This window comes from Paraburkholderia sp. BR13439 (assembly GCF_040948805.1).
Classification (GTDB): domain Bacteria; phylum Pseudomonadota; class Gammaproteobacteria; order Burkholderiales; family Burkholderiaceae; genus Paraburkholderia; species Paraburkholderia youngii.
Window position 1 is genome coordinate 112,885 of the sequence record NZ_JBFPKN010000001.1, and the last position, 57,671, is coordinate 170,555.

Annotated in this window: 50 protein-coding genes, 1 tRNA gene and 2 riboswitches (2 of these 53 only partly in view); of the genes, 25 read left to right on the forward strand and 26 right to left on the reverse strand. The window is 64.1% G+C overall.

Annotation, left to right across the window (positions count from 1 at the left end):
* From flhB to flhD, 16 genes are all read right to left on the reverse strand, one after another.
* Positions 1 to 474, reverse strand: the start of a protein-coding gene (gene flhB, locus AB3X96_RS00560) for a flagellar biosynthesis protein FlhB (RefSeq protein WP_368588217.1). 762 nt of this gene lie to the left of the window's left edge; the window shows 474 of its 1,236 coding nt (coding positions 1-474); it begins with the start codon at positions 472 to 474; the stop codon falls past the left edge of the window.
* 175 nt (positions 475 to 649) lie between these two features.
* Positions 650 to 1,966, reverse strand: coding sequence for a DUF3443 domain-containing protein (locus AB3X96_RS00565; protein ID WP_368588218.1), 1,317 nt, complete (start codon positions 1,964 to 1,966; stop codon positions 650 to 652).
* A gap of 14 nt (positions 1,967 to 1,980) precedes the next feature.
* The gene (locus tag AB3X96_RS00570) at positions 1,981 to 2,526 is read right to left on the reverse strand and encodes a DUF2844 domain-containing protein (protein WP_176109975.1); all 546 of its coding nucleotides are present in this window, start codon (positions 2,524 to 2,526) and stop codon (positions 1,981 to 1,983) included.
* Positions 2,527 to 2,863: 337 nt separating this feature from the next.
* Positions 2,864 to 3,574 carry a protein phosphatase CheZ gene (gene cheZ / locus AB3X96_RS00575; protein ID WP_176109974.1) on the reverse strand — a complete coding sequence of 237 codons (711 nt, stop codon included), beginning with the start codon at positions 3,572 to 3,574 and terminating at the stop codon, positions 2,864 to 2,866.
* A 1-nt stretch (position 3,575) separates the two neighbouring features.
* Positions 3,576 to 3,971 carry a chemotaxis response regulator CheY gene (gene cheY / locus AB3X96_RS00580; protein ID WP_018418782.1) on the reverse strand — a complete coding sequence of 132 codons (396 nt, stop codon included), beginning with the start codon at positions 3,969 to 3,971 and terminating at the stop codon, positions 3,576 to 3,578.
* A gap of 61 nt (positions 3,972 to 4,032) precedes the next feature.
* Positions 4,033 to 5,121, reverse strand: a complete 1,089-nt coding sequence (locus tag AB3X96_RS00585) for a chemotaxis response regulator protein-glutamate methylesterase (RefSeq protein ID WP_176110671.1) — start codon at positions 5,119 to 5,121, stop codon at positions 4,033 to 4,035.
* 5 nt (positions 5,122 to 5,126) lie between these two features.
* Entirely contained in the window at positions 5,127 to 5,840 is a 714-nt protein-coding gene (gene cheD / locus AB3X96_RS00590) for a chemoreceptor glutamine deamidase CheD (protein WP_368585657.1), read from the reverse strand.
* Complete coding sequence (locus tag AB3X96_RS00595; protein WP_368588219.1) at positions 5,837 to 6,799, reverse strand: CheR family methyltransferase; 963 nt, start codon at positions 6,797 to 6,799, stop codon at positions 5,837 to 5,839. Before AB3X96_RS00595 ends, cheD begins: the two co-directional genes overlap by 4 nt.
* Positions 6,800 to 7,003: 204 nt before the next feature.
* The gene (locus AB3X96_RS00600) at positions 7,004 to 8,866 is read right to left on the reverse strand and encodes a methyl-accepting chemotaxis protein (protein WP_368588220.1); all 1,863 of its coding nucleotides are present in this window, start codon (positions 8,864 to 8,866) and stop codon (positions 7,004 to 7,006) included.
* A 39-nt stretch (positions 8,867 to 8,905) separates the two neighbouring features.
* On the reverse strand, positions 8,906 to 9,439 hold the full coding sequence (locus tag AB3X96_RS00605; RefSeq protein ID WP_176124465.1) for a chemotaxis protein CheW: 534 nt from the start codon (positions 9,437 to 9,439) through the stop codon (positions 8,906 to 8,908).
* Between the two features lie 78 nt (positions 9,440 to 9,517).
* The gene (cheA, locus tag AB3X96_RS00610; RefSeq protein WP_368588221.1) at positions 9,518 to 11,857 is read right to left on the reverse strand and encodes a chemotaxis protein CheA; all 2,340 of its coding nucleotides are present in this window, start codon (positions 11,855 to 11,857) and stop codon (positions 9,518 to 9,520) included.
* Between the two features lie 96 nt (positions 11,858 to 11,953).
* A complete protein-coding gene (locus AB3X96_RS00615) occupies positions 11,954 to 12,331 on the reverse strand; it encodes a response regulator (RefSeq protein WP_176109968.1) in 378 nt (125 codons plus the stop codon).
* An 83-nt stretch (positions 12,332 to 12,414) separates the two neighbouring features.
* A complete protein-coding gene (gene motB, locus AB3X96_RS00620; RefSeq protein ID WP_176109967.1) occupies positions 12,415 to 13,425 on the reverse strand; it encodes a flagellar motor protein MotB in 1,011 nt (336 codons plus the stop codon).
* Positions 13,426 to 13,447: 22 nt separating this feature from the next.
* Positions 13,448 to 14,308, reverse strand: a complete 861-nt coding sequence (motA, locus tag AB3X96_RS00625) for a flagellar motor stator protein MotA (RefSeq protein WP_176109966.1) — start codon at positions 14,306 to 14,308, stop codon at positions 13,448 to 13,450.
* Positions 14,309 to 14,444: 136 nt separating this feature from the next.
* Complete coding sequence (gene flhC / locus AB3X96_RS00630) at positions 14,445 to 15,095, reverse strand: flagellar transcriptional regulator FlhC (RefSeq protein ID WP_368588222.1); 651 nt, start codon at positions 15,093 to 15,095, stop codon at positions 14,445 to 14,447.
* Complete coding sequence (gene flhD / locus AB3X96_RS00635; RefSeq protein WP_176109964.1) at positions 15,095 to 15,415, reverse strand: flagellar transcriptional regulator FlhD; 321 nt, start codon at positions 15,413 to 15,415, stop codon at positions 15,095 to 15,097. Before flhD ends, flhC begins: the two co-directional genes overlap by 1 nt.
* Positions 15,416 to 16,218: 803 nt before the next feature.
* Here flhD and AB3X96_RS00640 point away from each other — a divergent pair.
* A complete protein-coding gene (locus AB3X96_RS00640) occupies positions 16,219 to 17,283 on the forward strand; it encodes a glycosyltransferase family 4 protein (RefSeq protein WP_368588223.1) in 1,065 nt (354 codons plus the stop codon).
* 294 nt (positions 17,284 to 17,577) lie between these two features.
* On the opposite strand, the gene AB3X96_RS00645 is transcribed toward AB3X96_RS00640, so the two are convergent.
* Entirely contained in the window at positions 17,578 to 17,880 is a 303-nt protein-coding gene (locus AB3X96_RS00645; RefSeq protein ID WP_013090908.1) for an H-NS family nucleoid-associated regulatory protein, read from the reverse strand.
* A 285-nt stretch (positions 17,881 to 18,165) separates the two neighbouring features.
* On the opposite strand from AB3X96_RS00645, the gene aqpZ reads away from it, so the two are divergent.
* The 3 genes from aqpZ to AB3X96_RS00660 all read left to right on the forward strand — a co-directional run bounded on the left by aqpZ (position 18,166) and on the right by AB3X96_RS00660 (position 20,429).
* Entirely contained in the window at positions 18,166 to 18,906 is a 741-nt protein-coding gene (gene aqpZ / locus AB3X96_RS00650) for an aquaporin Z (RefSeq protein WP_368588224.1), read from the forward strand.
* A 173-nt stretch (positions 18,907 to 19,079) separates the two neighbouring features.
* Positions 19,080 to 19,847 (forward strand): histidine phosphatase family protein, encoded by a 768-nt coding sequence (locus tag AB3X96_RS00655; RefSeq protein WP_368588225.1) that lies wholly within the window; start codon positions 19,080 to 19,082, stop codon positions 19,845 to 19,847.
* A gap of 288 nt (positions 19,848 to 20,135) precedes the next feature.
* Complete coding sequence (locus AB3X96_RS00660; protein WP_176109961.1) at positions 20,136 to 20,429, forward strand: PXPV repeat protein; 294 nt, start codon at positions 20,136 to 20,138, stop codon at positions 20,427 to 20,429.
* 113 nt (positions 20,430 to 20,542) lie between these two features.
* On the opposite strand, the gene AB3X96_RS00665 is transcribed toward AB3X96_RS00660, so the two are convergent.
* Both AB3X96_RS00665 and AB3X96_RS00670 read right to left on the reverse strand, forming a co-directional pair.
* Positions 20,543 to 21,364 (reverse strand): Cof-type HAD-IIB family hydrolase, encoded by an 822-nt coding sequence (locus tag AB3X96_RS00665; protein WP_176380044.1) that lies wholly within the window; start codon positions 21,362 to 21,364, stop codon positions 20,543 to 20,545.
* Between the two features lie 47 nt (positions 21,365 to 21,411).
* Positions 21,412 to 22,302 carry a BadF/BadG/BcrA/BcrD ATPase family protein gene (locus tag AB3X96_RS00670; RefSeq protein WP_368588226.1) on the reverse strand — a complete coding sequence of 297 codons (891 nt, stop codon included), beginning with the start codon at positions 22,300 to 22,302 and terminating at the stop codon, positions 21,412 to 21,414.
* A 140-nt stretch (positions 22,303 to 22,442) separates the two neighbouring features.
* Here AB3X96_RS00670 and AB3X96_RS00675 point away from each other — a divergent pair, with 140 nt between their 5' ends.
* Together AB3X96_RS00675 and AB3X96_RS00680 are read left to right on the forward strand one after the other, a co-directional pair.
* A complete protein-coding gene (locus AB3X96_RS00675) occupies positions 22,443 to 23,039 on the forward strand; it encodes a DNA-3-methyladenine glycosylase I (protein WP_368588227.1) in 597 nt (198 codons plus the stop codon).
* A gap of 161 nt (positions 23,040 to 23,200) precedes the next feature.
* Positions 23,201 to 23,626 (forward strand): hypothetical protein, encoded by a 426-nt coding sequence (locus AB3X96_RS00680; protein ID WP_368588228.1) that lies wholly within the window; start codon positions 23,201 to 23,203, stop codon positions 23,624 to 23,626.
* 101 nt (positions 23,627 to 23,727) lie between these two features.
* Here the strand turns inward: AB3X96_RS00680 and rpsU are convergent, their stop codons facing one another.
* Positions 23,728 to 23,940, reverse strand: a complete 213-nt coding sequence (rpsU, locus tag AB3X96_RS00685) for a 30S ribosomal protein S21 (RefSeq protein WP_006050883.1) — start codon at positions 23,938 to 23,940, stop codon at positions 23,728 to 23,730.
* A 418-nt stretch (positions 23,941 to 24,358) separates the two neighbouring features.
* Complete coding sequence (locus AB3X96_RS00690; RefSeq protein ID WP_368588229.1) at positions 24,359 to 25,300, reverse strand: aldo/keto reductase; 942 nt, start codon at positions 25,298 to 25,300, stop codon at positions 24,359 to 24,361.
* Between the two features lie 270 nt (positions 25,301 to 25,570).
* Between AB3X96_RS00690 and AB3X96_RS00695 the strand changes: the two genes are divergently transcribed.
* From AB3X96_RS00695 to AB3X96_RS00740, 10 genes are all read left to right on the forward strand, one after another.
* On the forward strand, positions 25,571 to 26,719 hold the full coding sequence (locus AB3X96_RS00695) for a flagellin (protein WP_368588230.1): 1,149 nt from the start codon (positions 25,571 to 25,573) through the stop codon (positions 26,717 to 26,719).
* Positions 26,720 to 26,880: 161 nt separating this feature from the next.
* Entirely contained in the window at positions 26,881 to 28,386 is a 1,506-nt protein-coding gene (gene fliD, locus AB3X96_RS00700) for a flagellar filament capping protein FliD (RefSeq protein ID WP_368588231.1), read from the forward strand.
* Positions 28,387 to 28,413: 27 nt separating this feature from the next.
* The gene (gene fliT, locus AB3X96_RS00705; protein WP_368588232.1) at positions 28,414 to 28,704 is read left to right on the forward strand and encodes a flagellar protein FliT; all 291 of its coding nucleotides are present in this window, start codon (positions 28,414 to 28,416) and stop codon (positions 28,702 to 28,704) included.
* Positions 28,705 to 28,967: 263 nt separating this feature from the next.
* Entirely contained in the window at positions 28,968 to 31,352 is a 2,385-nt protein-coding gene (locus AB3X96_RS00710; RefSeq protein ID WP_368588233.1) for a tetratricopeptide repeat protein, read from the forward strand.
* Positions 31,349 to 32,494, forward strand: coding sequence for a dTDP-4-amino-4,6-dideoxy-D-glucose aminotransferase VioA (vioA, locus tag AB3X96_RS00715; protein WP_368588234.1), 1,146 nt, complete (start codon positions 31,349 to 31,351; stop codon positions 32,492 to 32,494). Before AB3X96_RS00710 ends, vioA begins: the two co-directional genes overlap by 4 nt.
* Positions 32,495 to 32,499: 5 nt before the next feature.
* Entirely contained in the window at positions 32,500 to 33,198 is a 699-nt protein-coding gene (locus AB3X96_RS00720; RefSeq protein WP_368588235.1) for a WbqC family protein, read from the forward strand.
* Positions 33,195 to 34,172 carry a hypothetical protein gene (locus AB3X96_RS00725; protein WP_368588236.1) on the forward strand — a complete coding sequence of 326 codons (978 nt, stop codon included), beginning with the start codon at positions 33,195 to 33,197 and terminating at the stop codon, positions 34,170 to 34,172. The genes AB3X96_RS00720 and AB3X96_RS00725 overlap by 4 nt, the downstream gene beginning before the upstream one ends.
* Complete coding sequence (locus tag AB3X96_RS00730; protein WP_368588237.1) at positions 34,169 to 34,693, forward strand: GNAT family N-acetyltransferase; 525 nt, start codon at positions 34,169 to 34,171, stop codon at positions 34,691 to 34,693. The genes AB3X96_RS00725 and AB3X96_RS00730 overlap by 4 nt, the downstream gene beginning before the upstream one ends.
* Before the next feature lie 156 nt (positions 34,694 to 34,849).
* Positions 34,850 to 35,512, forward strand: coding sequence for a phytanoyl-CoA dioxygenase family protein (locus AB3X96_RS00735; protein WP_368588238.1), 663 nt, complete (start codon positions 34,850 to 34,852; stop codon positions 35,510 to 35,512).
* A gap of 4 nt (positions 35,513 to 35,516) precedes the next feature.
* Positions 35,517 to 36,254, forward strand: a complete 738-nt coding sequence (locus AB3X96_RS00740) for a trans-aconitate 2-methyltransferase (RefSeq protein WP_368588239.1) — start codon at positions 35,517 to 35,519, stop codon at positions 36,252 to 36,254.
* A 418-nt stretch (positions 36,255 to 36,672) separates the two neighbouring features.
* Here AB3X96_RS00740 and AB3X96_RS00745 read toward each other — a convergent pair.
* A tRNA-Arg gene (locus AB3X96_RS00745) sits at positions 36,673 to 36,748 on the reverse strand.
* A 307-nt stretch (positions 36,749 to 37,055) separates the two neighbouring features.
* Here AB3X96_RS00745 and AB3X96_RS00750 point away from each other — a divergent pair.
* Positions 37,056 to 37,955 (forward strand): cytochrome c5 family protein, encoded by a 900-nt coding sequence (locus AB3X96_RS00750; RefSeq protein ID WP_368588240.1) that lies wholly within the window; start codon positions 37,056 to 37,058, stop codon positions 37,953 to 37,955.
* Between the two features lie 117 nt (positions 37,956 to 38,072).
* On the opposite strand, the gene AB3X96_RS00755 is transcribed toward AB3X96_RS00750, so the two are convergent.
* On the reverse strand, positions 38,073 to 40,157 hold the full coding sequence (locus AB3X96_RS00755; protein WP_368588241.1) for a UvrD-helicase domain-containing protein: 2,085 nt from the start codon (positions 40,155 to 40,157) through the stop codon (positions 38,073 to 38,075).
* A 250-nt stretch (positions 40,158 to 40,407) separates the two neighbouring features.
* On the opposite strand from AB3X96_RS00755, the gene AB3X96_RS00760 reads away from it, so the two are divergent.
* From AB3X96_RS00760 to AB3X96_RS00795, 8 genes are all read left to right on the forward strand, one after another.
* A complete protein-coding gene (locus tag AB3X96_RS00760; protein WP_368588242.1) occupies positions 40,408 to 41,457 on the forward strand; it encodes an oxidoreductase in 1,050 nt (349 codons plus the stop codon).
* A gap of 215 nt (positions 41,458 to 41,672) precedes the next feature.
* Positions 41,673 to 42,023 (forward strand): hypothetical protein, encoded by a 351-nt coding sequence (locus AB3X96_RS00765; protein ID WP_176109946.1) that lies wholly within the window; start codon positions 41,673 to 41,675, stop codon positions 42,021 to 42,023.
* A gap of 49 nt (positions 42,024 to 42,072) precedes the next feature.
* Positions 42,073 to 42,175: riboswitch (glycine riboswitch) on the forward strand.
* Between the two features lie 20 nt (positions 42,176 to 42,195).
* Positions 42,196 to 42,356: riboswitch (glycine riboswitch) on the forward strand.
* An 80-nt stretch (positions 42,357 to 42,436) separates the two neighbouring features.
* Entirely contained in the window at positions 42,437 to 43,555 is a 1,119-nt protein-coding gene (gcvT, locus tag AB3X96_RS00770) for a glycine cleavage system aminomethyltransferase GcvT (RefSeq protein ID WP_368588243.1), read from the forward strand.
* Positions 43,556 to 43,615: 60 nt separating this feature from the next.
* Positions 43,616 to 43,996, forward strand: a complete 381-nt coding sequence (gene gcvH / locus AB3X96_RS00775) for a glycine cleavage system protein GcvH (protein WP_013090937.1) — start codon at positions 43,616 to 43,618, stop codon at positions 43,994 to 43,996.
* A 93-nt stretch (positions 43,997 to 44,089) separates the two neighbouring features.
* Positions 44,090 to 47,026, forward strand: a complete 2,937-nt coding sequence (gcvP, locus tag AB3X96_RS00780; protein ID WP_368588244.1) for an aminomethyl-transferring glycine dehydrogenase — start codon at positions 44,090 to 44,092, stop codon at positions 47,024 to 47,026.
* 124 nt (positions 47,027 to 47,150) lie between these two features.
* A complete protein-coding gene (locus tag AB3X96_RS00785) occupies positions 47,151 to 48,281 on the forward strand; it encodes an alginate lyase family protein (RefSeq protein ID WP_368588245.1) in 1,131 nt (376 codons plus the stop codon).
* Between the two features lie 28 nt (positions 48,282 to 48,309).
* Positions 48,310 to 49,698, forward strand: a complete 1,389-nt coding sequence (locus AB3X96_RS00790) for an L-serine ammonia-lyase (RefSeq protein WP_176380030.1) — start codon at positions 48,310 to 48,312, stop codon at positions 49,696 to 49,698.
* 239 nt (positions 49,699 to 49,937) lie between these two features.
* Positions 49,938 to 51,665 carry a thiamine pyrophosphate-binding protein gene (locus AB3X96_RS00795; RefSeq protein ID WP_368588246.1) on the forward strand — a complete coding sequence of 576 codons (1,728 nt, stop codon included), beginning with the start codon at positions 49,938 to 49,940 and terminating at the stop codon, positions 51,663 to 51,665.
* Between the two features lie 102 nt (positions 51,666 to 51,767).
* On the opposite strand, the gene AB3X96_RS00800 is transcribed toward AB3X96_RS00795, so the two are convergent.
* From AB3X96_RS00800 to AB3X96_RS00810, 3 genes are all read right to left on the reverse strand, one after another.
* Positions 51,768 to 52,916: a branched-chain amino acid ABC transporter substrate-binding protein gene (locus tag AB3X96_RS00800; RefSeq protein ID WP_176109940.1), complete on the reverse strand. Its 1,149-nt coding sequence runs from the start codon at positions 52,914 to 52,916 to the stop codon at positions 51,768 to 51,770.
* An 88-nt stretch (positions 52,917 to 53,004) separates the two neighbouring features.
* Entirely contained in the window at positions 53,005 to 56,943 is a 3,939-nt protein-coding gene (gene putA, locus AB3X96_RS00805; RefSeq protein ID WP_368588247.1) for a trifunctional transcriptional regulator/proline dehydrogenase/L-glutamate gamma-semialdehyde dehydrogenase, read from the reverse strand.
* A 600-nt stretch (positions 56,944 to 57,543) separates the two neighbouring features.
* A protein-coding gene (locus tag AB3X96_RS00810; RefSeq protein ID WP_368588248.1) for a hypothetical protein crosses the window boundary here: on the reverse strand, positions 57,544 to 57,671 show its 3' portion. 46 nt of this gene lie beyond the right edge of the window; the window shows 128 of its 174 coding nt (coding positions 47-174); the start codon falls outside the window, past its right edge; the stop codon is at positions 57,544 to 57,546.

A 57,671-nucleotide genomic window follows, 5' to 3' on the forward strand; every position in this document is an offset into this window, starting at 1 on the left:
CAGACCCACCACCAGCGTCTTCGCGAGCGACATGCCGAGCTGGATCGGTCCGTTGATCGAAAACATGCGGCCGAAGCCCTCGATCGGGTTCAGCCGGTTGAACTTGGGCTCGAACCCCTTCGCCGACAGCTGCCAGCCGCCCAGCGCCATCGGTGCGAGCAGCGCGGCCAGTCCGGTGACGCCGAGTACCGGCACGAGCGCGTACAGCCCTTCGCGACCCGCAGTGCCCGCGCCGATCAGCATGCGGTTGGTGTCGAACACGCTCGCGTGGTTGAACATCAGCGACGCACGCACCATGTTCTGCAAATGCTCGCCGATGTTGCCCGACATGCCCCATACACCGTAGAACCCGGCCGCGAGCAGCGCGAAGGTCGACAGCTCCCGAGAACGCACGATCTGCCCCTCCTCGCGCGCCTTCTGCAGGCGCCGAGGGGTGGCTGATTCGGTTTTTTCGAGGTCGCTGTCCTCTGCCACAAAGCTCTCCAGTCGGCCGAGGCACGACGCCTCTTTCCAGTGAGAGCGATTATTCCTGCTCGACGCAAGCGCTGATCGGCGGATAAAGAAGGAGAAACCGGGGTATTTCGACAGATGACCGGACGGCTCGCGCGTGTCTCACGCGCGCCGTCCGGCATTGGATAGACGTGCGGCTTCAGTAGCCGACGAACGGGGAGGGACCGCCGCTCGCGGTCTGATCGAGGTGGTAGTACACGTGGCGGCCGTAGAAGAACGGCAGACCGAGGTCGAAGCTGGCGTTCCCGCTGATCTGACCGGCGAGGTTGTTGAACGCGAAGTTGCTGCCGTTCGCGAACAGCGTCTGCGCACTCAGAATGCCGATGCTCGCGACCGCCGATACCTTGTTCAATCCCACCAGCGTGACCGTGCGGGTTTGCGCCGACGACGGGCAATAGAAGCCCGGGAACTGGCTGCCGCACAGCGTGATCGAGCCATCGGTGAAGAAATAGCCGTTCGAGCCGGAATCGAGGAACGCCTGGACCGTCGTGCCGTTGAAGCTGCTGTTGTCGAGATCGCCGAATGGGCCGGTCGTGAAGACCTGCGCGGCCGCAAGCGGGTTGTTCCCCTGTGTTCCGATGCCGAATACCAGCGTGCCGGTCGCCGACGCCTGCCCGAAGTTCGACACGGGCGCCATCTGGACGATCACGCCGTTGTTGTCGAGCGGGAAGTTCGCGACCGGGTTGGCCACCTGTTGGTTGATCGGCACCGCGGTGCGCGTGCACGACGTACCGTTCGGGCAGGCGAAGTAGTTGCTGTAGGTCGCCGCGGTCGCCGGGTTCGCACAGGTCGCGCCGCAATCGGTCAGCGCGGTGCCGACGCCGAGAATGCCGTTGGCGCCCAGATCGCTGACCGTGTTTTGGGGCGAACCGCTGCCGCAGCCGCTCGTGGGTACCGTGCTCGTGGGCTTGTCGCCGATGATCTGCAGCGGGATGGCGCCGGTCGTCGTTTCACCGCCGATCGTCACGAGCGCGGTGCGCACCGAGCCCCACGTGAAGCCGTCCGCGAAGGTCGCGCACTCGGCGAGCTGCGGGCCGCCGCTGCCGAGTGTGCTGTTTGGCAGCGCGCCCAGCAGCGTCGAATTGAGCACCGAGCTGACCACGCGCAAGCCGAACGAACCGGTGTCGAGCTGGATGTTGTTGATGGTCTGGCAGTTGGTGGTCGAGCCCGGCGCGCAGATCGTCACGCTGACGGTCGGAATGTTGATGACGCCGGCCGCGCCCCGGCCAACCGTGATCGGCACCGTGTTCGACGCGTTCGCGGAAATCGGCTGCTGGGTCGGGCTGGGCGGCAGCGAACCGCCGTTCAGTCCGTTCGACGTGCCGCCGCCATTGTTGGAGCCGGAGTTGTCATCGCTGCCGCCACCTCCGCAGGCAACGAGCGTCGCCGTCAGCAGCACGGCAACCATGGCCTGCATCCAGCCTTTCAGATTCGCGGTCGTGAGCATGATTCGCATCGTCGTCCTCGCCGTTACTGGATGTCGGAACCGCTGACGCCGGCCGGCAGCGCTGACGGCAGCCACGCGACGCCGCTGAACGCGCCCATGTGGCCGCCCGAATGCACCACGATGTTGCCGTCGTTCACGGCGACCGGCCCCCGCGCGTTGCCGCGCGCGGCCCGAGCGGCCTTCACGCCGGCCACGTACTGCGGGAAATAACTGCCAAGCAGATCATTGAGATCGGGCATTTGCGGACCACGCCACGCAATGCCGAATACCGCGCCGCTCGTGCTCAGATATTCGCGCACCACGGTGCCGTTGCCGAACGTGGTCTCGCGTACCGTATAGGAAGCGGGTGTGGAAGAGGTGGAAGATGCCCCGCTCGCTTGAGAACGCATCACACTTTGCGATGATCCGCTGGCGGGCTGCACCACGCGGGACGACACCGACGCGTCGGACGGGGGGGTAAGCGGCGCGCTGCCCAGCGCCGCATGGGCTGATTGCGCGGCCGTCAGGGCCAGTAACGAACATGGCAACACGAGCGCCGTGACTCCGGCGCGACCAATACGACTCCACATGAGAAGCTCCTCCCGGGCCGCGGCACGCTTCGCCGGTTACGCGAAGCGGCCGCTTATAGGCAGATGATACGGCGCCACCGCGGCCGCAATGCCGAGGGATCTCCTCGCCACGCGACTGCCCGGCGTTGCGCGGGCCGGGTGCCGTACCGCTTTGAGCTCGTAGTATGCCTGCGGATTCTTTCAGCCGGCGCAAGGTGCGCCCGCACGTGCGACTTACCGACTATTACTAGCAGGAAATCGTAAGGAAGATCGGGAGTCGGTGCCGATTGGCCGCGGGTTTGGCGTAAATCGCGGAGAAAGCACCAGCCCGGCGCGCTTGCCGGGCCGAATCGCTTGTTCAGAAACCGAGGCTCGCGAGCAGATCGTCGACCTGCGATTGATCCTGGACCACATCCGTCTTGCCTTCCGGATTGATCTGCGGACCGTTGAGCAGATGCTCGGGGCTGCCCGTCGACGACACCTCGGCCTTCAGAGCCGCCGCATGCGCCGCGAACTGCTCGCGCCGTTCGAGCGCGATGTTCTCGACCAGCACGCCGAGCAGCTGCTGCTCGATCAGATAGACGACCTCGGTGATCTTCTTGATCACCTGGCCGGTCAGATCCTGGAAGTCCTGCGCGAGCATGATCTCCATCAGCTGCGAGTTGGTCGCGCTGGTCGAGTCGGGCACGCCGCGCAGGAAGGTGCGCGTGTCGTTCATCAGCGCGCGCACTTCCTCGCGTTCGATCGGCGCCGCGTACCACTGCTCCCAGCGCGCGTCGAGCGTGCACGCGTCTTTCTGCAACTGCTCCTGGATCGGCTTCGCGATGTCGATCGCCGACAGCACGCGCTCGGCGGCCTGTTCGGTCATGTTGGCGATGTACTTCAGCCGGTCGCGCGCGTCGGGCACGGCTTCAGCCGCGCGCTCGACGTGCTTGTCGAGCCCGAGTTCGCGCATCGAATCGCGCAACGTGCGCGTCAGTTGACCGATGCGCGCAAGGATGCGGTCCGACGCGAAGTCGCCGCTATCGCTGCCCGCTTCGGCGCCAGGCGTTTGGGTCGGCGGCGTCACGTCAGCTCCCGGCTTTCGCCATCTTCTCGAGGATCTTGTTGAGCTTCTCGTCGAGCGTCGCGGCCGTGAACGGCTTGACAACGTAACCGCTCGCACCGGCCTGCGCCGCGGCGATGATGTTTTCCTTCTTCGACTCGGCCGTCACCATCAGCACCGGCAGATGCGCGAGGCTCGCGTCGGCGCGAATTTCCTTCAGCATCGCGAGGCCGTCGAGGTTCGGCATGTTCCAGTCCGAGATCACGAACTCGTAGCTGCCGCTGCGCAGACGCGCGAGACCGGCCGCGCCGTCTTCCGCTTCGTCGACGTTCGAGTAGCCCAGTTCCTTCAGCAGGTTGCGGACGATCCGGCGCATCGTCGGAAAATCGTCAACCACCAGAATCTTCATTCCCTTGTCCATTTCTTTCCCTTTGCTTGATCCATGTTGCGGCGTTGAACCGCGTCATTCCATCCGGCACGCATCATACCCGCTGAACGCGGTCACCCATCGACGACAAACGCGCCATCACGCGCCGGCTCATGTCCGGCAGCGAGGCGATTTCGTCAGCCGCACCGAGCGCGATCGCCTCGCGCGGCATGCCGAACACGATGCAGCTCGCCTCGTCCTGCGCCAGCGTGTAAGCACCGGCTTTTCTCATCTCCAGCAGACCGGCCGCGCCGTCGCGCCCCATGCCGGTCAGAATCACGCCGACCGCGTTCTTGCCCGCATGCTGCGCGGCCGAGCGGAACAGCACATCGACCGACGGACGATGCCGGTTCACCGGCGGGTCGTCGGACAGATGCGCAATATAGTTCGCACCGCTCCTCGCGAGCAACAGATGCGCGTGGCCCGGCGCGATGTACGCGTGCCCCGGCAGCACCCGCTCGCCGTGCTCTGCTTCTTTAACGGTAATCCGGCACAAACCATTGAGGCGTTGCGCAAAAGATTTCGTGAAGCCCGGCGGCATGTGCTGCGCGATCAGCACCGCGGGCGCATCGGGCGGCAGCGGCACCAGCACTTCGCGAATCGCCTCGGTGCCACCCGTCGACGCACCGACGATGACCAGCTTCTCGGTACTAAGCAGCGGGTTGTTGAAGAGCGGCGCCGAGCCGACCGGCGCATGCGCCGCCTGGGTGGCCGCATGCTGCGCGGGCGCGGCCTGGCGCACGCGTGCGCGGGCCGCCGCGCGAACCTTGTCGGCGAGCTTTTCCGCATAGTCGAGCATGCCGTCGCGAATACCGACCTTCGGCTTGGTCACGAAATCGACCGCGCCGAGTTCGAGCGCGCGCAGCGTGATTTCGTTGCCGCGCTCGGTCAGCGACGACACCATCACGACCGGCATCGGCCTCAGACGCATCAGCTTCTCGAGAAAATCGAGGCCGTCCATGCGCGGCATTTCGACGTCGAGCGTCAACACGTCCGGGTTGTGCTGCTTGATGAGCTCGCGCGCGACGAGCGGATCGGGCGCCGTCGCCACCACTGTCATGTCCGGCTGGCCATTGATGATCTCGGTCATCAGGCTGCGGATCAGCGCCGAATCGTCGACGCACAATACCTTGATCTTTTGCACAGCGCTCACGCCTCCTCTGTGGTTCTGGCGTTGTTGGAATAAGTCGGGCGCGGGCTCGCGCCGAACAGTTCGATTTTCGGCCGCGCGGCGGCCGGCTTCGCGAACAGCTCGACCCGGCTGCGCGCCGCGGCGAGCCGCTCGGCGCGCGCTTCGGCGCTCTGCCGCACGAGCGCCTGTTCGCGCTCGGCGACGCCCGCTTCCTGTTGCAAGCGCAATTTCTTCACCATCACCTGACCGGTGCGCGGCATGAACGCGACCTTGCGCGGATGCGAGCCCTGCAGGTCCTCGGCGACGATGCGGATCTTTTCGGTGGCCAGATAGCGGCGCACGAACTCCGAGTTACGATCGCCGATGTTCATCGTCGTCATGCCCGCGAGCACCGCGCCGCCGCCGAACACCTTGGCCTCGAAGCGCTCGCGCCGGCCGCCCGCCTTGATCAGTTCGTTGATCAGCACTTCCATCGCGTAGGCGCCGTAGCGCATCGAGTCCGACGCGGCCTGCGCGACGTCCGCGCCGTCGTCGGGCAGCATGAAGTGATTCATGCCGCCGATGCCCGCGGTGCGGTCCTGGATGCAGGCCGCGACGCACGAGCCGAGCACGGTCACGAGCACCATGTCTTCGCTCGTCGTGTAGAACTCGTTGGGCAACAGCTTCACGCCGGGGCGCTGGAAGTGGTTGTCGTAGTACAGGTTGGTAGCGATCGGCAGCGTGCTGCTCATGCGGCCACCCCGCTCGATTGAAGCGCGTCATGCGCGTGGGCGCGCGACGGCGCGCGCGCGCTGCTGGCGTCGCGCGTCAGTTCATAGACGGTCTGGCCGCGCAGCCGGAATGCCTGCGTCACGTACGTGAAGTTTTCCGAATGGCCGGCGAACAGCAGGCCGCCCGGCTTCACCAGCGGCTCGAAGCGCGCCAGCACCTGCGCCTGCGTCGGCTTGTCGAAATAGATCATCACGTTGCGGCAGAAGATTGCGTCGAACTGCGTGCGCAACTGGTAATCGCGATCAGTCAGATTGAGTTGCTCGAAGCGCACGAGCGCGCGCACTTCGGGACGCACCTTGACCATCCCCGCATGCGCGCCCGTGCCCTTCAGGAAGAAGCGCTTCAGGCGCTCGGGCGACAGGTGCTTGACCTGGTCGAACTGGTAGACGCCGGCCTCGGCCTTCGCGAGCACCTGGGTGTCGATGTCCGTCGCGAGCACCGATGCCTGGCGCGCGCCGCTGTCACCGAGCGCTTCGATCAGCGTCATCGCGATCGAGTACGGCTCCTCGCCGGTCGATGCCGCCGAGCACCACACGGACACCGGTTGCGAACGGCGCGGCACGAACTCGGCGAGGATCGGAAAGTGATGGGCTTCGCGGAAGAACGCGGTCAGATTGGTGGTCAGCGCATTGGTGAACGCTTCCCACTCGGCCGGATCGTTTTCCGCTTCGAGCAGATCGAGATACTGGCGGAACGTATCGATGCCGCGCGCCCGCAAGCGTCGCGCGAGGCGGCTATACGCCATGTCGCGCTTGTGGTCCGACAGCGAGATGCCCGCCACGCGATGAATCAGATCGCGGATGCGGGCGAAATCCGCCGCCGTGAATTCGAAATCGCGTCCCGTCTCGACGGACCTGGCCGGCTCCATGCCGTCAGGTGCCGCCCGCACGGGGCGTTGTGTTGCGCGCGTTGCCATCATCAAAATTCCTGTCTGCGATATGAGCCATCACGCTCGCCGCCCAGCCGCACTGGCTGGGGGATAGGAATTGTTTTCGCGGGGTCGCGCCGTCCCGCGAGTACCATCGACATACGGCCGGCTCGCGACACGCGTGCTGCGCGTGCTTCGATGCTTCGCCCATCCGCGGGCGCGATGCCGGTTGACCACATATCACTCTGCCGTTGCCTAAAACGTTTCCCAGTCCGCGTCCGAGCTTGCCTTCGCCGTGCTCGCCGGAGCGGCGCGCGCGGACGTGTCGGTCGTCGCGCGAGCCGCTGCTGCGGCCGGCCTGGACTTCAAGGCCGGTTCGACGCGTGCGGCTGCATCGTGCTGGCTCGGGGCCGCCGGGGCCGCAGCAGTTGCCTTCGCTTCGCTGCTCGCGCCGGCCGGGTGCGCCGGAGTCGCCGCGCTCGCTGCTTGCGGTGCCCCCTTGGCGAACTGCGCGGTGGCTTGCGAACGCGGCGTCGCCGGTGCGCTCTGACGCGCCGGAGTGCCGCCGGCCACCTTCCAGCCACTCAGCACCGCTTGCAACTGCCGCGTCTGATCTTCGAGCGACGCCGCCGCGGCGGCCGCCTGTTCGACCAGCGCCGCGTTCTGCTGCGTGACCGAATCCATTTGCACGACCGCGCGATTGACCTGCTCGATGCCGCTCGACTGCTCTTCCGACGCCGCGCTGATCTCGCCCATGATGTCGGTCACGCGACGCACCGCCTGCACGATTTCATCCATCGTCGTGCCCGCGCGGCCGACCAGCTCGGAGCCGCTCTTCACCTTGTCGGCCGAATCGCCGATCAGTTCCTTGATCTCCTTCGCGGCGCTCGCGCTGCGCTGCGCGAGGCTGCGCACTTCGCCCGCGACCACCGCGAAGCCGCGGCCCTGTTCGCCGGCCCGCGCGGCTTCGACCGCCGCGTTCAGCGCGAGGATGTTGGTCTGGAACGCGATGCCCTCGATCACGCCGATGATGTCGACGACCTTGTTCGAACTGGTCGCGATCTCCTGCATCGTCGTGACGACCTGGCTCACCACGTCGCCGCCGCGGGTCGCGATGTCCGACGCGTTGACGGCGAGCTGGCTCGCCTGGCGCGCGTTCTCGGTGTTCTGCCGCACGGTGCCGGTCAGCTGATCCATGCTCGACGCGGTTTCCTGCAGCGACGCCGCTTGCTGCTCTGTGCGCTGCGACAGATCGGTGTTGCCCATCGCGATTTCGCGCGCGCCGGTGTCGATCGATTCGGTGCCGCTGCGCACCGCGCGCAGCATCGTCGCGAGGCTTTCCTGCATCCGCTTGATGCCCGCGAACAGGCGGCCGATTTCGTTGTTGCTGAATGCCACGACCGGGGTGGACAGGTCGCCCGCGGCGATCCGCTCGAAGCATGCGGTCGCGTCTTTCAGCGGCTGCACGATGAGCCCGCGCAGCGCGAAACTGATGCCGACCACCACCAGCAGCGCGAACGCCGTGATCACGCTGATCAGCGTGATCATCAGCGATGTGTTCGACTGCGCGCTCGCCTCCTGATCGGCCACGCTCTGCTGCAGCGCCTGGATCACCGCGGCGGCGGCGGCGTCGTAGGCGATGAACATCGGGCTGATCCTGGTGTCCGCGACCGCGTGATACGCGTCCAGATTGTTCGCGTTCAATGCGGCGAATTCGACGTCGACGCCGTCGTGCATCACCGTCGTATGCCTCGCGAGCACATCGTCGAGCAAGGGCTGCTCGACGCCGTGCTTCGGTGCCTCCAGATATGCCTGCCAGCTCTGATTGCTCTTGCCGAGCAGCTCCTGCGCACGATCGAGTGCCTTCTTCGCCTCGTCCGCGTTGCCGGCGGCCGTCAGTGTGTTGAAACGTTCGATCGCGATGCGCGAGCGCAGCAGATACGCTGACGCGTCGTCGAGCGCATGAATCGCGACCAGTTCGCCGCCCGCGATGCGTTCGAGCGAGCCGCTCGCGCGATTCAGCGCGGTCAGCCCGAGCGCGCCGACCGCCACGGTCAGCGTCACCAGAAGAATCCCCACCATCGTCAGCGATGTGCGGATCGACCACCTGCTCAGCATGTTGATGCTCCTTGTGCCGGGTTCCGTTACTGCCTGCCGTCAGATGCCGAGCGTCTCGGTCAGCGCCATCTCGGAGCTGGTCATCAGCTTCTCGATGTCCATCAGGATCAGCATGCGGCCGTCGACCGTGCCGAGGCCGGTCAGGTATTCGGTCGTCAGCGTCGCGCCGAATTCCGGCGCCGGCATGATCTGGTCGACCGCCAGCGTCAGCACGTCCGAGACGCCGTCCACGACCATCCCAACCACGCGATGCGCGACGTTCAGGATGATCACGACAGTCTGATGGTCGTACTCGACGCGGCCCAGATGAAATTTGATCCGCATGTCGACGATCGGCACGATGATGCCGCGCAGGTTGATCACGCCCTTGATGAACTCGGGCGCATTGGCGATGCGCGTCACGTTGTCGTAGCCGCGGATTTCCTGCACCTTCAGGATGTCGATGCCGTACTCTTCCGCGCCGAGCGTGAAGACGAGGAATTCCTGACCGCCGGCGTCCGCCTGCGCGTCGCGGCGGCCATTCGTACCGCTCGCATTTGCGACGCTCGAATTGATGGATTGGACTTCTGCCACGTTAGCCCCCAAACGGTTGGGATAAATTGAGTTGAAGTTGTGTTGCGATGTCTGTCATTGAGGCGTTTGCTGCATGCGTCACGCGAGGCTCATCGCCTGCGCATGCCCATGCGCATGACGCGTTTCGCGGTTCAGCGCCGCGACGTCCACGATCAGCGCGACGCTGCCGTCGCCCAGAATGGTCGCCGCGGAAATGCCGTGCACCTTGCGGTAATTCGTTTCCAGATTCTTCACGACCACCTGCTGCTGGCCGACGAGTTCGTCGATCAGCATCGCGAAGCGCCGTCCCTCGGTCTGCATGATCGTGACGATGCCCTGGGTCGGCTCCTGCTTCGCCTCCGACACGTTGAACACTTCATGCAACGCGACGAGCGGCAGGTATTCGCCGCGCACGCGCACCACGCGCTCGCCGTTGGCGACCGTGTAGATGTCTTCGGCTTGCGGCTGCAGCGACTCCATCACGAAGTTCAGCGGCAGGATGAAGATCTCGTTGCCGACCTTCACCGACATGCCGTCGAGAATCGCCAGCGTGAGCGGCAACACGATCCGCGTGGTGCTGCCCTTGCCCGCGTGCGACGTGATCTCGACGTGACCGCCCATCGACTGGATGTTGCGCTTCACCACGTCCATGCCGACGCCGCGGCCGGACACGTCGGTGACCTGCTCGGCGGTCGAGAAGCCCGGCAGGAAGATCAGGTTCCAGACTTCCTCGTCGGTCATCGTTTCGCTGACCTGCATGCCCTGCTTGACCGCCTTCGCGAGAATCTTGTCGCGGCGCAGACCGGCGCCGTCGTCGCTGACCTCGATGACGATGTTGCCGCCGTGGTGCGCCGCCGACAGCACCAGCTGGCCGGTCGAATCCTTGCCCGCCGCGCGCCGCGCCTCGACCGTTTCGATGCCGTGGTCGAGACTGTTGCGCACGAGGTGCGTCAACGGATCGATGATCCGTTCGATGAGGCTCTTGTCGAGTTCGGTCGCCTGACCGAAGGTGACGAGTTCGACCTCCTTGCCGAGTTTCGCCGCAAGATCGCGCACCAGACGCGGGAAGCGGCTGAATACGTAATCCATCGGCATCATGCGGATCGACATCACCGCTTCCTGCAGATCGCGCGCGTTGCGCTCGAGCTGCGCCATGCCGTTGAAGAGCCGGTCGTGCAGCGCCGGATCGAACGTGCTGGTGGTCTCCGCGAGCATCGCCTGCGTGATCACCAGCTCGCCGACCAGGTTGATCAGCTGATCGACCTTCTCGACGCCGACGCGAATCGAGCTGCCTTCGCCGGCCGCCGCCGCGGCGGCAGGGCGGGCCGCCTTGCGGTCGTGTTCGGCGGACCCGGCCGAAGCCGGTTTGGCTGCCGCCGGAGCCGCCGCGGGTGGCGCTGGCGGCAGCTCGATGCTGTCGGTGTGACTGGCCGCGCTTGCGGGCGCAGCGGCGTGAGCCGCCGGAGCCGACGATGCCGCCTGCTCCGCATGAACCACCGGCTGCGCCTGCGCTTGCGCCGCGGGAGCGGCGGGGGCGACAGGCGCGCTTTGCGCCGGTGTCGGAGCGCTGGCAGCGGCGGGCGTTCCAGGTTCGCCCTGCTGCGCGTCGTCCGCCGGCGCGGTGCCACGGCCGATCGTGATCTGACTTTCGTCGATCACGAAGCAGCACACGGCGATGATGTCGTCGGAGGGTACGTCGCTCGAGAGCCACAGCATCAGATCGCCGCCGCTCTTGACCTGCCCGACGATATTGCCCAGGTTGCCCAGCTCTTCAGCGAGCAGTTCCTGGTCTTTCTCTCCCACGCCCCGTAGCGTAATTTTCAGATGTGGGCCGGCGCTGTCGTCCGTGCCCGCGGCCTGCCCGGTCTGTGCCGGTTCGCCGTCCATCCATTCGCCCGCCGCCTGCACCGCCTGTTCGACGACGTGCTCGGGCGGGGTGCCGCCTTGCTGCTGTACCGCGGTTGTTGCTGTTGTTGTTTGGGTTGCCGTCGGCTGCGCTGCGGCCGGCGCGGTCTGGACGGCTGCCGCTGCCGGCGCTCCGCCCATGCGGCTTTCCGCGTGCAGCTGCTCGAGCTTCGCGCAGATCGCGCGCGCCACCTCGGCGTCGGGCTCGGCGCTCGCGCGGTAGTCGGCGAGCTGGCCGGACAGCACGTCCTTGGTCTCGAGGAACGTGTCGATCATGTCCTTGCGCAGCACCAGCTCGTTGTTGCGCGCGCGATCGAGCAGCGACTCGAGAATGTGCGTGGTCTCGGTGAGCGCGGTGAAGCCGAACGTCGCCGCGCCGCCCTTGATCGAATGCGCGGCGCGAAAGATCGCCGCGAGGTCTTCGGGGTCCGGGCGGGCCACGTCGAGATTGAGCAGCAATTGCTCCATCTGCGCGAGCAGTTCGTCCGCTTCGTCGAAGAACGTCTGATAGAACTGTGTGATGTCGAGTGTCATGCCTGGTTCACCGCGAGAATGCCTGTCTGGCGCGAGTTGCCGGAGAGGCGCGTCGAGAGCTATCTGTACTGTGTCTAAAGGTATTGATTGCGCGGATCAATCCGGGTCCGGTTCGGCCAACGCCGCCACCAGCTCGGTCAGCATGTCCGGGTCGAGCGGCTTTTCGATCCAGCCGGTCGCGCCCGCTGCGCGCGCCGCCTCTTTGAAGGGTTCGCCCGATTCCGTCGTGAGGACGAGGATGGGCGTCGCCTGATAGGCCGGATTTCCGCGCAGCGCGGTGATCAGATCGAGACCGGTCTTGCCGGGCATGTGCTGGTCGGTCAACACGAGATCGAACGCCATCGCGAGCGCGTTTTCGAGCCCTTCGTTGCCGTCCGCCGCGAGCGTGACCTCATAGCCGGCGCCCGTCAGCGTCGCGGCGAGGATCTGCCGCATCGATGCCGAATCGTCGACTGCCAGGATGTGCCTGATCATGAAAACCTCGCTGCGCTAAACACTGTGCCGCCTGCCGGGGTTCGCCGCTCGGGCGCGGGCCCCGGCCCGGCGGCCGCGGTCTGTTACTTTGCCGGCGGCGCCGCCGCCGGCAACTTCGGTGCAACCGTCACCGGCTGCGCAAGTTTTTGCAGCAGCGGCTTCGAGCCGGCTGCGTCGTCCGACAGCGTGGTCGTCGTCGAATCGTCGTGATCGAGCGCCGCCTCGGACTTCTTGTTCAACACGATGATGCTGATGCGACGGTTCTCCGGATCGAGCGGGTCCGCCTTGTTCAGGTTCTGCGTCGACGCGAGACCGAGCACGCGCATCACCTTCGCTTCGTCCATGCCACCGGCGACCAGCTCGCGCCGCGACGCGTTCGCGCGGTCGGCCGACAGCTCCCAGTTGCTATAGCCCTTCTCGCCGCCCGCGTACGGCACGGCGTCGGTGTGGCCCTGGACGATGATGCGGTTCGGCACGTCGTTCAGCGTGTGGCCGATCTCGCGCAGGATGTCGCGCATGTACGGTTCGACGACATCGCGCGCGGTCGCGAACATCGGCCGCTTCTGCGAGTCGACGATCTCGATGCGCAGGCCGGTCAGGGTCGAGTCGATACGGATCTGCTGCTTGAACTGGCGCAGCACCGGGTTCGCCTCGATCGCGGCCATCAGCTTGACCTGCAGATCGTGCAGGCGCACCTGCTCGCGGCGTTCGAGCTCGCCCTGCAACTGCTTCACCGCTTCCTCGTTGTTGCGCGACGCGGTGCGCTCGGCGCGGTTGCTGCTGCCGTCGGTCGAGCGGGTCACGCCCTGCGCGTCGGTCGAGATGTCGCGCCCGCCGCCCTTCAGGATGCTCGAGTCTTCGGCGCTGCGGTCGCCGCCCCACAGCGTGATCTTCAGCGGCTGGTTGAAGTACTCGGCGATGCCCTTCAGCTGCACGGTGGAGGCCGAGCTCAGCAGCCACATCAGCAGGAAGAACGCCATCATGGCGGTCATGAAGTCCGCGTAGGCGAGCTTCCATGCGCCACCGTGATGACCATGCTTCTTCGGCGCCGAGCGTTTGACAACGATTGCGCGGTCTTTGTCCTTGCTGCTCATCGATTCGGTTCCCGTCGCCGCCTTATTTCGCCTTGACGCGGCGCACGTGCTCTTCGAGCTCGGCGAACGACGGGCGCTCGGTCGAGAACAGCACCTTGCGGCCGAACTCGACCGCGATCGCCGGCGCATAGCCGTTCAGGCTCGCGAGGATCGTCACCTTGATGCACTGGAACATCTTGGTGGACTCGGTCACGCGCTGTTCGGCGACGCTCGCGAGCGGTCCGATCAGCCCGTACGAAAGCAGAATGCCGAGGAAGGTGCCGACCAGCGCCTGCGCGATCATCTCGCCGAGCACCGCGGGCGGCCTGTCGGCCGAGGCCATCGTGTGCACGACGCCCATCACCGCGGCGACGATACCGAACGCCGGCATCGCGTCGCCCACCTTGCTCAGCGCCTGGGCGGGCGCCTCGCCTTCCTGGTGGTGCGTCTCGATCTCCTCGTCCATCAGGCTTTCGATCTCGAACGCATTCATGTTGCCGCCGACCATCAGCCGCAGGTAGTCGGTCAGGAACTCGATGATGTGCTTGTCGGCGAGGATCTTCGGGTACTGCGTGAAGATCGGGCTCTTCGACGGATCGTCGATGTCGGCCTCGAGCGTCAGCGTGCCTTCCTTGCGCGCTTTCGCGAGCAGCACGTACAGGAGCCCCATCAGCTCCATGTAGACGTCCTTGTTGTACTTCGCGCCCTTGAACAGGGTCGGAATGACGCGCAGTGTCGCCCGGATCGTCTTCATCCCGTTACCGAGAATGAACGCGCCAAGTCCGGCGCCGGCGATCATCAGCACCTCAACGGGTTGCAGCAGCGCGCCGAGATGGCCCCCTTCCAGCGCGTAACCGCCGAAGACGGACAACAGCGTCACGAGTGTTCCCACGAATATCAGCACTGCCGAGCCCTCACAAAAATGCGACGGTCACCGTCGTTAGTCAGGTTTACGGCACCGAGGCGGAAAACTTTGGGGAAAAAGACGGCGCTCGCGTCCGGTGTAAACCAGAGGCTTGCGCTGCCTCAACGTGTGCCGCTCAAACTTCGGCGGTGACGAGGATGTCGAGCGTGGGAGCGGTGCAGCGGACCTCGTGAGCCCGCGTGTCGGCCACTTGCGGCACCTCGGCCGGGATTCCGGCGACAGCGGTTTGCCGCTCGGCCCGCGATTGTGCTGCCTTTTTCGTCTTGCCCGCGCGCGACGGCGGCTGGCACAGCCCGCAAACGAACGCGTGCTGCGGATCGTGCGCGTGCGCGACGAAATGGCCGCCGCAGCGGCGACAGGCGCTCAGCTGCAGCATGCCCGAGTCGAAGAAGCGCACCAGCGTCCACGCGCGCGTGAGACTGAGCACCGGCTCGTCGTCGTGCAACTGCACGTGTTCCAGATATAGCCGGTAGCTCTTCACGATCGATTCGATCGCGCGGCAGCCGCCGTAGCCGGCCATGAAACGGTAGATGTTGTAGAACAGCGATGAATGAAAGTTCGGCTGCCAGGTCATGAACCAGTCGGTCGAAAACGGCAGCATGCCCTTGGGCGGCGACACCCCTTTCAGTTCCTTGTACAGCTTGATGAGCCGGTCGCGCGACAGGCTGGTTTCCGCCTCCAGCAATTGCAGACGCGCGCCCAGGTCGATCAGCTCGATCGCGAGGGTGATTTCCCGGGCTTCGAGTACGACGCTCTTGCTGGCCATCAGCCGAGCTGCTCGACCGGCTGGCTCGCCATCAGGATCGCCGAATGAGCCTGCGCGATCGCACTCGACTTGTCCTTGTCCGCGAGGGCGGACAGCACCGCGTGATCGTCGAAGCGGAAGCGGCATAGCATCTGGTTGGACGCCGCGAGCTTGACGGTCTGCGCCAACGACAGATTGGCGAGCACGTCGGCCAGCTGGTCCGAAATACCCATGCGGAACATGCCCATCGGCTTGTCTTCGCGCAGCAGACGCTGGGCGAGCAGCAGATAGGACAGGTTGACTTCCCTGATCTCACTGAGCATGTGGCTAGTCGTGCTCATGATTCCCCCGTTCGTATGTCCGGCTGGTCAGGCCGATTTTTTTTGCGGAAACGTTTGCTCGAACGCGCGCGCTGAACCCGCGCGATTCGTCTCGTCTCTGGTCTTGCAAGCATTGTCTCGAAAGGGGGCACACCCGAAAATCGGAGAGACACCCCACCTGGATGACGGATTAATCCGTCATTTGTGTAGGAATTATTCCTACAACGCAGGGTCCGTCGAAGCCCAGATTGGGACGAATTGAGGCGCTGGGCGGGGCTGATGATGCGCGCTGGGAATTTTTACGGTTGCGGCGCGTACCGGTTGGTGAGTTTTCAGAGCTTCACCGCCGCACCGTAAAACGGTGGGAAGGAATTATAAGACGTTTTCACCCGCCTGCCACCAGGCTCGGGCTAGCGGCTTTTCCCCTTCATCCGACCCTCGGGTCCGCCGCTTGCTACCGTTCATTTCGCCTGTTGCCCGTTCGATTGAGCCGGCGCAATTGCGTTTGCCGATTATGGGGAGCGGTTGGGATTAGACCGCGCGCCTAAGCTGTAACGGTCCATGTTTCGCGCTGTAACAACATTAAGCGTTTGAAAAATAACTCGAATTACGGCGGTCGATCTCGATAATGGAGGCTAAGGGATTACCCGATACCGATTTCGGACCACCCTTCGGGCGGCGACCAACCGCGCCCAACCGCCCGTTAGGCCTACGTACCTCGAGCGATCCCGCCGTCGTGCGAAGCCCCGGTGAGTGTCAAAAATCTGCATGGGATTCGGGTCAGCGCCCCTCGCGCTAACTCCGATCGATACAGGAGAAAACGCATGCGAATCGCACAAATCGCGCCGCTCTACGAAGCTGTCCCACCGAAACTCTATGGCGGCACCGAACGTGTCGTGTCGTATCTGACCGAGGCGCTCGTCGACCTCGGCCATGACGTCACGCTGTTCGCGAGCGGCGACTCGGTCACGTCCGCCAATCTCGAGGCGTGCTGGCCGCGCGCGCTGCGCCTCGATCCGACGATTCGCGATGCATTGGCGCCGCACGTGCTGATGATGGAAAAGGTCCGCAAGGTCGCGCACGAGTTCGACGTGCTGCACTTCCATCTCGACTACATGCCGTTCCCGCTCTTCACGACGATGGACACGCCGTTCGTGAGCACGCTGCACGGGCGCCTGGACCTGCCGGAATTGCAGCCGGTGTTCGACGCGTTCTCGCATGTGCCGGTCGTGTCGATTTCGGATTCGCAGCGTCTGCCGCTGCAGCAGGCCAACTGGCTCAGCACGATCTATCACGGTCTGCCGGACCAGCTGCTGACGCCGCAGCCGCACAAGAAGCCCGAATACCTCGCGTTTCTCGGCCGCATCTGCCCGGAAAAACGCGTCGATACAGCCATCAAGATCGCCGCGCAAAGCGGTCTGCCGCTGAAGATCGCCGCCAAGGTGGACAAGGTCGACATGGAGTACTTCAAGCGCGAGATCGAGCCGCTGTTGTCGATGGCGCATGTCGAGTTCGTCGGCGAAATCAACGAGGCGCAGAAACCCGAGTTTCTGTCGGGCGCGAAGGCGCTTCTGTTCCCGATCGACTGGTCCGAGCCGTTCGGCCTGGTGATGATCGAGTCGATGGCCTGCGGCACGCCGGTTATCGCATTCAACCGCGGCTCGGTGCCCGAAGTGATCGACCACGGCGTGACCGGCTATATCGTCGAGGACGTGCAAGGCGCGGTAGCGGCTCTGCAGCGTCTGGACGAGCTGTCGCGCACCGAAATCCGCGCCCAGTTCGAACGCCGCTTCAGTTCGAAAACGATGGCGCAGAACTATGTCGACGGCTATTCGGCCTTGATTGAAACGTCGCGGCGCCCGGTATTGCGCCAGGTCGCGGTCGGCTAAGCGCGCTTGAAAACGGCCGGCGCTTTTACGGCCGGCCGTTTTCGGTCCGCTTTGAAGCGGCGCTGTGAACCTTTGCTTGTAACGCCCAATAGCGGACGAATCCGGCACCGGTATCGTTTGCGGGACCGGAAAACGAAGTCATTCTCGCCGCCGGACGCGAAAAATGCCGCCCTGTATGGGCGGCTTTTTTAATACTGCGATGGTGGCGCTTCCACCGCGGATTAGCGCGCAGCGATTAAGCCGAAACGGCAAAAACCCTTCAGACCGCTTGCACCGCGTCACCTCGGGCGGACATCAGGCCGAGCCAATCAGAAAGCGCTCGCGATTCTTGCCGACGATCCATTTGGGCGGCTTGCCGCGCCCGCTCCACGTATTGCCCGACTTCGGGTCCTGATATTTTGCCGGCAGCGGCGTCTTCTTGGGCGGGCGGCCGCGCTTGGCGGCGACCGCGAAACCGAGATCCTGCGCGGTCAGACCGTATTCGGCGATCTTTTGGCGGATGTCGGCAACGACATTGTCGATTTCCGTGCGTCGCGCTTCTTCTGCCTGTGCCTGCAATTTGGCTATCTGCGCCTTGAGGTCTGCGTATTGAGACATTCGGTTCTCCCTTTCTAGAACTCATTCGACCGCAGACTAGCTGCAATTATAGAAATTCGCAATGGCCACTAATACCGGTTTAGCGAATTTTCCTCTGATAATTATTAAAGCGTGTGAATTGTAAAACACGCGCTTTATCTCGTAATAGTTTATAAATTCTGTCCAGATTGACAATCCTTGACACCTGATTTGGCGCTGCCTACCTAGAATTGCGCGCTCAACGTACGTACTCGCCCTTTTCGATGCGTGCTTCTGAAGTGCCAATTCTTTTTAGGATCACCAAACATGCAGTTGTCAAAGCGCCTCGTAGCCGAACTGTTCGGCACCTTCTGGCTCGTGCTCGGAGGCTGCGGCAGCGCGGTCCTCGCCGCTAACTTCGCCGGGCCGGTTCATGGTCTGGGCATCGGCTTCGTCGGCGTGTCGCTGGCCTTCGGCCTGACCGTGCTGACGATGGCTTTTGCGATCGGCCACATTTCGGGCTGTCACTTGAATCCGGCGGTGAGCGTCGGCCTGACCGTCGCCGGCCGGTTTTCGGTGCGCGATCTGCTGCCCTATGTCGCCGCGCAGGTAGTCGGCGCGGTGTTGGGTGCATTCGTGCTGTCGCTGATCGCGTCGGGCAAGCCGGGCTTCGACCCGGTCGCGAGCGGCTTCGCGACGAACGGTTACGGCGAGCAATCGCCGGGGCACTACGCGCTCGCCGCCGCCTTCGTTTGCGAAGTGGTGATGACGGGCTTCTTCCTGTTCGTGATCCTCGGCGCGACCGATCGCCGCGCGCCGGCGGGCTTGGCGCCCATCGCGATCGGCCTGTGCCTGACGCTGATCCACCTGATCTCGATTCCGGTCACCAACACGTCGGTCAATCCGGCGCGTTCGACGGGCCCGGCGCTATTCGTCGGCGGCGCGGCGATCGATCAGCTGTGGCTGTTCTGGGCTGCGCCTATCATCGGTGCGGTGATCGCGGGAGTCGTCTATCCGCTGATCGCCGAGGATCGCTGCAACGATGCGAGCAAGCTGGCGTTCGACTGACGGCCGGTTCGACGTGTCGGTCGCGTGATCGTCGCGTAGTCCGCATGAATGGGCGCCCCGGCGCCCGTTATTCCTTGCGAGCGCCAATGCGATATGAATTCCGCGACGGCCGCGTGCCGGAGAGCACCGCTGCTAGAATCGGGCGACTTCCCAGCCTCGCACAGGTGCTTTCGATGAACCGTTTCCGCGGATTCCTGCAAGGGGTCGCCCTGTCGCTCGGCGGCTTGTGCGCGAGCACGTTGACGTCGCCGGCCGCGTACGCGGCGACGAGCACGGCGACTGTCGTCGCAGCGGCCGCTCCCGCCACGGCTGCGGCGGGCGGCAATATCGAAACCCTCGTATTCGTTCGCCATGGCGAGAAACCCGCGCAAGGCTACGGCCAGCTAGACTGCCAGGGGCTCAACCGTGCGCTCGCGTTGCCGGCCGTCATCGCCGCCAAATTCGGCAAACCCGATGCGATCTACGCGCCCGACCCCGGCCAGCAAAAAGACGACGGCGGTCATCCGTACTATTACGTGCGCCCGCTCGCGACGATCGAGCCGACCGCGATTCAATTCCAGGTGCCAGTGCAAACGCCGTACGGCTTTGCGCAGATCGACCAGCTCGGCAACGCGCTCGTCGACCCGGCCAATCGCGGCAAGCTGATCGTGATTGCGTGGGAGCACAAGCTGATCGAGAAGCTGTTACGGCAGATGTTGAACGCGCATGGCGGTCGCGCGGCCGACGTGCCGAAATGGCAAAGCGACGACTTCGACAGCATTTACATCGTCCGACTCGACTGGCAGAACGGCACGCCGCGCGCGAGCTTCAAGCACGATCGCGAAGGGCTCGATGGGCGGGCGACCGATTGCCCTTGTGCGGCGTTGCCCGCAGAGCCGGCGTCTTCGGCAGGGACGACCTCTTCCGCCAGTTCGAACGCTTCGGCGCCTGCGGCGGATTAATAGGGTAATACAGATGTAAGCCGCGATTACGTGTGCTGGTGCATCAAGCGGCAAGCGTGGGCGACGAGCCGCCTGCCTGCTTGAATTGGCCGGCCGCAAAGCCCCGTGGGGCGCGGCTGCCAGCGAAGTGAGGTGTCTACGCGCAACCTCCGCGCGATCATTCCGCCTGCCTTCGCTGACTTCGACGATGCTTGCAGTCCGTAACATCTGGTCGCAGTCCGCCTCGGCTCGAGTGCGTACATTGGTCCTGTGCGACAAACCCTACGTCGCCTCACAGGAGAGACCAACATGAAACGCATCGTCACTCACTTGCTGGTTGCTGCCGGACTCGCGGCGGGCGCATGCGGTGTCGCGCAGGCGCATACGGATCTTAGCGTCGGCCTATCGCTCGGCGCTCCGGTTTATGCCGCGCCCGCGCGCGTCTACGCCGCGCCGGAGCCGGTGTATTACGGCGGCTGGGATCATCGCTATCCGCGCGGCGACTACTACCGCGACTATCACCGGGATGACCGCGGCTGGGGTCACGACGATCGTCGCTGGGGCCATGACTATCGCGGTGAGCACCGCGGCTGGCGGGATTGACGGGCGTAAGCGGAGTGCAGCACGCTCCGCGCTTCTCGCTTCGCGAGCAACGTCTGCGGCCCGCATCCACGCGAGTGTGGATGCGGGCCGCCTTCAGTTTGAGTAATTGCGGTTCAGGACGCCAGTTCGTCGTTGAGAGCAAACAGTTTGCGCAGATGATGCGCAACGCCCGCCTCGAAATTGTTGCCAATGCGCGGCACATGCGGCAGGCGCGTGATCAGATCGGGATTGGCATTGTTCATCATGAATGGATGGCCGGCCGTCTCGAGCAGATCGATATCGTTCATGTTGTCGCCGAACGCGACGCACTGCGACGCGTCGATAGCGAGTCGCTCGAGCACAATCTGCAGCGCGCGCCCCTTCGACACATTCGCGGTCATCACTTCGAGACAATCCGGCAACGAATACGTCACGTATAGCCGCTCGCCGAATTCGCGTTCCAGATTGGCGGCAACCTGCGCGAGATCGGCGGGATCGCCGATATACAGCGCCTTGGCAATGTCGACGCCATCGTGCTTCGGCAGGTCGGTCACTTCGTACGTGAAGCCAGAGTCCTGGTGAAATTCCAGCAGATGGGGCGCGTCGCGATCGATCAGCCACGCCTCGTCTGCAAACAGACTCACGATCACGCGACCATGCGCGCCGACAATTTCTGGCTGCACGAGACGCTGGACGATCGCGGGCTGCAGATCGTCGGCGTGGATCACCGTGTTGTCAGGCGCGTGAACTCGAGCGCCGTTCGACGTGATCAGGTATGGATTGATGCCGAGCAGATCGCGGATGCCCGCGACGTCGCAGTAATGCCGCCCCGTGGCGATCACGAACTGCAGCCCGTCGCTTTCGAGCTTGCGCACCGTGGCGACCGTGAACGGGTCTACCTGGTGATCGGCGTTGAGCAGTGTGCCGTCGAGATCCGTGGCGATGACTTTATACATGGTGAGTCCGGCGGCTGAGCCGTCGAGGCAGCGTCAAAGCGGATATTTTACAGGTGTCGTCCTGCCAGCCGCTGCGCCTCGCGCCGCGCCAGCTGCAAGCCGCCATGCGCCGAATCCGCCCGCGGCTCGCGCAGGCGCGCCTGATACGCCTGGGGCACGTACTCGCGCAGCGGCGCGCCGAGGCCTCCGCATAGTGCGACCGGCAGCACGCCCGTCGCGTCCAGCGCGGCGATCATCTTGCCGACTTCGACGCCGGCCTCGCCGAGCAGGCGTGCCGCGAACGGATGTGCGCGGTGCTCGATCGCGATCGGTGCGAGCCGCGCGTAGGCAGTCTGATTCGCCGCGCACAGCCATACGACCAGGCTGTCGCGATCCTGAGTGCCGGTATGCGCGAGCAACGCATGCGCGAGATCGTCGACGGGCGCACGGCCGTCTAGCGCCTGTTGCGCGTGCACGATCAGCCGGAGGCCGAGCCACGCGCCGCTCGCCTCGTCGCCTGACGGAAAGCCGTAGCCGCTGGCCATGCGGAATTCGCCGTCGCTCGCAAGCGAGGCCGCGACGCTGCCGGTGCCGAGTGCGACGATCACGCCGGGCGCGCCTTCGTGCGCGCCGAGCAAGGTCGTGTAGGCGTCGGATTCGGCGGCCAGTCCGGCCAGTCGCGGCGCCTGGTCGTGAAACTCGGCGAGCCAGTCGCGATTGTTGACGCCCGCAAGTCCGCAACCGAGCACGCAGCGCGACCAGTCCAGCGCGATGGCAGCTCGCTCGAACGCCTCGCCGCAGGCGGCCTGAATGGACTGCCATGCGCGCGGGATGCCGAGCCCGAGGCCCGATGGGCCGCTTGCCGCCTGCGCCAGTTCGCGGCCCTGCGCGTCGCTGAGCACGACACGCGTGCCGGTGCCGCCGCCGTCGACGCCGATCAAAAAGAGGTCGTGGTTCATCGAATCGAATCAGTTCCGTGGGTGAATAACGCTTAGGGTGGCAGGTCAGTTTGAATCGCGCAATTAGCCGATTGGCCAGCTTGCGGCGTACACCGCTTCCGCTATGCTGGCGATCGATACGACCACGCGGGAGCGCGACAGTGACACAACGATGCAACTGGGTATCGAGCGAAGCGCTCGCACAGTACCACGACACGGAGTGGGGTGTACCCTCGCGCGACGACCGGCACCTGTTCGAGATGCTAGTGCTCGAAGGCGCGCAGGCCGGTTTGTCATGGTCGACGATACTCAACAAGCGCGCCGGCTACCGCCGTGCTTTCACCGACTTCGACATCGACAAGGTCGCGGCCTTTACGCCGAAGCAGGTGGATGCGCTCGTCGCCGATGAGAGCATCGTGCGGCATCGCGGCAAAATCGAGGCGGCGATCCAGAACGCGCGCGCAGTGCAGCAGATTCAGGCCGAACATGGCTCGCTCGCGAACTTCGTGTGGTCATTCGTCGACGACACGCCGATTCAGAACGAATGGGCTTCGTATAAGCATGCGCCCGCGTCGACAGAAGTTTCGGACGCGCTAAGCAAGGCGCTCAAGCGCTACGGCTGCAAGTTTGTCGGGTCGACGATCTGCTATGCATTCATGCAGGCGGTTGGCATGGTCAACGATCATGAGACGACCTGCATGTGCCGAGAGCGATGCGCGTCGCTGGGCAATAAGGGGCGTCGTCGTAAGGCGGGGTGAGGGCGGGGCGTCCGTCTGACGCGCAAACTCGCGAATTGGCGCCCTTTCATGCTCGTAGTCGGTCCTTCGCCGAACGGCGAACGGTGGATACTCGTCGCCATGCGCTCACCGATGCGCGTTCAACAACAAATAACTACCGCCTCGGACGCGGGAGACCAACCATGAAAACTCTTCGCTTCCTGACCCATCAGGACATTTACGATCAGTCCGTCACGCATCTGTTCGAACAGAAACGCGCTGCATTGCTGCCGAGGGGCGGCGGCGCCTACCGCGGCTATTGTGGCGGCTGCCCGGTCGGCAACCTGATCAACCCACGCGACTATGTGACCGCGATGGAAGGCGTGCCCGTGCGCTTCATCGGCAAACCACCGACGGAAGTGCCCGCTTACATGGACGTCGGCGTGGCCGCGCTGAAAAAAGCGCTGCTGCGCGCCCGCATCAACGTGTATGACCCGGTGACCATCGCTCTGCTCAGTTGCCTGCAGAACGTGCACGACGTGTTCGGCACATGGGAGTGGCACGACCGACTGGGCTCGATCGCGCGCGAATTCGGACTATCGGCCGAGCGGCTGAGGAACGCGGCGTAACGGCCGCACGGCGGCGCGCAAATCCGGCGCCGCAAAAGCAAAACGGCGGTGTGGCTCCTTTCGAAGCTCACACCGCCGTTCGGCGTACGTAAAAAGCGTGCTTAGTGCAGCTTTTTCGGCAGCATCTGGCTGCGCAGACGCTTGTGCAGACGCTTAACAGCTGCTGCCTTCTTGCGCTTGCGAGCCGTGGTCGGCTTTTCGTACGACTGGCGCTCACGCAGTTCAGCGATCAGGCCGTTCTTTTCGATTGCGCGACGAAAGCGGCGAATTGCCACTTCGAACGGCTCGTTTTCCTTCAGAAGAATCGTCGTCATGTAATTCCTAACTCAATCACTAGATACGGGTTTAATTGCTTGGCAGTAACCGCTCAGGTCACCACTTACGCACCGGCACTCCGGTCGCTTCGATTCATGGCCAGTAACAGGCAAACGCGAGGCTCATAAACAACCCCGGCCAAACCACGAATGAAGCGAGAGGCAAAGCGGCCACGGAGGCCGGAAAAGAGAGGTGGGGAGTTCACCGCGGAACGCGGACAGACGTAATGCAAAAGCCGCGTCTGTTGCCGTTTCGCCAACCTTTCATCAATGAAGAACACTGACGAAACAGGCAAAGATCTCAATTCACTCTCGATGATATCAGGAAACTTTCCATCCTACCAGGGGTTAACCGATTGCGCCAGGCTTTTCCCTGGCGCGGATGGCGGCTGGATCGGCCATCGAAGCGGTCGCCCTATCAGGCGCTTGCTTCGTCCAGTTCACGGATATCGCCGGCGGTGAGGGACAGGTGGACGGCTGCGACCAGACTATTCAACTGCTCGACCGAGGTCGCGCTCGCAATGGGGGCCGTAACGCTTGGCCGCGCGATCAGCCATGCTAGCGCGATCGCGGCCGGCGTGCCGCCGTGCCGTTGCGCGACCCGGTCGAGCGCGCCGAGAATCCGAAAGCCGCGTTCGTTCAGGTATTTTTCGACCCGGCTTCCACGCACCTTGCCGGCCAGATCGGCCTCGCTGCGGTATTTGCCCGACAGGAACCCGCTCGCGAGGCTGTAGTAAACCACCACGCCGAGATGATTCGCCAGCGCCACCGGTTCGTTGTCGCTCTCGTATTGCTCGCGGTCGTACAAGTTGTACTCGGGTTGCAGCAACTGATACTCGGGCAGCCCGTTCTCGCGCGACACCGCAAGCGCTTCCTCGACGCGCGCGCCACTATAGTTAGACGCACCGATCACGCGCACCTTGCCCGCCTCGATCAACTTCTGATACGCACCGAGGGTTTCAGCGAGGGGCGTCGCGAAGTCGTCGTCGTGGGAGAAATAGACGTCGATGTAATCGGTTTGCAGGCGGCGGAGCGATTCTTCGACCGCCGCCTGGATATTTGCCGCCGACAGCCCCTTGCGCTGCGGATGCTTCGACACCTTGGTCGCGAGCACGATCCGCTCGCGTTTGCCGCTCAGCCGGAACCACTTGCCGAGGATCGTCTCCGACTCGCCGCCCTGGTTGCCGGGCACCCAGGCCGAGTAGACATCGGCGGTGTCGATGAAATTGAGACCCGCATCAACAAATGCATCGAGAATAGAAAACGATGTGGCTTCGTCGGCGGTCCAGCCGAACACATTGCCGCCGAACATAAGCGGCGCGACCTCCAATTCAGAACATCCAATCCGGCGTTTTTGCATGATTACTCCGGCGATTGTGACAACAAGAAAACAGAATACGCCGCCTTTTCATTAACTGGGAGCGCATCCGCCGAGCGAGGCTGCGGGCGGCTCCCGGCACGCCGCTGCACCGCCCGGCCTGCAAAAGAATTGGGTCCCCATTGCATAAAGTCCCTCAAGTTTTTTTTAGTGGGGCCGTCAACCTTCACTGAGGCGGCCAGCAATGAACGAGTGCTTTCCGCCGATGCCAACGTGGCGTAACGGGCTCAAGGCTTATTTAGGAGATTTTCCATGCTCGGAATCAATAGCAACATCAACTCGCTGGTTGCACAGCAAAACCTCAATGGCTCGCAAAGCGCCCTCTCGCAAGCCATCACGCGCCTGTCCTCGGGCAAGCGCATCAACAGCGCGGCTGACGATGCAGCAGGTCTGGCAATCTCGACCCGCATGCAAACGCAGATCAACGGCCTGAACCAGGGCGTGTCGAATGCGAACGACGGCGTGTCGATGATTCAAACGGCATCGAGCGCACTGTCTTCGCTGACGTCGAGCCTGCAACGTATCCGCCAGTTGGCCGTGCAAGCATCGACCGGTTCGCTGTCGTCGAGCGACCAGGCTGCTCTGCAGAAGGAAGTTTCGGCGCAGATCGCCGAAGTGAACCGTATCGCTTCGCAAACGACGTACAACGGCACGAACATTCTGGACGGCTCGGCTGGCAGCGTGACCTTCCAGGTCGGTGCAAACGTTGGCCAGACCATCAGCCTGAACCTGAGCCAGTCGATGTCGGCAGCGAAGATCGGCGGCGGCCTGGTGCAAACGGGTCAAACGGTCGGTACGGTCACGGTCTCCACGGACTCGACCGGCACCTACACCAGCACCGGCGCAGCGATCACGTCGGTCAACGTGTTGTCGGACGGCAAGGGCGGCTACACCTTCACCGACCAGAACAACCAGGCGATTTCGTCGGGCGCAGTTGCCAACATCTTCTCGGCTGGCACGGGTGCAGGTTCGGGCACGGCAGTCACCAACCTGACGCTGAACGGGACGTTGGCGACGGCGATGGGTGCGACGGCTTCGGGCGTTGCAGCCGCTTCGATCGCTCAGATCAACGCGATCAACAGCCCGCCGACGGTTTCGGGCCTCGACATCAGCACGGTCACTGGTGCAAACCAGGCTATGGTCTCGATCGACAACGCGCTGCAAACGGTCAACACGCTGCAAGCTGCACTCGGCGCGGCACAAAACCGTTTCACCGCGATCGCAACATCGCAGCAAGCTGAATCGACCGACCTGTCGTCGGCACAGTCGCAAATCACGGACGCTAACTTCGCACAAGAAACGGCGAACCTGAGCAAGGCGCAAGTGCTGCAACAAGCAGGTATCTCGGTGTTGGCTCAAGCAAACTCGAACCCGCAGCAAGTCCTGAAGCTCCTGCAGTAAGAGCTGACGCAGTAAGGTGATGCGCCGTGCAAAAAGCCCGGCGCATCACCGGGTCTCAAGCAACGGGAGGCATGCCTCCCGCTGTGCATTTCCATCACAAAGTGATGTAGCATCGCACACCACCCAATACAGAAAGATTCCCCGACGCCCGGAGCCTCCGCATGTCCTCGATCCCAACTACGTCTTCTACAGCAAGCGCCAATAGCGCGCTGCAGTCGGCTGCTCAATCGATCATCAGCGGCTCAACGGGCAATTCGTCGATGGACGTATCGACGCTCGTCACGGCACTCGTGAACGCGAAGACCGCGGGACAAACCGCGGCTCTGTCGGCGCAACAGACCAAAGACAACACCACGCTGTCCGCGTACGGCGCGCTCAGTTCGGCGCTGAGCGCGCTGCAGTCCGGCATTGCGAACCTGGCCAACGGCACGACGCTGTCGACTTTCGCGGCAACCGCGAGCGGCACCGGACTGACGGCAACGGCGGGTGCAGGTGCGGTGGCCGGCAGCTATTCGATCGCGGTCTCGCAGATCGCCAGTTCGCAGGCCTTGTCGTCGGCGGCATTCGGTGCCACGACGCAACTCGGCACGGGCACGCTGACGGTCTCCCTCGGCGGCAAGTCGATGAGCATCAACGTCGACAGCACCAATAACACGCTCTCCGGAATCGCAGCCGCGATCAATTCCGGCAGCGGCAACCCGGGTGTCACGGCCACCATCGTGACCGGCACGGACGGCGCTCACCTCGTGCTGCGCGCGGCCAACACGGGTGCGGCCAACGTCATCAACGTATCGACCAGCAACGTCACCAGCGACACCGGCCTGTCGAGCCTCGGCGTGACATCGACCGCGAGCACCACCGGCGGACAGTCGACCATCACTTCGGCAAATTCGAGCAGCGCCTGGACGCAAAGCGGCTACGCACAAGACGCAGAATTCTCGGTTGGCGGGATCGCGGCCAGCAGTTCGACCAATGCGGTAACGAGCGCGATTTCCGGCGTCACGATGAACCTCACGGCGGCCTCCGCGGGCACAACGCAGACGCTCACCATTGCGCAGGACACCAGCTCGCAGAACACCGCGATCAACAATTTCGTGAGCCTCTACAACACCGTTGTTACGACGATGTCTTCGCTCACGTCGTACAGCTCCGGCGCATCTTCCCAAGGTCCGTTGCTGGGCGACTCCACGTTGCAGACAATCAGGAACACGCTCGCCACGATAGTCGGCGGCTCGGTCGGCTCGGGGAGCACCGGCGCCACGCTGGCGGCAATCGGCATCACGCTCAAGGACGATCCGGCTGACGGCACGATGGTGGTCGACAACAGCAAGCTGAACACTGCGCTGACGAGCAGCCCGGCCACTGTTGCGTCGCTCTTCAATTCGACCAACGGGATTGCCGAGCAGCTGAACACCAGCATCACCACGTTCACGCAGACCGGCGGCATCATCGATACGCGCAACACCGCGCTGAATGCCGACCTGAAGAGCATCACCACGCAGCAAAGCGCGCTCGCCGACTACACGGCGCAATTGACGAGCCAGTACCAGGCTCAATTCACCGCGCTGAACACGCTGATGGCGACCATGAACAACAATTCGCAATACCTGACCCAGCTGTTCGGCGGCACCAACAGCGCAGGCGCGCTGGCTACGAACAAGGGCTAAGCCTTGGACGCGAACCGTAGGAACCAGATGGAATTGGTCGAACGCGTGCTGTCCATCACGCGCGACATCGAGCAGGCGGCCTCGCTCGCCGACTGGCCGGAAGCGGCTCGCCTGACCGAAGCGCGCTCGCCGCTCCTGATGTCGCTCAGCGCCGATCAGAAACCGGCCGCTCTGGACCTGATCCGCCAGATTCAGGCGATCGACGCCGCGCTGCTCGCCGACGCGGCCATCACCCAGGCAGAACTGCATAGCGAGTTCCAAGCCGCGATCGGGCGCGCCAAGGCCGCCAGCGAATACCAGCGGATGGCCCGCCTGTAAATCATCCGCAGCGCGGCGGCCCGGTGCGGCTTCCGTTCCGAAGCCAACCGGTCGCACCGGCCCACCAGATAATAAGAACCACGTGCCGAAGTCAGGCACGCTCGTTCCGTTGGCCCGCCTCGCGCGGGCTTTTTTCTTGCCCGCCGGTTAGCGGCAGCCCGCTCCATACACTAAACAGGCGGCCTTTTTACCGTCATCTCCGAGCATCGGAAAGCCACTCTCCGCCGCACAATTTCCGTCATAGACCATTCTGCGCTGAGACTATGACTCTCCTGTACGAGCAGCCGACGGCTGAACCCTTGACGCCCAAACAACAGCTCGAGCACGACATCGCGCTCGTCTTGCAAACGGCGCTGGAGCACCACCACAAGGGCGAATTCGACGACGCCGAAGCACTCTACCGGGCGATCCTCGACGCGAGGCCACAGCACTCCGATGCGCTGTACGACCTCGGCGTGCTGCTCGTTCAAACGGACCGCCCTGCCGACGCACTGCCCCAATTCGAGTTAGCGCTCGGTCAGCAGCCGCAAAACGGTCAATATTGGGCGGCTTATATCAGTGCATTGATCGACGCGGGCGAAACCGCCGCCGCGTGGCTGGCGCTGGAAATGGGCCAGAAGCAGGGGCTAAAGGGCCCGGCGGTGGATGGTCTGATCGTGCGGCTGGCGAATCCGGGCAAGGTCGTTCCGACGCAGCCCGTGGCAGTTCAGAATCCGCAGGCAGAGAACCAGGCGAGCGCCGAACCCGCTGCCGACGCAGCGACGGCGAACCCGGACACCGGCAAGTCGAAGATCGCCGCGGCGCGGCGCGTCAGCCAGCAGGAAACCACACGATTCACATCGCTGTACAACAGAGGCCAGATTGCCGAGGCCGTCAAGCTCGCGCGCTCACTCACTCAGCGCTTCCCCGCCGACGGCATGACATGGCGCTGGTACGGCATTGCGCTGCATCGCCTTGGACGGTACGACGACGCACTCGTTCCGTTGCGCAAAGCCGCAGAACTTCTTCCGGAGGAACTGGAAAGCCGCACCGTCCTTGCGGATACGCTTCGACTGAAAGGCTTGCTCAAGGAAGCCGAAGAAGCCTGCCGCGCGATCATTGCGATCAATCCGGGTTACGCAGAAGCACAGCGGATCTACGGTATGGCACTGGTTCACCAGGGACGCGTCGCCGAGGGCCTCGCCGCTGCACGGCGCGCGATTGAACTGGCGCCGGACACCCCCGGCATGCACAACACTCTGGGCGTGCTGCAGCTCGATCTGGGCATGGTGAGCGACGCCGAGCAGAGCTTCCGCGTTGCGCTTGAGAAAGACCCGAAAGATGCGATCGCGGCCGACAACTTTCTCTTTTCGCTCGCGCACAATCCCGAAGTCAAGCCCGACAAGCTGTTCGCCGAACACATCAAATTCGCCGACCAGCACGAAGCCCCGGTGCGCTCGCAGTGGCCACGCCACGTGAATAAGCGCGCGCCACATCGCAAGCTGAAAATCGGCCTCGTCTCCGGCGACCTTTTCCGCCACGCGGTCTCGTCCTATCTATTGCCTATCATGCAGCACCTCGCGACCGACCCGAGCGTGTCGCTTCATGTGTACAACAACCATATCCTGGAAGACGACTACACGCATTTGCTGCGACAATGCGCGCACGAGTGGCACCAGATCACGGGCATGCCGGACGCGCAACTGGCGAACCGGATTCGCGACGATCGGATCGACATTCTGTTCGACCTGTCCGGCCACACCGGCCGCAATCGCCTTCTCACGTTCGTGCGCAAGCCTGCACCGATTCAGGTCAGCTGGCTGGGGTATCCCGCCACGACCGGACTCAGCGCGATGGACTATTACCTCGTCGACAAATTCGGTGTGCCGTTCGGCCCGGCGGAACGCATCTTTTCGGAAAAGATCGTTCACCTGCCCGCAAACGCGCCGTTCCTGCCGGAACAAAGCGCGCCGCCGGTCAATATTCTGCCGGCCATGCACAATGGCTATGTGACGTTCGGCAGCTTCAACCGCCTGAACAAATTGCGTCCTGACGTAATCGAGCTATGGGCGCAACTGCTACATGCGCAACCGTCGTCGCAGATGTTGCTGGGCGCGATCGCAACCGATGAGGACGAACAGCTTCTCACCGACTGGTTCGCGAAGGCAGGTATCACGCGCGAGCGCCTCATGTTCCGCCGCCGCTCAAGCTTGGCGGTCTATCTGCAGCAGCATTTTCACGTCGATATCTGTCTCGATACGTTTCCGTACACCGGCTCGACGACCGTGCTGAACTCGCTTTGGATGGGCGTGCCGACGTTGACGATTGCAGGCGACACGCTGCCCAGCCGCGCAGGCGCGACCTGGATGTCACACGTCGGGCTTGAACAGTTTCTCGCCGCGGACAAGGCGGATTTCGTCGCCAAAGGCCTTGCGCTGTCCTCCGATATCCCTGCGCTCGCCGCATTGCGCACCGGCTTGCGCGAACGCTGCATGGCGTCGGCGGCATTCCGCCCCGAGGTGGTTGCCGCAGGTTTGTCGCGGGCCCTGCGAATCATGTGGCAGCGCTGGTGCGAAGGCCTGCCGCCCGTCGCCTTCGAAGTATCCGCAGAAGATGCCGCCGCCACAGACAACTCCACCGCGCAGTCCGAGACAGGGGAAAACAAGTGAACGCAGCCTTACCACTTGGGGCCATCGAACCGCAGATCGACGAGCGCATATACGTTACCCAGCCGCACCTCGCGCCGCTCGAAGAATTCATTCCCTATCTTCAACAGATCTGGGACAGCAAGATCCTGACGAACGGCGGTCCGTTTCACCAGCAGTTCGAAGCGGCGTTGTGCAAATACCTCGGCGTGAAGCATCTCGCGCTATTCACCAACGGCACGCTTGCGCTGCTCACCGCCCTACAAGCGCTGCGCGTGAGCGGCGAAGTGATCACCACGCCCTATTCGTTCGTCGCCACCGCCCATTCGCTGGTCTGGAACGGCATCAAGCCGGTATTCGCCGACGTCGACCCGCTGACGTTGAATCTCGACCCGGCCAGGATCGAGGCAGCCATCACGCCGCAAACCACCGCGATCATGCCGGTGCATTGCTACGGCAAGCCGTGCGACGTCGAAGCGATCCAGAAGATCGCCGACAACTACAACCTCAAGGTGATTTACGACGCAGCCCATGCGTTCGGCGTGCAGACCGAAACCGGCAGCGTGCTCGAGCACGGCGACCTCGCCGTGCTGAGCTTCCACGCAACCAAGGTCTTCAACACGTTTGAGGGCGGCGCGATCATCTGCCAGGACGCCAAGACGAAACAACGCATCGACCATCTGAAGAACTTCGGCTTCGTTGATGAGGTGACCGTAGTTGCCTCCGGCATCAACGGCAAGATGAGCGAGATCAATGCCGCGTTCGGCCTGCTGCAACTGGAGCACATCGACGAAGCGTTGGCACGCCGTGCGCAGATTGACGCGCTCTATCGTGAGCGTCTGCGCGACGTGCGGGGTATCCGTTGTTTGCCGAAGGCGGGTGAGAAAGTCGCGAATCACTCGTACTTTCCGATTCTTGTCGGACCGGACTATCCGATCAGCCGCGACGCGCTGTATCAGAAGTTCCGCGACGCGAACATCTACGCGCGCCGCTACTTCTATCCGCTGATCTCAGATTTTCCGATCTATCGCGGCCTGCCTTCGGCGCGCCAGGACAACCTTCCGGTCGCGCATGCCGCCGCGCAGCAGGTACTGTGCCTGCCGATTTTCCCGGCGCTGACGGATAGCATGCTGGATCGCATCATCGGGATCATTGTGGACGCCTGAACGTCATGAAGCTCGCGATCATGCAGCCGTACCTGTTTCCGTACATCGGATATTTCCAGTTGGCGGCTGCAGTCGACAAGTTCGTCTTTTACGACGACGTGAACTACATCAAGAACGGTTGGATCAACCGCAACCGGATACTGCTGGGCGACCAGGTGCGTTATCTGACCGTACCGCTCAGTGGCGCGAGTTCTTCGCTGAAGATCAACGAAGTGCACGTGGAGCCGGGCGAGCGGTGGCTGCGCAAGCTGCTCGAATCGGTTCGGCACGCATATGCCAAAGCGCCTCATTACCCGCAAGTCAGTGCGTTGATCGAGCGGATTATGAGCGAAGCGCTGACGCCGATTTCGTCGCTCGCGGCACAAACCGTCGTGGAAATCTGCCGCTACCTGGAGATTGACACCGAATTCGTCCCGTCTTCGACGAAATACGGCAATGCGCAACTCAAGGGCGTCGATCGCGTCGTCGACATCTGCGAAAAGGAGCAGGCGAGCATCTACGTAAATCTGCCCGGCGGCCGGGCGCTTTACGACAGCAAGGTATTTTCCGCACGCGGCTTGGAACTCGCTTTCATTGAACCGAACGTCAGCCCCTACGCGCAGTTTGGCCAGGCTTTTCAGCCTGCCTTATCGATTCTCGACGTCCTGATGTTCAACAGCAAGAACCGCGTGCAAGATATCTTGTGCGTCGAGGTATGCTCATGATCCCGCGCGAGCCGTGTGCGATCGGCGGATATTTCGAGCTCGAGCTGCCGCGCACCAAAGCGACGTTTCACGACGGCGCACTGCGTTTCCAGTCGTCGCGCGCTGCGTTTCTCGCGCTGCTGCGCTCTGTGCGCCCGACCGCCGTCTGGATGCCCTGGTACATATGCGACGCGATGGTCGAACCTCTGCGCATGACCTGCACGCCCATCAAACGCTACCGGCTCGATGCCGATTTGCGTGTGCAGTCCGCCGACGTAGCACACGGCGAATGGCTCGTCTACGTCAACTATTTTGGCTTGTGCGCTCACCAGGTCGACGACGTGCTTGGCCGTTTTCCGCGCGAACGCGTCGTGATCGACAACGCTCAGGCGTTGTTCGCGCAGCCTGCCCATTGCCTGGCCACGCTGTACTCCCCGCGAAAATTTCTCGGCGTGCCAGACGGCGGTTTGCTCGTCACTCAGAAGGCAATCGACCTGCCGGAGGCCATCGACGAAGCCTCGCTGCTGCGCTGTAGTCATCTGTTGACCCGCCTTGGAAGAGATGCAGAAGCGGGTTACGCCAACTATGCTGTCGCCGAAGAAAGCTTGAAGGAGCAGGAGCCGCTGCGGATGTCCGCACTCACCGAACGGTTGCTCGCGAGTATCGACTACGACAGCGTGCGCTCGCAGCGAGTCGAGAATTTCGCTTTTCTGCACGAGAAGCTGCAACGCTACAACCGCTTCACGTTTCGTCATGACGGACAGTCGGTACCGCTCTGCTATCCATTTTTCGATGCACCTGCCGGACTGCGCGAAGCGCTTCGGGCACAACGCATCTATACACCCACTTATTGGCCGGACGTGACTGCCGCTGAAGGCGTGCCTGAGTTCGAGCGCAATCTTCCCGGCTCGACGCTGTGCCTGCCGTGCGATCAGCGGTTGACGCCCGATGACCTGGCACCGATCGCACAACACTTACTGGACCGGCTGGCATGAGCGACAACACCATATTCCTGCGTGAGATCGAGCGCGGCGACCTGCCGACCATCAATGCGTGGCGCGCCGACAAGGCGCTCGTCGGCCTGCTGGGCGGCACCTTCCGGTATGTCGGCCCCGAGATCGACGGCAAATGGTTCGACAGCTACCTGAGTTCGCGTGCCGGCAATGTTCGTCTCGCCGTATGCCTTGCAGCGACGCGGGAGTTGCTCGGCGTGACGTACCTGCTAGGCATCGACTGGGTGAATCGCTGTGCGGAGTTCTCGATCCAGATCGGCGTCGAGTCGGCGCGCGGCCATGGGATCGGCGAGGCCGCAACGCGTCTGACGCTCGAACACGCATTCGGCGATCTCAATCTCAATCGCATCTCGTTGACCGTGCTCGCGTCCAACGACCGCGCCATTGCCCTCTACGAAAAAGTAGGTTTTCGCGCTGAAGGTCTGTTGCGCCAGGCCGTCTTCAAGGACGGCCGCTATCTCGACGTCGTTCCGATGGCCCTGCTCGCGGCCGATCGGCGTTGAGTCCTTCACCTTTGGGGTTGATCCGCATAGCTTATGAACACAATTGACGCTCGCCACCACACCGCGCTCGCAACCGCAGGCTGGACGGTGATTCCCCGCGTGATTCGCGGTGAACTGATCGATTCGCTGGTCAAGGCACTCGCTCCTTCACTCGCCTTGCGCGATGACATCCGGCGACGCAACGGCGTGCTGGACAATAGCGCCGGCACCTTGCACCACCTGCTAATGGATGACCCGTGCTACGTCGAGTTGCTGGCGGAGTTCTCCGCGCTGGAGCCGGTTTTCAAAAGATACTTTGGAGGCAACTTCATTCTGAATTCATACGGCGGGGTGATTAACGAGCGCGACTCGCGCTCGTACGTGCAGAACGTGCACCGCGATATCCGCTTCGGCTCCGACACGCGGCGCTTCATGGTCAACGCCCTGCTCATGCTCGACGATTTCACGCTGGAAAATGGCGCGACTCACATTCTCTCGCGCTCGCAAAACGTGCAGCAGCAGCCCGCCGACGAGGACTTCTACGCGCACGCTTCGCGTGCGACCGGAGAACGCGGGTCGGTCCTGCTGTTCGATTCACGCATGTGGCACGCCACCGGCCGCAATACCACCAACGCGCCACGCCGCGCGCTGACGCTAACGTTCACCAGCCCTTTCTTCAAGCCGCAGCTCGATTACGCGCGGCTGTTCGGCTACCGCAATCTCGACCGCTGTAATGCATGGATGCGCCAGGTGCTCGGCTTCAATGCCCGGGTACCGGAGTCGCTGGATGAGTTCTACGTGCCGGTGGAGCAGCGGTTCTATCAACGCGGACAGGATTGATAACATGAGCAGAGACTACAACGCGGAGGCGAAGGATCATCCCGAGCATCGCTACGCTTACGGCTTCGATTACCTGATGCATGAATACATGCTTCAGACGGTCGCACCGTTCGTTGTGAATGGCAACGCTCTCGAGCTGGGATGCTTCGAAGGCAACTTCACGCGGCTTCTGATGCAGCGGTTCGATTTGCTCGAAGTTGTCGAGGCATCGGCAGACTGCATTGCCGTTGCGTCGGATAAGACCAAAGGCGCCGTCAAATTCCATCACTCGACGTTCGAGACTTTCGAACCGGCGCGACGCTACGACAATATCTTCCTGATTCACACGCTCGAACACCTCGATCATCCGGTCGACGTGCTGGGCCGTATCGGCAGTTGGCTATCCGAAGGTGGCCGCCTGTTCGTGGCCGCGCCGAATGCGCGCGCCGGATCGCGCCAGATCGCGGTCAGCATGGGGTTGATCGACCATCACGCGGCCGTGACGCCGGCGGAGGCCGCGCACGGGCACCGGGTGACCTATTCGATCGATACACTGCGAGCCGATCTCCGCGCAGCAAAGCTCCGGCCGGTCACGGAAGGCGGCGTCTTTTTCAAGGGGCTGGCCAACTTCCAGATCGATGCCGCATTGCAGGCCGGCATCATCACCAAAGCGTATCTGGACGGATGTTTTGAACTGGGGCGTGTCTATCCCGACCTGTGCTCCAGCGTGTATGCGATCTGCGAGCGCGCGCCCGGCCGCTGATCGTTTTTCCGCCGGTGGAAGGGCTCTTTCGGGTGCCCTTTCCAGACTGCCGGCTCTGTGCCTGAATCGCTCGTCAGCGCTCGCCCGCGCACTCGCTGCCGTTGCCCCCCGCAAATTCGAATTCATTTTCGTATTCTTCATGCGGGAACGAGGTCGGCCATCGTGTCGAAGAAATCTTGCGCGGGATGCAATAACCAGTCCGCCCAATTAGCTGCTGCGAAAGGCTGGCTCGTCGTGGATATCAAAGGCGACTGGAAGAGGGTGTTTAAGGAGATGGTCGTACGATCGCGGCGGCGGCACCGTCGAATTACATTTCAGCCGCGGAGTGTCAGCCAGCGTCGAACGATACAAAGCCGCAAAAATACAAAAGGGCTTAGCGCACAACGCGCGTAAGCCCTTGACCAAGAATGACCTTTTTTGGCGCGCCCGGCTGGGATCGAACCAGCAACCCCTGCCTTCGGAGGGCAGTACTCTATCCATTGAGCTACGGGCGCTTCACCACAAAACTGCGGGGAATCTACGCGAAAGCACGGCAACCAGAACGGACGCGACGCCAACGCGAGAGACCGCAAGGATACCCGGTTTCGGCAGAACCGTCCACCGGACGGCCTCCGACGCCCGCACCGGCTTCTTCCCGAGTCCCGCCATCGTCCATGCCGATGCGGGTAAACGCCTGCTGAACACCCTCCAGGCCCCCTCGCCGCCGCCGAAACCTTGCGTCTATAATCGTCCGTGGCTGATAAAGAACAAGAAGTTGCCGTCGCGCTGTACCGCTCACATACCCACGGAGACGAGACAAGCATGAGCGAAGCACCACACGGAGCCCCGATCAAAACCCCAGCACAGCTTATCGCCGCGGTCATCGCCGGGTTTGCTGTGCCCATCATCATCATCGTTCTGCTCGCCGTCTACGTCGACAATTCGACGCGCACCGGCGCCGGCACCGACTCCCTCGCCGAAGCCGAAGTCAACTCCCGCATCCATCCAATCGCCCGGGTCGAAATCCGCGACGCCAATGCGCCGCGCGTCTACAAGAGTGGCGAGGAAGTCTACAAGGCGGTCTGCTCGGCGTGTCACGCGTCGGGCGCGGCAGGCGCACCGAAATTCACCAACACCGCCGACTGGGCCCCGCGCATCGCGCAAGGCTTCGACACGCTGTGGCACACCGCCCTGTCCGGCAAAGGCGCAATGCCGCCGCGCGGCGGCACGAGCCCCGACGACTACAGCGACTTCGAGATCGCGCGCGCGGTCGTCTATATGGCGAACAATTCGGGCGCGAGCTTCCCAGAGCCGGCGCAGCCGGCGGCGGGCGCAGCTGCGGCATCGGGTGCCGCTGCGGCATCCGGTACGGCACCCGCATCGGACGCGGGCGCGGCCCAGGCCGCCGCGGCGATGGCCGCCATGGCCAGCGTGCCGCAGACTCCCGCCCCGGCAGCAGGCGGCGCGCAAAGCGCGGATGCGTCGCAGGCCGGCAAGGCGCTGTATCAGTCGGTATGTCAGGCCTGTCACGCGGCCGGCGTGCTGAACGCGCCGAAGTTCGGCGACAAGGAAGCATGGGCGCCGCGTCTGAAGGACTCGATGGATACGGTCTACAACTACGCGCTGCACGGCAAGGGCGCGATGCCGCCGAAGGGCGGCTCGAATGCATCGGATGCGGACGTGAAGGCCGCGGTCGACTATATGGTCAGTGCGGTGAAGTAAAGCGGGCGGGATCAGCCGCTAAACGAAAAATCCCTGCAAGCGCTAACGCGATGCAGGGATTTTTTGTGCGCAACGACAAGCAACCGCACCGGGCGGGCACTTGAAGCCTCACCCCGCTCACGCCTTCTGCAACAGCGCCTTCAAACTCGCGAGCCGGTCCTTCGGCGACATCGGCGCTTCTTCCGGCGTCGGCGGCGGCGCATCGTCGAGCAGCATTTCGTTGATGAAGCGCGACGGTTCGCAGACGATCGTCTCCCGCGCCCGCTTGCGCTTCTTGCACCAGTTCAGGTGCAGGCTGCGCTGCGCGCGCGTGATCGCGACGTACATCAGCCGGCGCTCCTCCTCGATGCGCGCGTCGTCGATCGGCTCGTCGTCCGCGCCGCCGCGATGCGGCATGATGCCTTCCTCGACGCCGACCAGAAACACGTGCGGATACTCGAGCCCCTTCGACGCATGTACGGTCGACAGCCGCACCGCATCCGGATCTTCCTCACGGCCTTCGAGCATCGACATCAGCGCAACCGTCTGGATCAGGCCGAGCAGGTTCTTGCCGGTGTCGCCGAAGCCGTCGGCGGTGTCGTAGCCGGTCGCCTCACTGCCGGCCGCCGGCTCCTCCTTCGTGCCCTTGCGCTTCAGCCATTCGATGAACTCGAGCACGTTCTGCCACTTCGCCTGCGCCTGGCGCTCGTCGAACGCGTCGTACAGGTACGCTTCGTAGTGGATCGCCTCCATCAGCTCGTCGAGCAGCGTGCCCGCCGCGTCCCTTTCCGCGCGGTCGGTCAGGCGCTGCATGAAGTCGCAGAACGCGCGCATCGGCTCGATCTGACGCGGCGACAGACGCGCCTCGATGCCGCCCATGTAGACCGCCTCGAACAGCGAGACCTTCGCCTGGCCAGCGAACGCGCCGAGCGCCTCCAGCGTCGTATTGCCGACGCCGCGACGCGGTGTCGTGATCGCACGAATGAACGCGGGGTCGTCGTTCGCATTGGCGATCAGGCGCAGGTACGCGCAGATGTCCTTGATCTCGGCCTTGTCGAAGAACGACTGGCCGCCCGACAGCACGTACGGAATCCGTTCACGGCGCAGCACCTGCTCGAAGATGCGCGCCTGGAAGTTGCCGCGATAGAGGATCGCGTAGTCGCGGAAATTCGCGCGCCGCTCGAACTTGTGCGCGGACAGCCGAAACACGACCGACTCCGCCTCGTGCTCCTCGTCGTTGCAGCCCGTCACCGTGATCGTGTCGCCCATGCCGTGCTCGGACCACAGCTTCTTCTCGAACAGCTTCGGGTTGTTCGCGATCACGTTGTTCGCGGCGGTCAGGATGCGCACCGTCGAGCGGTAATTCTGCTCGAGCTTGATCAGGTGCAGATTCGGAAAATCTTTGCCGAGCTGGCCGAGGTTCTCGAGCGTCGCGCCGCGCCAGCCGTAGATCGCCTGGTCGTCGTCGCCGACCGCCGTGAACGCCGCGCGCTTGCCGGCCAGCAGCTTCACCAGTTCGTACTGGCACGCATTGGTGTCCTGATATTCGTCGATCAGCAGATAGCGCAGCTTGTTCTGCCAGCGGTCGCGCACTTGCTCGTTGCTCGCGAACAGCTCGGCGGGCAGGCGGATCAGATCGTCGAAATCGACCGCCTGATATGCATGCAGCGTCGCCACGTAGTTGCGATAGACGATCGCCGCCTGATGCTCGTCCTCGGTCGATGCGGTCGCGATCGCCTGCTCGGGCATGATCAGGCCGTTCTTCCACAGCGAGATGATCGACTGGATCTTGCGGATGAAGCCCTTGTCCGTCGAGCCGACCTGTTCCTGGATCATGCCGAAGCAGTCGTCGGAATCCATGATCGAGAACTGCGGCTTCAGTCCGACGTGTTCCGCCTCCTGCCGCAGGATCTGCACGCCGAGCGAGTGGAAGGTACACACCGTCAGCTGGTTCACGGGCACCTTGCGGCCTTCCTTGCCCGGCGCGGTCAGCGTCTTGCCTTCGAGCAGCTTGCCGACGCGCTCGCGCATTTCCGCCGCGGCCTTGTTCGTGAACGTGACGGCGGCGATGTGGCGTGGCTCGAAGCCCTTCGCTTCGATCAGGTGAGCGATTTTCTGCGTGATCACGCGCGTCTTGCCACTGCCGGCGCCGGCGAGTACGAGACAGGGACCGTCGAGATAACGGACCGCTTCACTTTGAGCGGGGTTCAGGCCTGCGGACATCGTTTGTGGATGGGTAAGACGGTTGAGGGCCGCTGAGGTCGGACCGGCGGGAGGCGCCGGCCGAAGGCCCGGGACATGGTGCGCGGCTCGATGCGCGCGAGAGGTGCGATGTTAACATGGACAACCGCGATGGACTGCGCGATGGGGGTCATGCTCAGCCCCCGGTCCAGCCCACAAATGCCACAATGATGAGATTGCGCGCCGCCGCCGCGGTGGCAAGGCGGCGCGCCGTTCCTCCAGGAAGAATCGCATGTCCGCATCGCTGAAGATTGGATTGATGGGCTACGGCTTCGCCGGCGCGACGTTTCACGCACCGGTGATCGAACGTTGCGGACGCGCGAGCGTCGCCGCGATTGCGACCGGGCAATCCGAGCGCGCGCACGCCGACTATCCGCACGCGAAGATCGTCGCCGATCTCGACGCGCTGCTCGCGCTCGACGACATCGACTGTGTCGTGATCGCGACGCCCAACGACACCCACTTCGACCTCGCGCGCCGCACGCTCGAAGCCGGCAAGCACGTGGTCGTCGACAAGCCTGTCACGCTGAGTGCCGCCGACGCCCACACACTTGCCAATATCGCGCTCGCCCGCGGCAAGCTGTTCGCACCCTTTCACAACCGCCGCTGGGACGGCGATTTTCTGACCGTACGCGACCTGCTCGCGCGCGTGGAACTGGGTCGCGTCACGCATTACGAATCGCATTTCGACCGCTTCCGGCCGGGCGTGCGTCAGCGCTGGCGCGAAGATGTGACGCGCGGCGGCGGTCTGCTGTTCGATCTCGGTCCGCATCTGATCGATCAGACGCTTGCCCTCTTCGGCGCACCGCAGACCGTCTCGGCGACGGTGCGCACGCACCGCGACGACGCAAGCGCACCCGACTACGTGCACATCCAGCTCGGCTACGAGGAGTTCGAGGTCGTGCTGCATGCAAGCGCGCTGACCGCGTTGCCGGGACCGCGCTTTGCGATCCATGGAACGCGCGGCAGCTATGTGAAACACGGCCTCGACACCCAGGAAGATCAGCTGAAAGCCGGCCTGCGCCCCGGCGACGCAGGCTTCGGCGCCGGCAACACCCCCGGCGTGCTGCGCGTGCTCGAAGGCGACCAGGAAGTCGAGCGTGAATTGCCCACCCGCAACGGCGAGTACGCAGGCTTCTATATTGCGTTGGCCGACACGATCCAGAACGGCGTCGCATTTCCGGTCAGCACGCGCGACGCGGTCGACGTAATGACGATCATCGAACTGGCCGCGCGCAGCTCCGAGCAGGGCGTGCGGCTGCCGTTCGAGCGCATTCGCTGAGCCCTGCATCGCTGCGCGTGGCACCGTGCTCGCGCGGTCTGTGTACCGAAAACAGGATGACCTTCCGCGCCGCAAAGGCCGTCGGCGGGCTTTTCCTGACGTTCCAGAAAGGAACATAACGTTACAAATTCGCCCGCTGCCGAGTCAGCGGGCGTTCCTCGTCATCCGTTGCTAGCGAGGTAGCAATCGATACGACAACGACTCCTGGAGAATCCATGTCTCGAATCATCCGTGCCCTTGTTGCATGCGCGCTGCTCGGCTCAGTCGCCGCCTGCGTGGTAACGCCGCCGCCGGCCCCGCACCCGAGCCCCACTCCGCAGCAGATCGCGGACCAGCGCCTGCATCAGGTCGAGGGCCGCATCGACAATCTCGCGCGCCGTATCGACACTCGGGTGAATCAGGGCTATTACCCACCGCCGCAAGGCGCCGCGCTGCATCACCGCCTCGAGACGATCCGTCAGGAAGCGCGTGACATGGCCACGCAGCACGGTGGCGGTTTGTCCGCGGAAGAACAGCGCGTGCTGAACCAGGAACTGGACAATGCGGCTCATGCGATCGGCGAGTGAGCGCTCCCGGCCCTTTATTTGACAAGCCCAGGCCCGTCGCGTACATTCGCCGCACGCGTCGGGAGAGCGTGCTGGCAAGCGAAAAATCGCAGGCCGCGCCGCCGAAGGGGCACACCCGCAAACTCTCAGGCAAAAGGACCGACCGCGTCGAAAAACCCGTCTTCCGGCGGTTTTTTCGCACTCTGGAGAGCGGCAGTAGCCATCCGCGTCGCACGTCGTGCACCGCAGGCAAGCTGCCCACCGAAGGGGCGCGCGTTTCCCCGTGACGAATCGAGCTCATTGAGCCAGTCGCGGCGGCGCAATCTCTCAGGTATCGAGGACAGAGGGGTCATGCAGAACCACGCTCGCAGGCACAAGGCCGCGAGGCAGTGCGCCGCATGGCCTTTTTTGTTCCGCGAGACGCCCGAGGCCCCATGACCGAACTCAAACACACCCCGCTCCACGCCGCTCACCGTGCGCTCAATGCCCGCATGGTCGACTTCGGCGGCTGGGACATGCCCGTCAACTACGGCTCGCAGATCGAGGAACATCGCGCGGTGCGCACCGACGCCGGCATGTTCGACGTGTCCCACATGTGCGTGGTCGACTTCACCGGCGAGCGCGTCCGCGCGTTCTTCGAATACGCGCTCGCGAACAATGTCGCGAAGCTGCAAACTCCGGGCCGCGCGCTCTACTCCTGCATGCTGAATCCGAACGGCGGCGTGATCGACGACCTGATCGTCTATTACTTCGGCGAAGACCACTTCCGCGTGGTCGTCAACGCCGGCACCGCCGACAAAGACATCGCCTGGTTCGGCCAGCTCAACGCCGAAGGCGGCTTCGGCCTCACCATCACGCCGCGCCGCGATCTGGCGATCGTCGCCGTGCAAGGCCCGAACGCGCGCGAAAAAGCCTGGCAAACGGTGCCGGCCGCGCGCGCCGCGACCGAAGCGCTGAAGCCGTTCAACGCCGCGCGCATCGACGGCACGCCGTTCGGCGAGCTGACCGTCGCGCGCACCGGCTACACCGGCGAAGACGGTTTCGAGATCATCTTGCCCGCTACGCATGTCGAAGCGCTGTGGAATGCGCTCGCCGCCCAAGGCGTGCGCCCGGCCGGTCTCGGCGCACGCGACACGCTGCGCCTCGAAGCCGGCATGAATCTTTACGGCCAGGACATGGACGACAATGTCTCGCCGCTCGACGCCGGCCTCGCATGGACCGTCGACCTCACCTCACCGCGCGACTTCATCGGCAAGAGCAGCCTCGAAGCCGACGGCTCGCGCGCCGGGTTCGTCGGCCTGATCCTGCTGAAGGACAACGGCAAGGCTGCCGGCGTGCTGCGCGCGCATCAGAAAGTCGTCACGCCGCACGGCGACGGCGAAATCACCAGCGGCACGTTCTCGCCGACCATGCAGGAGTCGATCGCCTTCGCGCGCGTGCCGAAAGGCGTGCAGCCGGGTGACACCGTGCATGTCCAGATTCGCGACAAAGCCTGTCCCGCAAGCGTGGTAAAACTGCCGTTCGTGCGCAACGGCAAGGTGCTGGCGGTCTAAGCGGCCGGCGCACGCCCCTACATTCAAACCACTACCGAACATACCGTTCAGGAGCATCCAATGAGCATCCCGGCCGATCTGAAATACACCGAATCGCACGAATGGGTCCGCACCGAAGCGGACGGCACGCTGACGGTCGGCATCACCGACCACGCGCAGGAAGCGCTCGGCGACATCGTCTTCTTCGAAGTCCAGGAACTCGGCAAGTCCGTGACCGCGGGCGACACCGTCGCCGTGATCGAATCGGTGAAGGCCGCTTCCGATATCTACGCGCCGGTTTCAGGCGAAGTCATCGAAGCGAACACGGCCGTCGGCGACTCGCCGGACACCGTCAACAGCACGCCGTACGACAGCTGGCTGTTCAAGATCAAGCCGGCCGCCGACGCGTCGCTCGAGCGTCTGCTCGACGCCGACGCGTACGCGAAGTCGATCGGCGCCTGAGTTACGACCTGACTCGCTGCCTGATTCACTTTCGTTTTAACCGTCAGGCGCGGCGCTCGCACCATGGCGCGCGCCGCGCCGCCAGGAACACCCATGAAGCTCGAACACCCGGATCGTCTGATGAACCGCACTCCTCTCTCGCTCGCCGCGCTCGAAGTGCACGACGCCTTCGCCGAACGGCATATCGGCCCGGATACGGCCGACCAGCAAGCGATGCTCGAAGCACTCGGCTTCGCGTCGCGCGCGGCATTGATCGACGCCGTCATCCCCAAGACGATCCGCCGCACCGAAACGCTGCCGCTCGGCCCCTTCGCGCAACCGAAGAGCGAAGCCGAAGCGCTCGCCGCCTTGCGCGAGCTCGCGGACAAGAACCAGGTGTTCCGCTCCTACATCGGCCAGGGCTATTACAACGCCCATACGCCGACGGTGATCCTGCGCAACGTGCTGGAAAATCCAGCGTGGTACACCGCGTACACGCCGTACCAGCCTGAAATTTCTCAAGGCCGTCTGGAAGCGCTGCTGAACTTCCAGCAAATGGTCACCGACCTGACCGGCCTCGCGATCTCGAACGCATCGCTGCTCGACGAAGCGACCGCCGCGGCCGAAGCGATGACGCTGCTGCAACGCGTCGGCAAACCGAAGTCGAACGTGTTCTTCGTCGCCGACGACGTATTGCCCCAAACCATCGAAGTCGTGAAGACGCGCGCGACGCCGGTCGGCATCGAAGTGAAGGTCGGCCCGGCTGCTGAAGCCGCCGATGCGAACGCATTCGGCGTGCTGCTGCAATATCCGGGCGTGAACGGCGACGTGCGCGACTACCGCGCGCTGACCGAAGCGATCCACGCGGCGGGCGGCCATGTGGTCGTCGCCGCCGACCTGCTCGCGTTGACGGTTCTGACGCCGCCGGGCGAATGGGGCGCGGACGTCGCGGTCGGCAATACCCAGCGTTTCGGCGTGCCGGTCGGCTTCGGCGGCCCGCATGCCGCGTACCTCGCGGTGCGCGACGAATTCAAGCGGCAGATGCCGGGACGTCTGGTCGGCGTGACCGTCGACGCGCAAGGCAACCCCGCGCTGCGTCTCGCGCTGCAAACGCGCGAGCAGCACATCCGCCGCGAGAAGGCGACCTCGAACGTGTGTACCGCACAGGCGCTGCTCGCGATCATGGCGAGCATGTACGCGGTCTATCACGGCCCGCGCGGCCTGAAGACGATCGCGCTGCGCGTGAACCGCATCGCCACGCTGCTCGCCGAAGGCGCGAAGCAGCTCGGCTACAAGCTCGTCAACGAAACCTTCTTCGACACGCTCACGTTCGACACCGGCGCACGCACTCAAGCGCTGCACGACGCGGCCACGGCCAGGCGCATCAACCTGCGCCGCGTGAGCGCGACGCAAGTCGGTCTGTCGATCGACGAAACCACCACGCGCCACGATCTGGCCGACCTGCTCGCGGTGTTCGCGCAAGCGGCCTTCGCGAGCGACGTGCCGCAAGTCGACGCGCTCGACGCCGCGCTGAGCGCATCGAACACCGCGTCGGTGCCGGCCGCGCTCGAACGTACGAGCGCGTACCTCACGCATCATGTGTTCAACCGTCATCATTCGGAAACGGAAATGCTGCGCTATCTGCGCAGCCTGTCGGACAAGGACCTCGCGCTCGATCGCTCGATGATCCCGCTCGGCTCGTGCACGATGAAGCTGAACGCGACCTCGGAAATGCTGCCGGTCACGTGGCCCGAGTTCGGCCAGATCCATCCGTTCGCACCGGCCGAACAGACCGTCGGCTACCGCGAGATGATCGATCAGCTCGAAGAGATGCTGGTCGCCGCAACCGGCTATGCGGCCGTGTCGCTGCAACCGAACGCGGGCTCGCAGGGCGAGTACGCGGGTCTCTTGATCATCCACGCATATCACGCGTCGCGCGGCGAAGCGCATCGCAACGTCTGTCTGATTCCCGCTTCGGCGCACGGCACGAACCCGGCGTCGGCGCAGATGGCCGGCATGCAGGTCGTGGTCGTCGCATGCGACGCGCAGGGCAACGTCGATATCGAGGATCTGAAGAAGAAGGCCGCGCAGCACGCCGATAAGCTCGCTGCGATCATGATCACGTACCCGTCGACGCACGGCGTGTTCGAGCAGAACGTCCGCGAAATCTGCGAGATCGTGCATGCGCACGGCGGCCAGGTGTACGTGGACGGCGCGAACATGAACGCGATGGTCGGCCTGTGCGCGCCGGGCCAGTTCGGCGGCGACGTCTCGCACCTGAACCTGCACAAGACCTTCTGCATTCCGCACGGCGGCGGCGGACCGGGCGTCGGTCCGGTCGCGGTCGGCGCGCACCTCGCGCAGTTCCTGCCGAACCAGACTTCGTCGGGCTATCAGCGCGCGGAGACCGGCATCGGCGCGGTGTCGGGCGCGCCATACGGCTCGGCGTCCATCCTGCCGATCTCGTGGATGTACATCGCGATGATGGGCGCGAAGAATCTGACCGCCGCGACCGAAACCGCGATCCTCAACGCGAACTACGTCGCTAACAAGCTCGCGCCGCACTATCCGGTGCTGTACTCGGGCCCCGGCGGTCTCGTCGCGCACGAGTGCATTCTCGATCTCCGTCCGATCAAGGACACGAGCGGCATCACCGTCGACGACGTCGCCAAGCGCCTCGCCGACTACGGCTTTCACGCGCCGACGATGAGCTTCCCGGTGCCGGGCACGCTGATGGTAGAGCCGACCGAATCGGAGTCGAAAGAAGAGCTCGATCGCTTCATCGAGGCGATGATCGCGATCCGCGAGGAAATCCGCGCGGTCGAGGAAGGCCGCTCGGACCGCGAGGACAATCCGCTGAAGCACGCGCCGCACACCGCGGCGGTCGTGATCGCCGACGACTGGAAGCATGCGTATGCGCGCGAGACCGCTGCGTATCCGCTGAAGACGCTGATCGCGAACAAGTACTGGCCGCCGGTCGGTCGTGCGGACAACGTGTACGGCGATCGCAACCTGTTCTGCTCGTGCGTGCCGATCGCGGACTACGAGTAAGAGCGAGTCAAGGGACGTCACGCGCGGCGCTGCGAAGGTCCGTCAGCGTCCGCGCGCGATCCTGTTGTTGAAAGCCGCAACCGGCTAACATCACACACCGAATCAGCCTAACGAGGAGTTTCGCATGGCGCGAAAGGTGCGATTGATGCAAAGCCGGGACGAGGCGGCGGGTCTCCGTCCGTGGCGACCCGCTTACGCTGTGCTGCTGGCCGCTGCGGCCGTGCTGCTGCCGCTGCGCGAGGCGCAGGCCGCGATGAATTTCTGCGCGGCGCCGGCGCTGCAAACGAGCGAGCGCACCAATGCCGATCCCGGCGTCAAGGCGCTCGTCGCCAACGTGCAGGCGCATCTGAACGAGCAGCCCCATGCGCTCGCGAAACTGCACACCGAAGGCACGCTGCCGCACGAGGGCATCTACGATCAGAGCGTGGAAGCGCAGAAGGATCTCGACCTGCTGCGCGATGCCGCGCTCGCGTGGCGCGCGACCAGCGACGACCGCTTCCTGAAGCTCGTCGATCGTCTGCTGTATGCATGGGTCACGACCTATCAGCCGAGCTTCGATCCGATCGACGAAACGGGTTTCGAAGGGCTGATCCTCGCCTACGACATGACAGCGAGCGCGCTGCCCGTCAAAACGCGCAATGCGGCGATGGCGTTTCTGACGAAGTTCGCCAACGGCTATATCGCACAGATCGACGCGCAGCCGCGGCCGCTCACCGGCACGTTCCGTAACAATTGGCAAAGCCACCGTATCAAGCTGATCGCGATGGCCGCGTTCACGCTCGACAATCGCAAGATGATCAACGCCGCGCAACGGCTGTTCGTCGAGCATATCGGCGACAACATCGCGCCGGACGGCTCGACGATCGACTTCGGCGAGCGCGATGCGCTGCACTACGTCACCTACGATCTGCAACCGCTGGTGACGGCCGCGCTCGCCGCGCGCCGCCACAACCGCAACTGGCTGCAGGAGAAGGGCGCGAACGGCGCGACGCTGCTCGTCGCGCTGAACTGGCTCGTGCCGTTTGCGATGGGCACCCAGACGCATGAGGAATTCGTGCATTCGAACGTCGCGTTCGATGCAAAACGTCGCGAGGCCGGCTTGCCCGGCTATTCGGGTCGGTGGGATCCGAAGAACGCGGCGGAACTGTTTCACCTGGCGGCGCGTCTCGATGGACGCTTTACGCCAGTCGCGCTGCAGCTCGCACCGACGCCGCCCGCGTGGCTCGCCGTGTGCTTGCCGCTGGCGGCGCGCTAAACTCTTATCTATAGGCAGGGAGCAGTACATGGCAGTCAGCGTTTTCGATCTCTTCAAAATCGGCATTGGTCCGTCGAGCTCGCATACGGTCGGGCCTATGCGCGCGGCGCTGATGTTCGTCCAGGGACTCGAGCGCGACGGGCTGCTCGATGCCACCGCAGCGGTGAAAGCGGAGCTGTACGGCTCGCTCGGCGCGACCGGCAAGGGGCACGGCACCGATCGCGGCGTGATGCTAGGCCTGATGGGCGATGCGCCCGACACCGTGAATCCCGACACGATCGCGCAACGGCTGGAAGCGGTGCGCACGTCGCGCAAACTCGCGCTGCTCGGCACGCACGAGGTGCCTTTCGTGCAGAAGGAGCAGATCGCGTTTTATCGCCAGGCGTTGCCCGAGCATCCGAACGGCCTGAAGCTGTTCGCGTTCGATGCGCAAGGCGCGACGCTGCGCGAGTCGACCTATCTGTCGGTCGGCGGCGGCTTCGTCGTGACGGCTGGCGCACCGAACACGAAGGTGTTGAGCGCCGTCGATCAGCTTCCGCACTCGTTTCGCACCGCCAACGAGTTGCTCGCGCTATGCGCGTCGAGCGGCAAGAGCATCGCGCAGCTGATGTGGGAAAACGAACGTGTCTGGCATAGCGAGGAAGAAACGCGCGCGGGTCTGCTGAAGATCTGGGACGTGATGCAATCATGCGTCGCGCGCGGATGCGGCATCAACAATCCCGACGCCGATGGTCACTTGCCCGGCCCCTTCCAGGTGAAGCGGCGCGCGCCGCAGCTGTATCGTGCGTTGACGGGCAACCCTGAGCGCGCGTTGCAGGACCCGCTGTCGATGGTCGACTGGATCAACCTGTACGCGATCGCAGTCAACGAAGAGAACGCCGCGGGCGGGCGCGTCGTCACGGCGCCGACCAACGGCGCGGCCGGCATCATTCCGGCGGTGCTGCATTACTACACGCGCTTCATGCCGGGTGCGAACGAGCAGGGCGTGATCGACTTCCTGATGACGGCCGCCGCGATCGGCATCCTGTACAAGCTGAACGCGTCGATCTCCGGCGCGGAGGTGGGCTGCCAGGGCGAAGTCGGCGTCGCCTGCTCGATGGCCGCGGGGGCGCTGGCCGCCGTGATGGGCGGCACGCCGAAGCAGGTCGAGAACGCCGCGGAAATCGGCATGGAGCACAACCTCGGGCTCACCTGCGATCCGGTTGGCGGCATGGTGCAGATTCCGTGCATCGAGCGCAATGCGATGGCATCGGTGAAGGCGGTCAATGCCGCGCGCATGGCGCTGCGCGGCGACGGCAGCCACTATGTGTCGCTCGATTCGGTGATCAAGACGATGCGTGAAACCGGCGCGGACATGAAGACCAAGTACAAGGAAACGTCGCGCGGCGGCCTCGCGGTGAATATCGTCGAGTGTTGAGTCGGTGAGCGCGGCATTCAATTGCAAGCAATCGCAGCGGAAAAGCGCGGGCTCTGTGGCCCGCGTTTTTCATTTGGGCGACCGCGTTGCGCCCACGCCGATCGAACAGTTGCGCTGCGCCATGACAGCGCCCACGTGCTCGGCGTAAGCTGTCGAAGCACCCATCGGCCGCTGTTGCAGGTTCCGCCGATGCGGCTCCATCACAACGCACTCACGCACTGCCAGGAGGCTTCTTCGCAATGTCGCTGCCGAATGCTCCCGCTGCCCACTCCGCTTCCCATACCGCACGCACGACCGGCGCGCGCCTCGTCGTCGATGCGTTGCTCACGCACGGCGTCGAACGTGTGTTCTGCGTTCCAGGTGAAAGCTTTCTCGCCGTGCTCGATTCGCTGCACGACGAAACCGAGCGCATCCAGACGATCGTCTGTCGTCACGAAGCCGCGGCCGCGAACATGGCCGAAGCGGTCGGCAAGCTGACCGGCCGCCCGGGTGTCGCGCTGGTCACGCGCGGACCGGGCGCGACGCATGCGTCGATCGGCGTGCACACCGCGTTTCAGGACTCCACGCCGATGATTCTGCTGATCGGCCAGTGCGCGCGCGAACATCTCGATCGCGAGGCGTTCCAGGAGATCGACTACCGGCGCATGTTCGGTCAGATGGCGAAGTGGGTCGCGCAGATCGACGACCCTAAGCGCATCCCCGAATATCTGAGCCATGCGTTTCATACGGCCACCTCGGGACGGCCGGGGCCGGTCGTGCTGGCGCTGCCCGAAGACGTCTTGAGCGATGCCTGCGACGCGGTGCCTGGCGCGCCCGCTTATCACCGCGTGGCCGCATCGCCTTCAGCAGCGCAGATCGCGCGACTAAGCGAGTTGCTCGAAGGCGCGCAACGGCCGATGGTAATCGCCGGCGGCAGCGGCTGGACAGCGGCCGCATGCGCGGACCTGCGGCGCTTCATCGAAAACTGGCAGTTGCCGATCGGCCTCGCGTTCCGCTTCCAGGACACGTTCGACAACGAGCATCCGAACTATGCGGGCGACGTCGGTCTCGGCGTCAATCCCGCGCTCGCTCAGCGCATTCGCGACGCGGACCTGCTGCTCACGCTCGGTCCGCGCCTCGGCGAAGCGACGACCAACGGCTACACGCTGCTCGATATCCCGAAGACGAAACAGACGCTGGTGCACGTGCATCAGGGCGCGGAAGAACTGGGGCGTGTCTATGCGGCCGATCTGCCGATCGTCTCCGGCATGCCTGAACTCACGGCGATGCTGGCGGAACTGAAGCCGTCGACGTCCGGCAAGCTCGCCTGGGCGGGTGCCGCTGAAGAAGCGCATCGCGCGTATCTGGAATGGCGCAAGCCGCGTCCGACTCCCGGCGACGTGCAGATGGGGGAAGTGATCGAGCAATTGCGCGCGCACTTGCCCGAGGACGCGATCGTCACAAACGGCGCGGGCAATTACGCGACGTGGCTGCATCGACATTTCTCATATCGACACTTCCGTTCGCAGCTCGCACCGACGAGCGGCGCGATGGGCTACGGCGTGCCGGCAGCGCTCGCGGCAAAGTCGCTGTATCCGCAACGCGCGGTGGTCGCGCTCGCCGGCGATGGCTGCTTCATGATGGCCGCGCAGGAACTGGCAACAGCGATGCAGTATGACCTGCGCGTGCTGTTCATTGTCGTCAACAACAGCCATTTCGGCACGATCCGCATGCATCAGGAGCGGCACTATCCGGATCGCGTGCATGGCACCGGTCTCACGAATCCGGACTTCGCGGCATTTGCGCGGTCGTTCGGTGCGCATGGCGAGACCGTTGAACGGACCGCGGATTTTCTGCCGGCGTTGCAGCGCGCGATCGAATCGCAGCTGCCGGCCGTGATCGAGATTCGCATGCCGCAGGAAGCGAGCACGCCCGCGGCGACGCTCGAGATGATTCGAGAGCAGGGGAGGAGCTTGCGGGGGGAGTGAAAATCGCCACCTGAACTGACTGCGCGGCTTCGAATGCGCCGTCAATCAAAAAACCCCGCCGAAGCGGGGTTTTTTATGGTCAACCGGGTTCAGCAAATAAACTTACTTGCCGCCCACGCTTTGCAGCGTCGTCCACTTGCCATCCACGACCTTGTACAGCGTGATACCGCCGTTCTTCAGATCGCCGCGCTCGTCGTACGCGAGGTTGGCCGTCGTGACAGCCGGCTTCGAGGTCTTCGCGAGCACCGGCAGGTACTTGGCCGGATCGGTCGAGTTCGCGCTCTTCATCGCGTTGAACATCGCCATCGCGCCATCGAACGCGTACGGCGAGTACGTTTGCACGTCTTCGTTGAAGCGCGCCTTGTACTTCTCGACGTACGCCTTGCCGCCCGGCATTTCATCGAGCGGCAGACCGGCGAGCGATGCCACCGTGCCGTTCGCCGCGTCGCCGGCGAGCTTGATGAAGGTCGGCGTGTGGACCATTTCGCCGCCCATCAGCGGCGCCTTCACGCCGAGCTGCTTCATCTGCTTGACCATCGGTGCCGCTTGCGAATCCGCGCCGCCGTAGTAGATCAGATCGGGGTTCGACGACTTCAGCTTGGTCAGGATCGACTTGAAGTCGACGGCCTTGTCGTTCGTGTATTCACGATCGACGATCGTCGCGCCGGCCGCCTTCGCTGCCTTCTCGAACTGATCCGCGAGGCCCTGGCCGTAAGCGGTGCGATCGTCGACGATCGCGATCTTCTTCATGCCGAGGTTCTTCACCGCGAACGTGCCAGCGACCGAGCCTTGCTGCGTGTCCGACGTCATCATGCGGAAGGTGGTCTTGAAGCCCTGCTGCGTGTATTCCGGTGCGGTCGCCATCGCGATCTGCGGAATGCCCGCGTTCGCGTAGATGCGCGAGGCCGGAATCGTCGTGCCCGAGTTGAAGTGGCCGAGCATGCCCTTGATGCCGTCATCCACGAGCTTCTGCGCGACCGTCGTGCCGGTGCGCGGGTCGGCCTGGTCGTCGGCCGAGTCGAGCACGATGCGAACCGGCTTGCCGCCGATCACCGGCTTCGTCGCGTTGAACTCTTCGACCGCGAGCGTGATGCCGTTCTGGAAGTCCTTGCCGTAGTGCGCCTGTGCGCCCGTCATCGGACCAGCGAAGCCGATCTTCACGTCTTCCGTCGATTGAGCGTTGGCCGTCCCCGCCAGCGACATAGCGGCAACCAGAGCTGCGCCTGCCAGCTGTTTCATTTTGTGTTGCATAGCTTCTCCTTGATACCAGGTGTGGATGAAGCGGTGTCGGGGTCGCCGTGCCCGCTTCCTTTCTATTGAAGAAATCGCCGAGGTTCGCTCAACCGATCGTCATCAAATTCGCATTACCGCCTGCCGCCGCGGTATTCACGCTGACCGAGCGCTCGGTCAGCAGACGCTCGAGCGCGTAATCCTCTTCGCCGCTCGCAAGCGCCCGGGCCGCGACGCCCTGCACCGACACGATCGGCCCCGCGCGCTTCGCGACCTCTTTCACGAGCGTGAGCAGCTCGTCGCTGTCGCCTTCGAACAGCACGGCGTCGAACGGTGCGTCGGCGCTCTTCTTTACGCTCGCATGCGCCTTCAGCGACGCCGGCAATTGCGAGACCAATTGTTCACCGGCCGCGCCTTCGAACAACGCACGATTTCCGGTAGCCAGCGCCGCCGCGAACTGCACGCGTGCGCCGCTCGCCGTCGATGCGATGCACAGCACCGTGCCGCGCGGGCCGAGCGTGTATGTATTGCGCTCGCCCGTCGGCCCCGACAGTACCGCGGTTGCGCCCGCCGGCACATGCGACAGATAGCCGTCACAACGCGCGGCAAGCTGCGGCTCGCGCTCGGCGATCAGCCAGTCGCGCAACGCGGTCAGCGCAGCCGCCGGAGTGTCGCCCTTTTCTGCTGCCTGCGCCGCCTGCGGCACTTCGACCACCAGCGCCTGCGCGAGCGACTTCGGCAAACCAGCCGGACGGGTCGCGAGCAGACGCTGCAGATACAGCGCGCCGCCGGCCTTCGGCCCCGTACCCGACAGTCCTTCGCCGCCGAACGGCTGCACCCCGACCACCGCGCCGATCACGTTTCGGTTCACGTAGATGTTGCCCACGTGTGCGCGGCTGATCACGTGCGCGATCGTTTCGTCGATGCGCGTGTGAATGCCGAGCGTCAAACCGTAACCCGTCGCGCGAATCTGTTCGAGCAGCTTGTCGAGCTGGCTGCGGTGATAGCGCACCACGTGCAGCACCGGGCCGAACACTTCGCGCTTCAGCTCGTCGATGCTGTCGAGCTCGATCAGCGTCGGCGGCACGAACGTACCCTGCGTCGCGCCTTCCGGCAGCTGCAGTTGCTCGACCTTGCGGCCCTTGTCGCGCATCGTCGCGATGTGGGCGTCGATGCCGCGCTTGGCGTCGAGGTCGATCACCGGGCCGACGTCGGTCGACAGCCGGTCCGGATTGCCGAGCGCGAGCTCGCGCATCGCGCCCGTCAGCATTTCGAGCGTGCGGTCTGCAACATCGTCCTGCAGACATAGAACGCGCAACGCCGAACACCGTTGACCAGCCGAGTCGAATGACGATTGCAGCACGTCGGCGACGACCTGCTCGGCGAGCGCCGACGAGTCGACGATCATCGCGTTCTGGCCGCCGGTTTCGGCGATCAACGGGATCGGTTTGCCATCCGGATCGAGCCGGCCGGACAGCGTCTTGTTGATCAGACGCGCGACTTCGGTCGAACCGGTGAACATCACGGCCCGCGTGCGCGGATCGGCGACCAGCGCGGCGCCGACCGTCTCGCCATTACCCGGCAACAGTTGCACCGCGCCCGCCGGCACGCCCGCTTCGCGCAGAATCCGCACAGCTTGAGCTGCGATCAGCGGCGTCTGCTCGGCCGGCTTCGCGAGCACCGTGTTGCCGGCTGCGAGCGCGGCGGCCACCTGGCCCATGAAAATCGCCAGCGGGAAATTCCACGGGCTGATACAGACCACCGGACCGAGAGGCCGATGCGTGTCGTTCGAGAACTCGTCGCGGATCTGCGTCGAGTAATAGCGCAGGAAGTCGATCGCCTCGCGGATTTCCGCGACCGCATTGGCGAGCGACTTGCCCGCTTCGCGCACCACGAGTCCCATCAGCGTGTGCATCTGCGCTTCGAGCAGATCGGCGGCACGCGCGAGGCAATCGGCGCGCGCCTCGACCGGCGTCGCCTGCCAGATCGGTGCGGCGGCCACCGCGTGGCCGAGCGCGGCGCTCACGTGCTCCGGCGTCGCTTCGACGACCGTGCCGACGAGATCACGATGGTCGGCCGGGTTGCGCACGTCACGTCCGGCGCCGGCGGCGATCTCGTTGTCTTCGAGCATCGGCGCGGCGCGCCACGGATGATGCGCGCTCGCGAGCAGCGCCGATGACAGCGACGCGAGCCGATGCTCGTTCGATAGATCCAGACCCATCGAATTGAGCCGCTCGGCGCCGTACAGATTGCGCGGCAGCGGAATGCGCGCGTGCGGCGCGCCGAGCGGCGCGATCTTCGACGCTTCCTCGACCGGATCGGCGACCAGGTCCTTGATCGCGACGGATTCGTCGGCGATGCGATTCACGAACGACGTGTTCGCGCCGTTTTCGAGCAGCCGGCGCACGAGGTACGCGAGCAGCGTCTCATGCGTGCCGACCGGCGCGTACACGCGGCACGGGCGGTTCAGTTTGTCGCGGCCGGTGACTTCTTCGTACAGCGGCTCGCCCATACCGTGCAGGCACTGGAACTCATACTGGCCGGGGTAGTAGTTGTTGCCGGCGAGGTGATAGATCGCCGACAGCGTGTGCGCGTTGTGCGTCGCGAACTGCGGATACACGGCATCGGGCGCGCCGAGCAGTTTTTTCGCGCAGGCGAGGTACGACACGTCGGTATACACCTTGCGCGTGTAGACCGGATAGCCTTCGAGGCCATCGACCTGCGCGCGCTTGATTTCCGTATCCCAGTACGCGCCCTTCACGAGCCGCACCATGATGCGGTGACGGCTGCGACGTGCCAGATCGACGATGTAGTCGATCACGAACGGGCAGCGCTTCTGATACGCCTGCACGACGAAGCCGATGCCGTTCCAGCCTTGCAGCTCCGGATCGAAGCACAGCGCTTCGAGCAGATCCAGCGACAGTTCGAGGCGGTCGGCTTCTTCGGCGTCGATATTGAGGCCGATGTCGTAGCGGCGCGCAAGGATTGCGAGCGAACGCACGCGCGGCAGCAGCTCGCTCATCGTGCGTTCCTGCTGCGCGCGCGAGTAGCGCGGATGCAGCGCCGACAGCTTGATCGAAATGCCCGGGCCTTCGTAGATGCCGCGGCCGCCCGCGGCCTTGCCGATCGCGTGGATCGCCTGTTCGTACGAGGCGTAGTAGCGCTGCGCGTCGGCCTCGGTGGTGGCCGCTTCGCCGAGCATGTCGTACGAATAGCGGAAACCGCGCGCCTCGTACTTGCGGCTGTTCGCGAGCGCTTCGGAAATGTTCTCGCCGGTGACGAACTGCTCGCCCATCAGGCGCATCGCCATGTCGACGCCCTTGCGGATCAGCGGCTCGCCACCCTTGCCGATCAGCCGCGTAAGCGCCGACGACAGGCTCGTCTCGCTATTGGTCGTCACCAGCTTGCCGGTGATCATCAGACCCCAGGTCGCCGCGTTGACGAACAGCGACGGCGCCTGGCCGACGTGAGATTTCCAGTCACCCTTGCTGATCTTGTCGCGGATCAGCGCGTCGCGGGTCGCGCGGTCGGGAATGCGCAGCAGCGCCTCGGCGAGGCACATCAGCGCGACGCCTTCCTGGCTCGACAGCGAAAATTCGTGAATCAGCCCTTCGACGCCCCCGCCCTTGCTCTTCGTGCGCAGCGTTTCGACGAGCTTGCCGGCCATCGCCTGCACGTCGCCCGCGAGGTTGGCCGGCAGACGCGCCTGGCCGAGCAGGAACGGCACGCATTCTGGTTCAGGGCGGCGATACGCGGCGGTGATCGCCGCGCGCAGCACCGACTGCGGCTGCACGTTCTGCGCGAAATCGAGGAACGGATGCGACGCGCCATCCTCCTCGTTCTCGACCGCCGCGCCGTCGGCGAGATCGGCCGTGCCGGTTGCGCCCGACAGTTCGGCCGGCAACTGGCCGTGCTCGATCTTTTCGAGGTAGGCGAAAATCGCCTGCTTGATCAACCAGTGCGGGGTGCGCTCGAGGCGGGTGGCGGCATCTTTGAGCCGGGAACGCAGGAGGTCGTCGACCTTGACGCCAAGGGTGGTGCTAGCCATGTTTCCTTCTTTGATACCGGGCGTGAGCCTGGCGAAAGACTAAAAGTTGGGCGAATCGTACGCCTACAAATAAAAAGGTGCAACCAATTCGACAGGTTGGTTGCACCATGCCGCGAGCCTTGTGGGACGGGGCATTCCGGGCGGTGAGCGAGAGTCGGACCGTGGTGTTTTCGATCGGTACTTTCCCTGGCGTGATTCTTTTTGAAATAAGCCTTATCAAACGACTTCGCGCGCCGATATACAGAAGCATGACGATGGACGGCCCGAAACGTCGGTTTCAGGGCACGCAGAAAAGATAAACGGGGTTCCCGAGGGTTGGTGTGATGGAAAAGTGGCTGGTAATACTGGGCATCTGGGTGATGTGCGCGGCCTGTGCGGTGTTTTTCATTCGAGGCGCGACCAGAAGCTCGAATCCGCGCGAAGACGAGCGCAAACAGGCAAGCGCGGCCTCGCGTGGATCGGCGGACGATACGCGAAACGCGCTGAACGACTGAGATCGGGGGCGCCCGCGCGACGGCTCATGACGCCGGACGCGCGCGGGTGTGCGAACTTGCAGTTGGATTGGTGCGCGGAGCTTGGCGCCTGAAGATCGCTTACGGGTCAGCGCGGCCCGAGCGACGGCGCAACGGGCTCGAACTGCGCACAGACATCGCCGGGGGAAACCAGCTGGTCGTGCAGACGACACAGCCTGCTATCGGCGACGCTCGCGCCGAACCCCGAACTAAACG

Coding starts and splice junctions, on each gene's coding strand:
- AB3X96_RS00795 (WP_368588246.1), top strand. CDS start 49,938: ATGTCGCTGCCGAATGCTCCCGCTGCCCACTCCGCTTCCCATACCGCA.
- AB3X96_RS00645 (WP_013090908.1), bottom strand. CDS start 17,880: ATGTCTCAATACGCAGACCTCAAGGCGCAGATAGCCAAATTGCAGGCA.
- gcvP (WP_368588244.1), top strand. CDS start 44,090: ATGAAGCTCGAACACCCGGATCGTCTGATGAACCGCACTCCTCTCTCG.
- cheD (WP_368585657.1), bottom strand. CDS start 5,840: ATGAGCAGCACGCTGCCGATCGCTACCAACCTGTACTACGACAACCAC.
- fliT (WP_368588232.1), top strand. CDS start 28,414: ATGGAATTGGTCGAACGCGTGCTGTCCATCACGCGCGACATCGAGCAG.
- AB3X96_RS00615 (WP_176109968.1), bottom strand. CDS start 12,331: ATGATCAGGCACATCCTGGCAGTCGACGATTCGGCATCGATGCGGCAG.
- AB3X96_RS00730 (WP_368588237.1), top strand. CDS start 34,169: ATGAGCGACAACACCATATTCCTGCGTGAGATCGAGCGCGGCGACCTG.
- AB3X96_RS00655 (WP_368588225.1), top strand. CDS start 19,080: ATGAACCGTTTCCGCGGATTCCTGCAAGGGGTCGCCCTGTCGCTCGGC.
- aqpZ (WP_368588224.1), top strand. CDS start 18,166: ATGCAGTTGTCAAAGCGCCTCGTAGCCGAACTGTTCGGCACCTTCTGG.
- AB3X96_RS00670 (WP_368588226.1), bottom strand. CDS start 22,302: ATGAACCACGACCTCTTTTTGATCGGCGTCGACGGCGGCGGCACCGGC.
- gcvT (WP_368588243.1), top strand. CDS start 42,437: ATGACCGAACTCAAACACACCCCGCTCCACGCCGCTCACCGTGCGCTC.
- AB3X96_RS00710 (WP_368588233.1), top strand. CDS start 28,968: ATGACTCTCCTGTACGAGCAGCCGACGGCTGAACCCTTGACGCCCAAA.
- AB3X96_RS00765 (WP_176109946.1), top strand. CDS start 41,673: ATGTCTCGAATCATCCGTGCCCTTGTTGCATGCGCGCTGCTCGGCTCA.
- AB3X96_RS00640 (WP_368588223.1), top strand. CDS start 16,219: ATGCGAATCGCACAAATCGCGCCGCTCTACGAAGCTGTCCCACCGAAA.
- AB3X96_RS00600 (WP_368588220.1), bottom strand. CDS start 8,866: ATGCTGAGCAGGTGGTCGATCCGCACATCGCTGACGATGGTGGGGATT.
- AB3X96_RS00565 (WP_368588218.1), bottom strand. CDS start 1,966: ATGCGAATCATGCTCACGACCGCGAATCTGAAAGGCTGGATGCAGGCC.
- flhC (WP_368588222.1), bottom strand. CDS start 15,095: ATGGCCAGCAAGAGCGTCGTACTCGAAGCCCGGGAAATCACCCTCGCG.
- flhD (WP_176109964.1), bottom strand. CDS start 15,415: ATGAGCACGACTAGCCACATGCTCAGTGAGATCAGGGAAGTCAACCTG.
- cheY (WP_018418782.1), bottom strand. CDS start 3,971: ATGGACAAGGGAATGAAGATTCTGGTGGTTGACGATTTTCCGACGATG.
- fliD (WP_368588231.1), top strand. CDS start 26,881: ATGTCCTCGATCCCAACTACGTCTTCTACAGCAAGCGCCAATAGCGCG.
- gcvH (WP_013090937.1), top strand. CDS start 43,616: ATGAGCATCCCGGCCGATCTGAAATACACCGAATCGCACGAATGGGTC.
- AB3X96_RS00720 (WP_368588235.1), top strand. CDS start 32,500: ATGAAGCTCGCGATCATGCAGCCGTACCTGTTTCCGTACATCGGATAT.
- rpsU (WP_006050883.1), bottom strand. CDS start 23,940: ATGACGACGATTCTTCTGAAGGAAAACGAGCCGTTCGAAGTGGCAATT.
- AB3X96_RS00660 (WP_176109961.1), top strand. CDS start 20,136: ATGAAACGCATCGTCACTCACTTGCTGGTTGCTGCCGGACTCGCGGCG.
- AB3X96_RS00760 (WP_368588242.1), top strand. CDS start 40,408: ATGTCCGCATCGCTGAAGATTGGATTGATGGGCTACGGCTTCGCCGGC.
- cheA (WP_368588221.1), bottom strand. CDS start 11,857: ATGACACTCGACATCACACAGTTCTATCAGACGTTCTTCGACGAAGCG.
- AB3X96_RS00570 (WP_176109975.1), bottom strand. CDS start 2,526: ATGTGGAGTCGTATTGGTCGCGCCGGAGTCACGGCGCTCGTGTTGCCA.
- putA (WP_368588247.1), bottom strand. CDS start 56,943: ATGGCTAGCACCACCCTTGGCGTCAAGGTCGACGACCTCCTGCGTTCC.
- AB3X96_RS00680 (WP_368588228.1), top strand. CDS start 23,201: ATGAAAACTCTTCGCTTCCTGACCCATCAGGACATTTACGATCAGTCC.
- AB3X96_RS00785 (WP_368588245.1), top strand. CDS start 47,151: ATGGCGCGAAAGGTGCGATTGATGCAAAGCCGGGACGAGGCGGCGGGT.
- AB3X96_RS00725 (WP_368588236.1), top strand. CDS start 33,195: ATGATCCCGCGCGAGCCGTGTGCGATCGGCGGATATTTCGAGCTCGAG.
- AB3X96_RS00790 (WP_176380030.1), top strand. CDS start 48,310: ATGGCAGTCAGCGTTTTCGATCTCTTCAAAATCGGCATTGGTCCGTCG.
- AB3X96_RS00690 (WP_368588229.1), bottom strand. CDS start 25,300: ATGCAAAAACGCCGGATTGGATGTTCTGAATTGGAGGTCGCGCCGCTT.
- AB3X96_RS00665 (WP_176380044.1), bottom strand. CDS start 21,364: ATGTATAAAGTCATCGCCACGGATCTCGACGGCACACTGCTCAACGCC.
- AB3X96_RS00695 (WP_368588230.1), top strand. CDS start 25,571: ATGCTCGGAATCAATAGCAACATCAACTCGCTGGTTGCACAGCAAAAC.
- AB3X96_RS00595 (WP_368588219.1), bottom strand. CDS start 6,799: ATGATGGCAACGCGCGCAACACAACGCCCCGTGCGGGCGGCACCTGAC.
- motB (WP_176109967.1), bottom strand. CDS start 13,425: ATGAGCAGCAAGGACAAAGACCGCGCAATCGTTGTCAAACGCTCGGCG.
- AB3X96_RS00755 (WP_368588241.1), bottom strand. CDS start 40,157: ATGTCCGCAGGCCTGAACCCCGCTCAAAGTGAAGCGGTCCGTTATCTC.
- AB3X96_RS00740 (WP_368588239.1), top strand. CDS start 35,517: ATGAGCAGAGACTACAACGCGGAGGCGAAGGATCATCCCGAGCATCGC.
- AB3X96_RS00800 (WP_176109940.1), bottom strand. CDS start 52,916: ATGCAACACAAAATGAAACAGCTGGCAGGCGCAGCTCTGGTTGCCGCT.
- AB3X96_RS00750 (WP_368588240.1), top strand. CDS start 37,056: ATGAGCGAAGCACCACACGGAGCCCCGATCAAAACCCCAGCACAGCTT.